Below are 47,410 nucleotides of genomic sequence, written 5' to 3'. Positions count from 1 at the left end.
GTGGGTGCGGGTAACGGGAGTCGGGAGTCGGGTTGGGAGTTGGGAGTTGGGAGTCCCGATTCGGGAGTCGGAAGAGCGTTTTCGGCTTTCGGTCTTGCGCGGTTGCTGCGCGGGTCGCGTGACTGGTAGAGCGAGGGCAGTGGCAAGATTGCTGGTTGACCGTCCCCTCACCCCAACCCCTCTCCCGACGGGAGAGGGGCTTCTATTCCTTCTCCCGCCGGGAGAAGGTGGCGCGTCAGCGCCGGATGAGGGTAGGGCGCCCGACGCTGCATCACGCCTGGTGCCGCCGCCCAGCCTGCTATCAGATGAAGAAGATCGAAGCGCCGGCGCAGCGGGGCTCGCAGCCTCCGTCGACGGACAGGCCTCGACATGCCGGTCGCACATCAAATCAGTCTGATGGGTATAGCGGACGCCCTGAACGCAGAAGGCGACCGCATCGCTGCGGTCGCCTTCGTTGTTTGCCTGAAGCGCGCGGATCACACAGCCGGTTCGGGGGCCATGCGCGGCATCGAGGTGGCGGCGCCTTCCACTTCGGTGGAGCGCGCGGCGTAGCGGGTGGCAAAACGCACGTGGGTGATGAAGCTGGCAGTCGGCGCTTGTGCCAGCGAGGCCACCAGCGCGCCGTTGAAGGCGTCACCGGCGCCGGTGGTGTCCACGGTCTGCGCGCTTTCCGCGCCCACCCGGTAATGCGCGGCCGTGTCGCCGCGTAGCTGTTCTTCGGCGTGCGAGATGAAGGCGCCCACCGATCCCAGCGTTACCACCACGGTACCGCCCGGCAACAGCTTGCGGCACAGCGAATGCAGCGTGTTGCCGTCCAGCGCCGCCACATCGTCGGCATTGATGCGTTCGCCGACGTGGCGGCCGAGCAGGGCGGCAAACTCGGTTTCGTTGGGCGTCAGCACATCCGACAGCTTGAGCAGGCCGATCGAGGTCGGTGCATTGGCCGGTGCGGCGTTGAGCACGGTCAGCACGCCGCACTCGCGTGCCAGTGCCAGCGCCGACTCGATGGTTTCCGCCGGCGATTCCAGCTGCGCCAGCAACACGCTGGACGAGGTCACCAGTGCGCGTTGGTTGTCCACGAATGCAGCGCTCAGCACCGAATTGGCGCCGGCACCGATCACGATGGTGTTGCGGCCGTGCGCGTCGACGTAGATCCCGCCGGTGCCGGTCGGCTCGTTGCTGGGCTCGGCGATCAGTGCGAAGCCGTCGTGCGCCGCCAGCGAGCGCGCCAGCGCACCGCCGGCATCGTCGCCCAGCGCGCACAGGAAGTGCGTCCTGGCGCCGGCACGTGCAGCCGCGACCGCCTGGTTGAAGCCCTTGCCCCCCGGGCCGGTGCTGTAGCGACCGGCGATGGTGGCGCCCGGCGCAGGCAGCACGTCGCAGCGCCACACGTGATCGACATTGAAGGACCCGACAACGACGACCGAACTCATAAATACCCTTGACTTGAATGACTGAATGAAACGTGGCGTGCGGCGATTAGACCGTCACACCGATGAACCCGCGCCCCTCAACCGAAATGCGAGAGCACACCGGCAATGGTAGCGGTCATGAACGTGGCGATCGAACCGCCCAGTACCGCGCGCAGCCCGAACTTGGCCAGATCGTGACGGCGTTCCGGTGCCAGCCCGCCGATGCCACCGATCTGGATCGCAATCGAGCTGAAGTTGGCAAAGCCGCACAACGCATACGTGGCAATCAGCCGACCCTCCGCGCTCAGGCCCACGCCAGGCACTTCGCCCTTCACGATACGCGACAGTTCGCTGTAGGCGACGAACTCGTTGATCACCACTTTCTGCCCGATCAGCGAGCCGACCGTGGTCGCGTCCACCCACGGGGTACCGATCACCCAGGCGATCGGCGCCAGCACGTAGCCGAAGATCGTCGACAGGTTGGTCGGCCGGCCCAGCAGCGCGGCAGCGCCGGTGATCTCGCCCAGCCAGGTCAGCGGTGCGTTGATCAGGGCGATCAGCGCAATGAAGGCCAGCAGCATCGCGCCGATGTTCAGCGCCAGCCGCAAGCCGTCGCCGGCGCCAGCCGCGGCCGGATCGATGACATTGCTGGTGGTCTTTTCCACTTCCATCTTGACCGTGCCACGCGTCAGCGGGGTGCCGGTTTCCGGCACCAGCAGCTTGGCCACCACCAGGGTGGCGGGCGCGGCCATGATGCTGGCGGCCAGCAGATGCTTGGCGTAGAACGCCTGCTGCGCGGGATCGCTGCCACCGAGCATGCCGACGTAGGCGGCCAGCACGCCGCCGGCGATATGCGCCATGCCGCCGATCATCATCGTCAGCAGCTCGGACTGGGTCATCTTGGGGATGTACGGGCGCACCGTCAGCGGCGCCTCGGTCTGGCCGATGAACACGCTGGCGCACACGCTGGTGGTTTCCGCGCCGGACACGCGCATCACCTTGGTGATCGCCCATGCCATCGCGCGGACCACCACCTGCATCACGCCCAGGTGGTAGAGCACGCCCATCAGCGCCGAGAAGAAGATGATGGTGGGCAGCACCTGGAACGCGAAAATGAAGCCGTAGCTGTCGATGTTCATCAGGTTGCCGAAAATGAAGGTGGACCCTTCATTGACGAAGCTCAGCACCTTGACGAAGCCCTTGCCCAGCGAATCGAACACATCGCGTCCGCCCGGCACCAGCAGCACCAGCGCGGCGAACGAAATCTGCAGCGCCAGACCGGTGGCGACCAGCCTCCAGTCGATCGCGCGGCGGTTGCTCGAAAACAGCCAGGTGATGCCGATGAGCACCGCCAGACCGAACAGGCCGAAACCGATCCTTCCCAAACCTTCGACCATTCCAATCCCCGGGGCTGCTGACGGCAAAACGAGAAGCCTAGAGCAGGGGGTGACCGCGGGCAAGGCGAGCAGCATTCAGGCCCCGCCCGTTGACCCGCAGGCGAGCCAGGGCGGGCGCGGGCAGTTCCCTGCGTGCGGGCGGGCGAGCCGCGCTTGCGCAAGGTCATGGATCGGGGGGCATTGATTCGCTGCCCGTGCGTCGCCCGCAAAGACCGCGCCCCGAAGCGCGATCACCCGACCGGCCGCCGCTTTACCCCTCAGCCATCGATGAAAACCGGTGGTGCGTGCGCGCATACCGGTGTGGGACCTTGACCGGCATGGATGCCGCGCCAGCGCCTACATGGACGTACTTGCGGCGTGTCCCATGCCGGTACGCGTGCAAGCGCCCGCAGCAGACCGAAGCATTCGCGTGGAACTCTAGATGTGGTGCACAAGATTGATCGGTATGCGGAGTCGGTCGGCGGCGCGGCGCCGCATCCAGTGTCGGGACACGCCGTGAATCCATCCCTGGAGGCTCGGTGGCGGCATCCATGCCGCCACACGGTCCCGCCCCCGGACGCGACACCGCGCTCCCAACATTGCCGCCGCTGATAGGCAAGCAAGGCTTCAGGCACGTGTCGATGCCTATGGACTCCGTGGCCGATGTAATCGGTAAGCCATCCATCTGCTGTCACGCCGCCAGGAATGGACGCTCGGAAGAACGTGCAGCTCATCTGGCTGTTCGCATTTCTTTCCGCAACCGACAGCAACCGGTGGTGCTTGCGCGCGTGCCGGTGTGGGACCTTGAGCGGCATGGATGCCGCGCCAGAGCCTACATGGACGTACTTGCGGCGTGTCCCACGCCGGTACGCGTGCAAGCGCCCGCCGTAGACCGACGCTTCTACGTAGCACCGGCAGACCTCATGCGCAGGTTGGTCGGTGTGCGGAGTCGGTCGGCGGCGCGGCGTCGCATCCGGTGTCGGGACACGCCGTAAATCCGTCCCTGGAGACTCGGTGGCGGCATTCATGCCGGCACACGGTCCCGCCCCCGGAAGCGACACCCCGCTCCCAAGCTTGCCGCCGCTGATCGGCAAGCAATGCGTCAAGCAGGTGTTGATGCCCGTGGACTTCGTGGCCGATGTAATCAGTAGGCCATCCATCTACTGTCATGTCGCCAGCGATGGTGACGCTCCCAAAGACTTGCAGACCACCGGGCCCCGCACTTCTTTCGACCGACAATAACTGGTGGTGCCTGCGCGGATGTCGGCGTGGGACCTTGAGCGGCATGGATGCCGCGCAAGCCTGTCGCGCCGGCAGCACCACGTCCTACACTGCGCACGCCGATCCGGGGCAGGGCGCCGCGGAGGTTGTTGGAGTCTGCCAATGCATTACCGTCGTCTGGGGTCCACCGGGCTGCAGCTGTCGGCCCTGTCGTTCGGGGCCTGGGTCACCTTCGGCAAGCAGATCGGGCGCAGCGAAGCGCGCAACCTGATTGCCGCCGCCTGGGACAACGGCGTCACGTTCTTCGACAACGCCGAGGTCTACGCACGCGGCCGCGCCGAAGAGGTGATGGGCGATGTGATCGCCGACCTGCGCCTGCCGCGCGATGGTTACTGCGTGTCGAGCAAGGTGTTTTTCGGCGCGGTGGACAGCCCGCGCCCGACCCAGCGCGGGCTGTCGCGCAAGCATGTCACCGACGCCTGCCATGCCGCACTCAAGCGCCTGCGGGTGGACTATCTGGACCTGTACTTCTGCCATCGGCCCGATCCGGACACGCCGATCCGGGAGACCGTGCGCAGCATGGATGCCCTGATCCGCCAGGGTAAGGTGCTGTACTGGGGCACCTCCGAGTGGAGCGCCGAGCAGGTGCGCGAGGCCATCACCATCGCCGAGCAGGAACACCTGCACGCTCCGTCGATGGAGCAACCGCAGTACAACCTGCTGCACCGCGACCGGCTGGAACGCGAATACGCGCCGCTGTGCGAGGGCGGGCTGGGCACCACGATCTGGTCGCCGCTGGCCTCGGGCCTGCTGACCGGCAAGTACAACGCCGGTGTAGACGCCGATAGCCGCCTCGGCCAACCGGACAATCACTGGCTGCAGGACGAAGTGCTGGGCGCGCCGGAAGCGCGCCGCCTGGAACGCGCCCGCGCGTTCTGTGCACTGGCCGCCGAGCTGGGCCAGTCGCCCGCACGCCTGGCCATCGCCTGGTGCCTGCGCAACCCGCACGTCTCCACGGTGATCCTGGGGGCCAGCCGGGTGGCCCAGCTGGAAGAAAATCTCGGCGCGCTGGACACCTTGACCCAGGTCGATGCCGCCGGCTGGGCGCAGGTAGAGGCGGTAACGCGCTAAGAGCACGCCACGCACTGGGGGTGGTGCGGCTGCAAGGTTGTCGGCTTTGTCTTGTTAGTCGACCGAGCCGGTGAGGCTGCGTCTTCCCTGTCGTGCACGCGGCCAGGTCGCTGTGGCGTCAGGCGCTGGCTGCTTCTCGCTCGGCCAGAAATGCATGCCAGAGCGATGTGATCAAGCCCCGATCATCGCGCAGAAGACAGCGCTGGATGGCTTGGCTGGAATACTTCGATAGATTTTGTGAATCGAAAATGTTCAGCCCATGCAAAGATCGTGTGGCGAAGATGAGAATAGCTCTTGATCATTAAATGAGAATGGTTATTATTTGTCTGGCCAACCGACTGGAGATCCAGATCATGACCGCTCATCCCGTGCTGCTCCGCTCCGAACCGGTCAACCTGCGCGACCGCGCTGCTCCGCGTGCCGTCCCAGCAGAAGACCTCATCAGCAGCGAGGCGCTGCTTAAGGGCCGTCGCGAAGTGCTGATCCAGCATGGCGACCGCGTCTATCGCCTGCGCCATACCAGCAACGACAAGCTCATCCTGACCAAGTAAGCGCCTTGCTCCGATCCGCGCCTTGCGCAGGGTCGGATCGTCTGTCGCGGGCGTTGCCGCCGCCGTCCGCGCACCCCACGCTCTACCCCGGCGGCCGGCCGCGGCCTTGTCTGCAGCACACGCTGCCGGGAATGTCCTTTCAAAGGTTCCCGATGAGTCGCCTGCATCCGCTGGTGGTCGCGCTATCGCTTGCGCTGCCTGCCCTTTCGTCGTGTGCCCACGCTGCCGACCTCGCCGCCAGTGGTGACGCCGCGCGTGATGTCCACGACTTCGACCGGTTGCAGGTCACCGCCACCCGTACCCAGCGCGCCCTGGTCGATGTACCGAGCACGGTGGATGTGATCGACCGCGAGCAACTGGACAATCAACTGGTGCGCGAGCTCAAGGATCTGTTCCGCTACACGCCGGGCGTGTCGGTCACCAGCACCAGCGGCCGCTTCAGCGGCGCCAACGGCATCCGCATCCGCGGGCTGGATGGCAACCGCGTGGCGATCCTGGTCGACAACGTGCCGGTGTCGGACACCTTCAGTTTCGGCAGTTACCTCAACGCCAACCGCAACTTTGTCGATCTGGAAACGCTCAAGCGCGTCGAAGTGGTGCGCGGGCCGGCCAGTTCCCTGTACGGCTCCGACGCCCTGGGCGGCGTGGTGGCCTTCGTCACCAAGGACCCCTCCGATTACCTGGACGCCGACAGGCACAGCTATGTCGGCCTGAAGTTCGGCTACGAAGGCGACTGGAACGGCTTGTTCGCCGGTGCCACCGGTGCGTTCGGCGGCGAACGCTGGAGCGGCATGGTGGCGGTCAGCCACCGCCAGGGCCAGGAGGCGCAGAACCAGGGCGACATCCGCAGCCGCGATGTCAGCCGTACCGCGGCCAACCCGCAGCGCATCGATGGCCGCAGCGTGCTGGCCAAGCTGGTGTACGCGCCCAGCGCGCAGCAGCGCTTCAAGCTCACCGTGGAAGGCAACGAAGACTACGGCAGCATCGAGGCATTGACCGGCATCGACCCGCGTGTGACCACCCCATCGTTGCGCATCCTGTCGCAGGACGGGCGCGACCATCAGACGCGTGCGCGTGTTTCGCTGCGGCACGAACTGGATGCGCTGGGCTGGTCGCTGGCCGACGACCTGCAGTGGCAGCTGTATCGCCAGGACAGCGAGAGCCTGCAGCGCACCGACGAGCTGCGCGGCAACAACACCCGCCGGCATAACGAACACAACTTCGATCAGCGCGTCTACGGCCTGCTGGTCAACGCACACAAGGCCATCGACACCGGCACGCTCAGTCACGCCATCACCTATGGCCTGGACGGCACCTGGACCGACACCCGCGGCAAGCGCGATGGCTACTCGGTCAATCTGGCCAATGGCGCCATCACCAATCGCGTCGGTCAGGACGTGTTTCCGGTGCGCGACTTCCCCAAGAGCCAGACCACCAAGCTCGGGTTGTATGCGCAGGACGAGATCGGCCTGTTCGATGGCAAGCTGTCGCTGACGCCCGGCGTGCGCGTGGATTATTTCCGGCTGTCGCCGCAGGTGGACGACATCTTCCGCGAAGACAATCCCGGCGTTGCCGCCGAGACCATCGACCAAACCCAGGTCTCTCCCAAGTTCGGTGCACTGTGGCGGTTTTCGGACGCCTGGTCGGCCTATGCCAATTACGCGCACGGCTTCCGCGCACCGCCGTACAACGACGTCAATATCGGCTTCACCAACCTGCAGGCGCGCTACACCGCCATCGCCAATCCGGACCTGAAATCGGAAACCAGCCGCGGTGGCGAGCTGGGGCTGCGCTTCAATGATGCTATCGGCTATCTGGGCGTCAGCGTTTACTACACCGACTACCGCAACTTCATCGAATCCTATGCGCCGGCCGGCTTCAACGCCGACGGGCTGATGCTGTTCCAGTCGCGCAACGTGGACGATGTGGTGATCAAGGGCGCCGAAGCGCGCGGCGGGATCGATCTGGGCGCCCTGGCCGGTTGGCAGGGCTGGTCGCTCAACAGCGCCGTGGCGTATTCGGAAGGCGACAACCTCACCGACGGCACCCCGCTCAACTCGGTCGACCCGCTGCGCGGCACGCTCGGCCTGGCCTTCGACAGCGATGGCTGGGGCGCGGAGCTGATAGGCACCTTCGTCGCCCGCAAGCGTCGCCCACAGCTGGACAGCTATTACACCCCGGCCGGCTACGCCACGCTGGACCTGATGGGGCATTGGGAGTTCGCACCCGGTGCCAAGGTCACCGCCGGCATCTTCAATCTCGCCGACCGCCGCTACGTGGACTGGAACGCGCTGCCCAACGGCACGCTGGCCAGCAGCACGGTGCTCGACCGCTTCACCGGCGCCGGGCGTACCGCCTCGGTCAGCCTGGCAGTGAGCTGGTAGCGGCCATGCCCATCGCCCGCCCGCTGCCGTCGTTGTCGCATGCACGTGCCACCCGCGTCGCGTTGCCGCGGCCGCAGCAGCTGGCCGCGCTGGGCACGGTGCTGTGTCTGTATCGGCCTGCCTTGGGCAACGAACTGGACGGCTGGCAGCACGCGGTGGATGCGGCGGCGTGCCGGCAGGTCGACAGCGATGGCGTGCGCGAAAGCATCTGGTTCTTCGATGCCGAAGGGCAGTGCTGCTGGCGGATCTGCCTGTTGCCTGACAGCGACTTCCTGGTCTGGGATCGCCTGGTCTCGCGCCTGCCGCCGCTGCCGGTGGAAACCCACGAACTGGGCGTCGGCGAGCGGCTGTGGCGTCGCCTGGCCGGACGCATGCGGGGGCAGGCGTGGCGATTGAGCGCCTTGCGGCTGCAGACCGCCGCCACCGGCGAGCAACCGTTTGTCGCCAGCCTGGCGAGCGTGTCGGCGCTGGGCGCCGAGGTTGCCGCACGCCTGGCACGCGAGGAGGGCATCGACGGACGCGTGGCGGTGGACGATTGCTGCTGCGCACGCGCTGCCGCCTTGCGCACGGCCTCCGCCACATCCAGCAACACCAACCCATCCGACATGACGACGGCGCTGGTGCGCCTGCGCCGCTGACGGTCTCCAACCACGACCGAGAGTTCCGAATGAGCCGACTGTTTCCCCGTTGCATCGCAGTGACGCTGAGCCTGTTGCCGTTGATCGCCGCCGCCGACGTCCAGCGCGACCGCCAGAGCATCCTGGCGATGCAGGGCGAATACGCAGTGGACTTTGCCTTCGACGAGACAGTGCTGCTCAAGCCCGGCTACGAGCGTGCGTCGGCCATGCGCAGCGGCGCCAGCGAAGTGGTGATCGTGGTGGAGGACTCACCGCGCAAGCTGGTGCTGCAGCATTTGCTGGTGGATGAAAAAAGCAAACACGTGACCAAGCACTGGCGGCAGGACTGGATCTACGAAGCGCCGCAGCGGTTCGAATTCACCGCCGATCAGACCTGGACGGTGCATGCGCTGCCGCCGGCCGTCACCACCGGCGCCTGGACCCAGTGCGTCTACGAGGTCAGCGACGCGCCGCGCTATTGCGGCACCGGTCGCTGGGACTATGCCGACGGCCATCCCACCTGGACCAGCGATCCGAGCTGGCGCCCGTTGCCGCGCCGCGAGTACACCAAGCGCAGCGACTACAACGCGCTCGCGGTGATCAATCGCCACACCCTCACGCCCAACGGCTGGACCCACGAACAGTTCAACACCAAGGTGCTGCGCAGGCCCGATGGCAGCCAGGAGGCGATCGCGCGCGAGTTCGGCTTCAACGATTACCGCAAGACCACCGAGGTCGACTTCGCCCCGGCCTATGCGTACTGGAAGGGCACCCAGGGCTACTGGGCCAAGGTGCGCGCGCGCTGGGCCAGGTTCCTTGACACGCCGCCAGGCGTGCATCTGAAGACCAAGCCGGACGGCATGGCGATGATCATGCCGATGTTCCAGCAGGCCGAGGCGGTGCAGGACGGCAAGCGGGTCAAGGACGCGCAGCTGGACGCGGTGTTCGCGCAGTGGGTCGAACCCGCGAACTAGCCACCCCGGTGCGGTAGGAGCGCACCAGGGCGCGACGGGCATTCCCGACACGCCCGACATGTCCGACATGCCCATCGCGCCCGACACGCCCATCGAGCCGCGCCCTGGGACGCTGCTGCAAGGTCGCGCCCTGGTGCGCTCCTACGGGTAAGACGGCGGTTAGCCCTTCAAAGGGCGGTTATTCCTTGAACATCAAAAATGCCGCGACCAGGATCAAGCCGAACGCGGCCCAGTGATTCCACTTCAACGACTGGCCCAGGTAGAACGTCGAGAAGCCCGCGAACACCAGCAGCGTGATCACCTCCTGCATGCCCTTGAGCTGTGGCGCCGAATACACCGCGCTGCCCAGCCGGTTGCCCGGCACCTGCAGGCAGTATTCGAAGAACGCAATGCCCCAGCTGACCAGGATGGCGATCATCAGCGGCGTGCTCTTGTACTTCAGGTGCCCGTACCAGGCGAAGGTCATGAACACATTGCTGGCGATCAGCAACAGCACCGGATACAGATAGGCAGTGAAAGGAGCGGTAGGCATGACGGCAGGCGGCAGGAAAGGGGCCGGCAGCATAAGCCAGGCCCGTTAAGCGCACGCGACCGTGCCGATGAGCCCGGCACGCGGGCTCAGGCCGTTGGTGGCCGGCGCGACACGTTCATCTGCAGCGTGGCCAGGCAAAGCGACTGGCCAGGCATCGCGGCGCCCCGGGCTCCCGCGGTCATCCCGCTAGCGCTGCATGCCCCAGCGGCGCACGGTCAGCCGCTCGATGGCCTGAAACACCACGCCCTCCACCAGCAGGCCCAGCACGATCACCATCGCCAGGCCGGCGAACACCCGGTCGGTATACAGCTCGTTGCGGTTCTGGAAGATGTACCACCCCAGGCCACCCTGGCCGGAGGTGGCGCCGAACACCAGTTCGGCCGCGATCAGGGTGCGCCAGGCGAAGGCCCAGCCGATCTTCAGCCCGGACAGGATCGCCGGCAGCGCGGCGGGAATCAGCAGTTGCGCCACGTAGCGCGGCCCGCGCAGCCCGTAATTGCGCCCGGCCATGCGCAGGGTTTCCGGCACCGCCTGGAAGCCGGCGTAGGTGGTCAGCGCCAGCGGCCACAGCACCGAATGCACCAGCACGAACACCAGGCTGCCGGTGCCCAGGCCGAACCACAGCAGGGCCAGCGGCAGCAGCGCGATGGCCGGCAGCGGATTGAACATGGCTGTCAGCGTGCCGAGCACGTCGCGGCCCCAGCGCGTGGAGGCGGCCAGCGCGGTCAGCACGAAGGCCAGCACCACGCCCAGCGCGTAGCCCTGCGCCAGCACGCGCAGCGACGCGCCCACGCGGCGCAACAACTCGCCCGACAGCAGCCCGTCGTAGAACGCGCGTGCGGTCTGCAGCGCGCTGGGCAGCATCAGATCGTCGCCAACCACGCGTGCGGCGATCTCCCACACCGCGATCAGCACCACCAGCACCAGCGCCTTGCGCAGCCACGGTGGTGCCTGCCAGCGCGTCGGCGCGGCGGCTGCAACCAATGCGGGATCCAGCGGCTGCAGGGCCACTTCGTACTCGGCCCGCACCGGTGGCAATGGCGGCAGCGCGGTGGCGTTGCCGCCGCTCATGGCAGCACCTCGCGCTGGCGCTCGGCGGGGCGACGCAATGGCGCCACCTTGGCATCGTCCAGGGTGTCGTCGGGCAGGTCGAACAGTAGCCGATGGATCCGCTGCGCGGTCTGCTGGAACGCCACGCTGCCGGCGCTGTGCGGGCCGAACGCATGCGCGTTGAGCTCGGCGCGTACCTGGCCCGGATGTGGCGACAACAACAGCACGCGGTTACCGACCACCAACGCCTCCTCGATCGAATGGGTGACGAACAACAGGGTGAAGCGCGATTGCTCCCACAGCTCCAGCACCTGCTCCTGCATGCGCGAACGCGTCAACGCATCGAGCGCGGCGAACGGCTCGTCCATCAACAACACGCGCGGCCGCATCGCCAACGCGCGCGCAATCGCCACGCGTTGCTTCATGCCGCCGGACAAGGTGTGCGGATACGCCTGCGCAAACGCGCTCAGCCCGACCTGCGCCAGGCTGTCGTCGGCACGTTCACGCGCTTCGGCACGCGACAGCTTGCGGGCGGCACGCAGGCCGAACACCACGTTCTCGCGCACGGTCTTCCAGGGCGCCAACTGGTCGAATTCCTGGAACACCACCACCCGGTCCGGTCCGGGTCCGGTGACCGCGTTGCCATCCAGGCGGATCTGCCCCTCGCGCGGGGTGACGAAGCCGGCCACCGCCTTGAGCAAGGTGGATTTGCCGCAACCCGACGGCCCCAGCAGCACGAAGCGATCGGCTTCATGCACGTCGAAACGCACGCGGTGGGTGGCACGCACCACGCGCTGCGCGGAGGCGTATTCCAGGCTGACGTGGTCGACCTGCAGCAATGGTGTGGGCGTGGCCATCGCTCAGCTCCCGCCTGCGATCAGCGGATCGTCGAAGAAGTAGTCGCCCAGTTTGCCCGGCGTCTGCTTGATCGCGCCGCTGTGCTGCATGAACTTGCCAAGTCCCAGCGTGTTCTGCGGCACCACGGTGAACTGTACCTTCGGGTCCTTGAGGATCTGCAGCACCAGCGCGCGATCGATGCTCGAGCCATTGCGACGCAGGAAGATATCCGCCGCCTGCTCCGGATGGGCGGTGACAAAGCGCGCAGCCTGATCCAGCGCCGCGACGAAGGCGCGGTAGGTCTTGGGATTGTCGCGGCGGAATTTCTCGGTGGCGTACAGCACGGTGGCCGACGAGGGGCCGCCTTCGATCTCGTAGGAGCTGGTCACGATGTGCGCGGCCGGATTGCGCGCCAGCTCCTGCTCCTGGAATGGCGGGCTGGCGAAGTGGGCGGTGATCTCGGTGCGGCCGCGGATGATCGCTGCGGCCGCGTCCGGATGCGGCAAGGCGACCTGCAGCGGGTCCAGCTGGTGGGTGCCCTTGTCGCCCCAGCGCTGTTGCGAGGCATGCTGCAGGAAGCGCGACTGCACCGACACGCCGGTGGCTGGCACCGCAATGCGGTCCTGCGGGGTGAAATCGCCGATGGACTTGATGCGCGGATTGTTGCTGATCAGGTAGTACGGAAAGTTGCCCAGCGATGCCACGCCGCGCACGTTCTGGCGGCCATGGGTGCGGTCCCAGATGGTGAACAACGGCCCGACGCCGGCACCGGCGATATCGATCGAACCGGTCAGCAGGGCATCGTTGACGGCCGCGCCACCGGACAGCTGCAGGAACTGCACGTCGATGTCCACGCCGGCCGCCTTGCCCTGCTGTTCGATCAGCTTCTGATCCTGCGCCACGTCCAGCAGCAGGTAGACGATGCCGAACTGCTTGGCGATGCGCAGCTTTCCTTCGGCCTGGGCCTGTGCGCTGTGCAGCAACGGCAGTGCGGCCAGGAGCAGCAGCGCAATACGCCGGGAAACGCGTCGGCGCTGCGGACGCGCGTGAGAGGTGACGGTCAAACGCATGCGGCGCTCCAATCGGGAGGGGGAGGGGATGGCGCGTTTCACAGCGCATTACGCGCTGTAAACCGTGCGGGAGGCGGCACCTTGCTAGAACGGCGCATCGCCTTCGATGGTGGTGCGGTTGAGGCGGCGCCGCAGGTGATCGGGCGTGCCGGCGGCCAGATGCATGACCGAGCGGTTGTCCCAGAACACCATGTCGTGCGGCTGCCAGTGATGCCGGTACACCAAGGCATCGCGGGTGCTGTGGTCGAACAGGGCCTGCAGCAGCGCGGCACTCTCGTCGTCGGGCAGGCCGACGATGCGGGTGGTGAAATGCTCGCTGACAAACAGCGCTTTCCGGCCGGTTTCCGGGTGCGTGCGCACGACCGGATGCTGCACTGGTTTCACTTCGGCGATCTGTTCCGGCGTCAGCGCCGGGCGCCACGGATTGCGCGCACGCAGCTCCTCGTACTTGGCCAGGTAGCTGTGCTCGGCACGCAGATCCTGCACCGTCTGCTTGAGCGCGTCGGGCAGGGTCTGCCAGGCCAGGTGCTGGTTGGCGAACAAGGTGTCGCCGCCTTCGCTGGGCAGTTCCTGCGCGTGCAGCAGCGATCCCAGGCTGGGGGTGTCCTTGTAGGACAGATCCGAGTGCCAGTAGTGGCCGGCGTCGCCCAGGCCGATCGGCTTGCCGTTTTCCTTGATGTTGGAGACCACCAGTACCTCCGGATGCCCGGGCAACTGGAAATTGCGCAACACATGGATCTGCAGCGGGCCGAAGCGACGGCTGAAGGCGACCTGCTGCGCCGGCGTGATGCGTTGCTCGCGAAACACCAGCACGTGGTAGTCCAGGTGCGCCTGATGGATGCGCGCGAAGGTCTCCGCATCCAGCGGCTGCGACAGATCCAGGCCGATCACTTCGGCGCCCAGCGGGGCATCGAACGGCACGATCCGGACACTGGAGGAGTACGCGGTGGAAACCGCATCGCGCGGCGGCTGCGCACGTGCAGCAGAAGGGACGCTGGCCATGACGGTGGCACCTCGACGGCAACGAAGGGCCGCCTGGGCCGGCGGCCGGACACACCACTGTAGGCAGTCCGCTCGCCGCTGCGAACGTACGATTGGCAAGGTGCTTATGCGCTGCCGGTATATGCACCGGTGCGACGGAACGCAAAAGGGCGACGCCTGCGCGCCGCCCTGCTCACGTGTCCAGCCAACCCGGCCTCAGTCGGTCCGCAGTGCCAGCGCTGGCGGCGTGGACAGGATGCGGCGCGTGCCCGACCAACCGGCCAGCAGGCTCAACGCCAGGCCAAACGCGCCGCCGATCAGCAGGCGCGGCCAATCCGGCGTCAATGCAATCTCGAACGCCTTCTGTCCGACCACTGCCCCGATCACCGCCGCGGCGGTCACCGCCAGTGTCGCTGCCAGCAGGCCAAGCGCGCCGAACTCCACCAGCACCGCACCACGCAACTGGCCGCGCCGCGCGCCCAGCGTGCGCAGCACCGCACTGTCATAGCGACGCTCGCCGGCGGTGGCCTGCAGGGCTGCCAGCAGCACCAGCACACCGGCCAGCAGGCTGAAGCCCATCACCAGTTGCACCGCCTGCGCCACCTGGTCGATCACCTCGCGCACCCGGCCGAGGATGGCATCGATATCCAGCACCGAAATGTTGGGGTAGTCGCGGCTCAACGACGCCAGCCTGGGCGCATTGCCGGGCGGCAGATGGAAGCTGGAAATCAGGTTGTACGGCGCATCGCCGACCGCGCCCTGGTTGAGCAGCAGGAAGAAATTGACCCGGAATGAATCCCAGTCGGCCTTGCGGATGCTGGTGACGGTGAAACTGCGCTGCTGCTCGCCCAGCAGCAAGGTGATGCGATCGCCGAGTTTGAGCTGATACCGCTGCGCCCAGCCTTCTTCCACCGAGGCCTCCGGCGCAGTGCTGTCGGCCGCCCAGAATCTGCCTTCCAGCAAGGTGTTTGCCGGCGGGAATGCGTGCCGCCAGGAGAAGTTGACCGGGCGGTTGTCGCCGTCGCCATCGTCGGCCGGATCGCGGTCGCCGCGCAGCGGTGGCTTGTCGTTGATCGCCACCAGCCGCCCGGTCGAAAACGGCTCCACGGCCGCATCGTCCACGCCCAGGCCGCGCAGCGTCTGCAGCACCGGCCCGGTCTGCTCGGGCTGGATGTTCATCAGGAAATAGTTGGGCGTCTCCGCCGGCAGGCGGTCGCGCCATTGCCCGAGCAGGCCGGGGCCGACCACCGCCAGCAGCAGCAGCGCGCACAACGACAGCGACAGCCCGACCAGCTGCACCACGCTCAGTCCGCGACGCCGCGTCAGCGAGGCCAGGCCCAGCTTCCACGCGCCGCGCAGGCGGTGCTGGATCGGCCGCAGCAAGGCCAGCAGGCCAAGCCCCAGTGCCATCGCCACCAGCGCCAGGGCGGCCAGCCCGCCCAGCACCCAGCCGGCCAGCACCAGGTTGCCGGTCGCATACACGGTCAGCGCCAGCGTGGCCGCCAATGCCGCGGCGTAGACCAGCAGGGAACTCGGCGGCACCGCGGCAAAGCTGCGGTTGAGCACACGCATCGGCGGCACGTTGCGCAGCCGCAGCAGCGGCGGCAGGCCGAAGCCCAGCAACAGCACCAGGCCGATGCCTGCACCGGCCAGGGCCGGGGTGGCCTGCGGCAACGGCAGCCGGTCCGGGATCAGGCTGCCCAGCGCCTGCACCAGGCCTTCCTGCGCCAGCATGCCCAGCCCGATCCCGACCAGGCAGGCCGGAATCGCGGTCAGCAGCAATTGCAGCGACAGCATCGCCAGGATGTCGCGCTGGCGTGCGCCCAGGCAGCGCAGCACCGCCACCGTGTCGATCCGGCGCATCGCAAAGCGGTTCGCTGCCAACGCGGTCGCCACACCGGACAACAGCACCGCCAGCAAGGCCGACAAGGCCAAAAAGCGCCCCGCACGATCGAACGCCGCGCGCATGCCGCGCTGGGTGTCCTCGATGCCGACCAGGCGGAATTCGCTGGCGCGCGGTTTCAGCCAGGCGCGCAGTTCGGCGATGGCATCGGGCGCACCGGAGAACATCAGCCGGTACGAAGCGCGGCTGCCGGGGCCAAGCAATCCGGCACCGTCGATATCGGCGCGATTGACCAGCAGCGGTGGCGACAGCTGCATCAGCTCGCCGGACGCATCCGGTTCGGCCCGCAGCACGCCGGTGATGGTGAGGTGGCCGGCGCCGAATTCCAGCTGTTCGCCCACGCGCAGGCCCAGGGCCTCCAGCAGGCGGGGGTCGGCATAGGCCTGGCCCGGCGGCGGTGCGCCCGCAGGCGTGCCCTGCATGCCGGCGCTGTCCCTGGACACCAGCAACTGCCCGCGCAGCGGGTAGCCCGCGCCAACCCCGCGGATATTGGCCATCTGGCTGGCCTCGCCGTGAAACAGCACGCTGGGGAAGCTGACCATGCGCGTGCTCTGCAGGCCGCGGCGTTGCGCCTCGGCGGCGAAGTCGGCCGGGATTTCCTGGCGGCCGGTCACGCCCAGATCGCCACCGAGCACCTCGGCCGCGCTGGAGGTCAGCGCCAGGGTCACCCGATCGACCAGCGTGCCAACCGCCGTCATCACCGCCACGCCCAGCACCAGCGCGGCGAACACGGTCAGCAGGTCGCCGGCCAGGAACTCGCGGCGCACCGCGCGTGCGGCTTGACGCAGCACGTTCATGCGGCCGGACCGGTCTGGGCGTGCAGGCGGCCGCTGTCGATGCGGTAGATATGCTTGCAACGCTGCGCCAGCGTCATGTCGTGGGTCACCAGCACCAGGGTGGTGTCGCTGGTGGCGTTGAGCGCGAACAACAGGTCGCTGATCTGCGCGCCGGTGGTCTGGTCCAGGCTGCCGGTGGGCTCGTCGGCAAACAGGATGCGCGGTCTGGCCACGAATGCGCGTGCCAGCGCCACGCGTTGCTGCTCGCCACCGGACAGCTGGCGCGGGTAGTGGCGCGCACGCGCGCTCAGGCCGACTGCCTCCAGTACCTCGCGTACCCGCGCCGGGTCCTCGCGCCCGGCCAGTTCCAGCGGCAGCGCGATGTTTTCTTCGGCGGTCAGCGCCGGCAGCAGATGGAAGCTCTGGAACACGAAGCCCACCTCGCGCGCGCGCAGGGCGGCACGGGCCTCTTCGTCCAGCTGGCCCAACTCCTGGCCGGACAGCGCAATGCTGCCCCGGCTGGGCAGGTCCAGCCCGGCCAGCAGGCCGAGCAGGGTGGTCTTGCCCGAGCCGGATGCGCCGACGATGGCGATACTGTCGCCTTCACTGACCGTCAAGCTGACCTTGTCGAGGATGTGGAGTGTTCCCTCCGGTCCACTGACGGACTTGCCGACGTCGCGGACGTCGATGGCAATGCGGGTACTGGAGTGGGGGGCCAGACTGTCGATGAGGAATCTCCGAATGCGTGAAAGAACACTGCGATATGGCGTGCTGGTCCTGTGGCTGCTGACACTGTCCCTGCTCGCGCCGGGAATTGCCTCTGCCAAAAGTCCGGTGGCGACCGCCCCGATCCTGGTCGTCGGCGACAGCCTGAGCGCTGCGCACAACATCCCGGTGCAGTCTGGCTGGGTCACCTTGCTGGACCAACGCCTCAAGCGTGACATGGCGACGCCACCGGCGGTCGTCAATGCCAGCATCAGCGGTGAGACCACCTCCGGTGCATTGACGCGGCTGCCCGGCCTGCTGCAGAAGCACCACCCCGGCGTGGTGGTGATCGAACTCGGCGGCAACGATGCGCTGCGCGGCCTTACCCCGGCCCAGCTGAAGGGCAACCTGGAAAAGATGATCCAGCTCAGCCAGCAGGCCGGCGCGAAGGTGCTGCTGCTCGGCATCGATGTGCCGCCCAACTATGGCCCCGCCTATCGCGAACGCCTGAAGGCGACCTATGCCGACCTGTCCAGCCAGTACAAGACCGCATTGGTGCCGTTCTTCCTGGAAAAGGTCGCGCTGCAGCCAGGCCTGATGCAGGCGGACGGCCTGCATCCCACTGCCACGGCCCAGCCCAGGGTGCTGGAAACGGTGTGGCCCGCGCTGCGCCCCCTGCTCGGCCGTTGACGGCCGTCGGGCAACGCCCGCCGTCACAAAACGTTAGATGGTCTTCACGCCCTTTCCACTGCCGATCCGGCATGTTTCACAAAGCTGAAGACCGAGGAAAGTCCATGCGTCAGACCAAGGAAACGTCCGGCCTCGTGCTGGTCGTTGAAGACAACCGCAATATCTCTGAAATGATCGGCGAGTACCTGGAAGGCCGTGGCTTCGAGGTCGACTATGCGCAGGACGGACTCGACGGCTACCGTCTGGCCGCCGAGAACAGCTACGACGTGGTCGTGCTGGATCTCATGCTGCCACGTCTGGACGGCATCGAAGTGTGCCGCCGCCTGCGTAACGACGCACGCAAGTCCACCCCGGTGCTGATGCTGACCGCCCGCGATACGCTGGACGACAAGCTCACCGGCCTGGGTTTCGGCGCCGACGACTACCTGACCAAGCCGTTCGCGATCCAGGAACTGGAAGCGCGCCTGCGTGCCCTGATCCGTCGTGAGCGCCGCCAGGTCGGGTCGGAAGTGCTCAAGGTCGCCGACCTGGTGCTCGATCCGGTCAGCATGCGCGCCACCCGCGCCGGTACCGAGCTGCAGCTCTCGCCGATCGGTCTGCGGCTGCTCACCATCCTGATGCGCGAGTCGCCGCGGGTGGTGACCCGCCAGGAAATCGAGCGCGAGATCTGGGGCAACGGGTTGCCGGATTCGGACACCCTGCGCAGCCATCTGTACAACCTGCGCAAGATCATCGACAAGCCGTTCGATCGCCCGCTGCTGCACACCGTGCAGAGCGCCGGCTATCGCATTGCCGACATCGCCCAGCCGATGGCCTGATGTCGCCGGCCGGCCGCCATGCTGGCGGCCGGCCACCTCCTGTAGGCGCCCACGCGCCGCTCGTTTCCGCGCGCTGCCGTCTGGCTGCACGACGGGCTTACGGAAGCGTTGCCTATAATCCGGCGCTCTCCCCTGGATGCAGCAATGCCGCACGGGCTTCCACGAAAAATACGTCTGGCCTTCCTCCTGCAGGTCGCTCTGGCGAGCCTGGCGATCGTGCTGGGTGGCTATCTGCTGTCGTTCGTCATCAAGTACAGCCTGGTGCGGACCGTGCTGGCCGACGAGGCGGTGCATTTCTGGCGCGTGCACAAGGACGCACCGAACAACCCGCCGCCGAATACACGCAATATCCAGGGCTATTTCTTGCCTGCCGGCCAGGGCCGCGACACGGCGCCGGCGGAGTTGCAGCGGTTGTCGCCAGGCTTCAGCGAAGTGGCTGCCGCCGATGCCCTGGTGTACGTCGATCAACGTCCGGAAGGGCGTCTGTACCTGGTGTTCCCACGCTCGCGTGCGGCCCATCTGACGCTCTGGTTCGGAATCGTGCCGGCGATGCTGGTGCTGCTGGCGATCTATGGCGTGTTCTGGGTGACCTACCGGATCTCCAAACGCCTGGTGTCGCCGATCAGCTGGCTGGCACGGCGCGTCTCGCAGTGGGACCCGCGCAACCCGGATGTCGACGAACTGGCACCGGAGCGGTTGCCCGCCGACCTGCAGGGTGAAACGCGGCAGCTGGCCGCTGCCCTGCATACGCTCGGGCAGAAGGTCAGCGACCATGTCGCGCGCGAGCGCAACTTCACCCGCGATGCCAGCCACGAACTGCGCACACCGTTGACGGTGATCCGGGTGGCCAGCGACATGGCGCTGGCCGACGACGAATTGTCGCAACGCACCCAGCGCAGCCTGCGCCGGATCCAGCGCGCCGGCCGTGACATGGAAGCGGTGATCGACGCCTTCCTGATCCTGGCGCGCGAAGCCGAGATCGACCCGCAAAGCGAGACCTTCGATGCCGCCGAACTGGCCAGCGAGGAAGTCGATAGCGCCCGCCAGCTGCTGGGCGACAAGCCGGTGTCCCTGACGATGGTCGGTGACCGCAGCCTGCAGATGTTCGCCCCGCCGCGGGTGATGCGCGTGGTGCTCAGCAACCTGCTGCGCAATGCCTGCGCCTATACCGATACCGGCAGCATCGAGGTGGAAGTCACCCAGGACCGCATCATCGTGCGCGATACCGGGATCGGCATGAGCGAAGAGGCGCGTGCGCGCGCGTTCGAGCCGTTCTTCCGCGCCGATCCCACCCGCCCGCAGGGCACCGGCCTGGGCCTGTCGATCGTGCGCCGGCTGTGCGATCGCTTCGGCTGGCGGATCGAACTGCATAGCGAGTCCGGTGTGGGCACCTCGGTTGCGGTGGTGGTGGCCTGAGGGAGTAGTGGCCGTAGCGGCATGTGGCTGCCTGCAATCTGCCACTGACCAGGGAGATGCGCCGCATGCGCCCAGGGCGCCGTTTGCGGTTGCCGATGCTGCTGTTTTCCACCACGTGGCAACGAGGCTGCGTGCCGTGCCGATCTGCCGCAGACGCCAGGTGCCTCTGCGGGATCGGTGACGCAATGGGTCGATCTGGCGAGTGCGACGCCAGATCGACCCGCCAAGCGTTACTTCTGCTCCAACACCGGTGCCACGGCCTTGCGCCAGATGGCATAGCCATCGGCGGTCATGTGCAGCATGTCGTCGCGAAACAGCGCGGCACGTGGCTTGCCGGTGGCATCGAGCATTGGCGTGTAGACGTCCACGTAGTCCACCTGCGGCAGCGGCGCGAGTGCGTCCTTGATCAGGCGATTGGCGGTCACGATCGCCGGCAGCAGATGGGCGCGCGAGGGGCTGGGTTTGATCGACAGGTAGCTGATGCGCGCGCTGGGCAGATCGCGGCGGATGCGCGTCACGAATGCCAGCACGTCGTCGCGGACCTGCTGCGGCGTGCGGCCGCTGTTGAGATCGTTGTCGCCGGCATACAGCACCACCTGGCGCGGCGCATACGGGATCACGATGCGGTCGGCGTACCAGGTGCTGTCGCGCACTTCCGACCCGCCGAAGCCGCGATTGATCACCGGCATGCCGGGGAAATCCTGTGCCAGCGTGTCCCAGAAACGGATCGACGAGCTGCCGACGAAGACGATGCCGTGCCTGGGGGGCGGCTGCTGCGCGTCGCTGTCGGCGAAGTGCTGCATATCCGCTTCCCAGGCGGCATTGGACACCTGCGCCGGTATCTGCGGCGTGGTGTGCGGGGTTGCGGCGTGTAGCTGGCCGGACAACAGCACAAGGGCGCACAGCAGCGTGCGCAAGGGATGTTTGGTCATGCGAAGGAACCTGCAACAGTAAAACGGGCCATCATGGTGCGACAGGCTGGAAGCGCAGGGCAAACCCATGGGCTTCCAGCGCCTGCGATCGCCGTGGGTGCAGATCGCCTCGCCGTGCCTGCACCGACGCTGTTGCGAAGATTGCGCCATGCGGCAGCACCTGACGGCCCGGCAGGCCCAACGTCAGCTGTTCGACCGCGTGGCAGCGCCCTGGCGGCGCGCTGCACGACGGTGCAAGATTCGCACTTTCCTCAGCAGTGACCCCGCCATGCGTTTTAGCCGTCCCCAGACATGCCCTTGCGGCCGGAAGCACTGACCGCATGGCCGATCAACTGGGACACGTGCCGCGCGGTCCGCGCCGCATGCTCAAGGCGGCGATCTGGTCATGGCAGGGATTGCGCGCGGCATGGCTGCATGAATCCTCGTTTCGGCTGGAGGTGTGTCTGGCGGCAGTGATGTCGCCGCTGGGGCTGTGGCTGGGCCAGTCCGGCCTGGAACGCATCGCGCTGGTGGCGCCATTGCTGATCGTGCTGGCGGCCGAATTGCTGAATTCGGCGATCGAGGCGGTGATCGAGCGCTACGGCCCCGAGCACCATGTGCTGGCCGGCCGCGCCAAGGACATGGGTTCGGCGGCGGTGTTCCTGCTGTTGATCAATGTGCTGCTCTGCTGGGGACTGATACTGCTGCCGCGGTGGTTCTGACGGCCCGTGCGTCTGCGCAGGCCACAGCCGCCGATCAGCTTCTGCAGGCGATTGGATCGGCGAAGGTGGAGACGTTCGTGCGAGCGACGCACCAGAGCGCGCTGGCGGTCGTGCCGGCCGCCACGGAGCCCGCGGTGACTGCCGCGGTTGCAGGCTTGCTCGCATCTGGCCGGGATCAGCTGCCTGGCGGGCGCATGTGCATGCCGGGTTGACTCGCCGCGTGGCATGCTGCGGCTCTCTTTCAACGGAATCGCCTGCATGCCCGTCCTGATTCGCGCCCTGGTGTTGCTGATGCTGACCGTCTCGCTGTCCGGTTGCGGCTACAACGCGATCCAGCAGAAGGAAGAAGGCGTCAAGGCAGGCTGGTCGGAGGTGCTGAACCAGTATCAGCGTCGTGCCGACCTGATTCCCAATCTGGTGCGCACCGTGCAGGGCTATGCCCAGCAGGAGCGTCAGGTGCTGACCGAAGTGACCAACGCGCGCTCGCGGGTCGGACAGATCCAGGTCAATGCCGATGACGAAGCCTCGCTGAAACGATTCCAGCAGGCGCAGGGCGAGCTCGGCAGCGCGCTGTCGCGCCTGATGGTGGTCAGCGAAAACTATCCGCAGCTGAAATCCGACCAGTCGTTCCGCGATCTGCAGGTGCAACTGGAAGGCACCGAGAACCGCATCACCGTGGCGCGCGGTCGCTACATCCAGACGGTGCAGGACTACAACACCTACATCCGTTCGTTTCCGCAGGTGATCACCGCCAAGATCTTCGGCTACCAGCCCAAACCCAACTTCAGCGTGGAAAACGAGGCGCAGATCTCACGCGCACCGCAGGTGGATTTCGGCAATCAGCAGGCGCCGCAGCAACAGCCTGCGCAGCAACCGCAGCCTGCGCAGTAACAGCGCTTACCAGGCAGGAGTCAGGCAATGCGGCAAACGCACAGCTGGGTGTTCTGGATGTTGGCGCTGTTGTTGCTGCCGGCCTCGCTGCTGGCGCAGGACCTTGCAGCCATTCCGCCACTGCGCTCGCCGGTGGTCGATACCACCGGCACATTGGACGCCACGCAGACCCGGCAACTCGAGCAGCAGGCGCTGGCCCTGCAGCAGCGCAAGGGCGCGCAGTTGCAGATCCTGATCGTACCCACCACCCAGCCGGAGGCGATCGAGCAGTACACCCAGCGGGTGTTCGACCAGTGGAAGATCGGTCGCAAGGGCGTGGACGACGGCGTGCTGCTGCTGGTGGCCAAGGACGATCGCCGGGTGCGCATCCAGCCCGGTTACGGCCTGGAGGGCGCGATCCCCGACATTGCCGCCAACCGCATCATTCAGGAGTACCTGGCACCGCGCTTCCGTGAGGGCGACTACGCTGGCGGCATCGGCGCTGCGACTGCGACGCTGGCCGGCCTGATCGAGGGCGAGCCCTTGCCGGCGCCGGTCAGCGGGCACGCCGCTGCCGGCACGGGCAATGGTTCGGGCGGAGGCGGTGGCTGGATCATGGCCTTGTTCATCGGGTTTGTGGTCGCGATGGTGGCGCGCGGCATCCTCGGCGCCCTGCCGCGGCCGCTGCGTGCGTTGCTGACCGGCGTCGCGGCCGGCGGCGCTGCCTTGCTGTTTACCTCGCTGCTGTTTGCCAGCGCCGGCGCTGGCAAACAGCAGCGAGGTAAACAGCAAGGCAGCGCCGCCGGCCGCGACGCCGGTCAGCAACGCACGCAGCGGCCGCGGCAGGGCGCCGAGGATGCCGCGCGCCACCATCGCGACCACAAACCCGATGAACAAGGCCATGATCCAGCCACCGCCTCCGCCCGAACCATTGCCCGTGCCGGCAGCGGCGTGCCCGCTGACCGGCGCCGGCAAGGGCTCGCCCTCGATCAGGCCGGCCAGCGTCGCAGTCGCAGCGCCGATGCCGCCAGCGTAGTCGCCCTCACGGAAGCGCGGTGCCAGGTACTCCTGAATGATGCGGTTGGCGGCAATGTCGGGGATCGCGCCCTCCAGGCCGTAACCGGGCTGGATGCGCACCCGGCGATCGTCCTTGGCCACCAGCAGCAGCACGCCGTCGTCCACGCCCTTGCGACCGATCTTCCACTGGTCGAACACCCGCTGGGTGTACTGCTCGATCGCCTCCGGCTGGGTGGTGGGTACGATCAGGATCTGCAACTGCGCGCCCTTGCGCTGCTGCAGGGCCAGCGCCTGCTGCTCGAGTTGCCGGGTCTGCGTGGCGTCCAATGTGCCGGTGGTATCGACCACCGGCGAGCGCAGTGGCGGAATGGCTGCAAGGTCCTGCGCCAGCAGCGAGGCCGGCAGCAACAACAGCGCCAACATCCAGAACACCCAGCTGTGCGTTTGCCGCATTGCCTGACTCCTGCCTGGTAAGCGCTGTTACTGCGCAGGCTGCGGTTGCTGCGCAGGCTGTTGCTGCGGCGCCTGCTGATTGCCGAAATCCACCTGCGGTGCGCGTGAGATCTGCGCCTCGTTTTCCACGCTGAAGTTGGGTTTGGGCTGGTAGCCGAAGATCTTGGCGGTGATCACCTGCGGAAACGAACGGATGTAGGTGTTGTAGTCCTGCACCGTCTGGATGTAGCGACCGCGCGCCACGGTGATGCGGTTCTCGGTGCCTTCCAGTTGCACCTGCAGATCGCGGAACGACTGGTCGGATTTCAGCTGCGGATAGTTTTCGCTGACCACCATCAGGCGCGACAGCGCGCTGCCGAGCTCGCCCTGCGCCTGCTGGAATCGTTTCAGCGAGGCTTCGTCATCGGCATTGACCTGGATCTGTCCGACCCGCGAGCGCGCGTTGGTCACTTCGGTCAGCACCTGACGCTCCTGCTGGGCATAGCCCTGCACGGTGCGCACCAGATTGGGAATCAGGTCGGCACGACGCTGATACTGGTTCAGCACCTCCGACCAGCCTGCCTTGACGCCTTCTTCCTTCTGCTGGATCGCGTTGTAGCCGCAACCGGACAGCGAGACGGTCAGCATCAGCAACACCAGGGCGCGAATCAGGACGGGCATGCAGGCGATTCCGTTGAAAGAGAGCCGCAGCATGCCACGCGGCGAGTCAACCCGGCATGCACATGCGCCCGCCAGGCAGCTGATCCCGGCCAGATGCGAGCAAGCCTGCAACCGCGGCAGTCACCGCGGGCTCCGTGGCGGCCGGCACGACCGCCAGCGCGCTCTGGTGCGTCGCTCGCACGAACGTCTCCACCTTCGCCGATCCAATCGCCTGCAGAAGCTGATCGGCGGCTGTGGCCTGCGCAGACGCACGGGCCGTCAGAACCACCGCGGCAGCAGTATCAGTCCCCAGCAGAGCAGCACATTGATCAACAGCAGGAACACCGCCGCCGAACCCATGTCCTTGGCGCGGCCGGCCAGCACATGGTGCTCGGGGCCGTAGCGCTCGATCACCGCCTCGATCGCCGAATTCAGCAATTCGGCCGCCAGCACGATCAGCAATGGCGCCACCAGCGCGATGCGTTCCAGGCCGGACTGGCCCAGCCACAGCCCCAGCGGCGACATCACTGCCGCCAGACACACCTCCAGCCGAAACGAGGATTCATGCAGCCATGCCGCGCGCAATCCCTGCCATGACCAGATCGCCGCCTTGAGCATGCGGCGCGGACCGCGCGGCACGTGTCCCAGTTGATCGGCCATGCGGTCAGTGCTTCCGGCCGCAAGGGCATGTCTGGGGACGGCTAAAACGCATGGCGGGGTCACTGCTGAGGAAAGTGCGAATCTTGCACCGTCGTGCAGCGCGCCGCCAGGGCGCTGCCACGCGGTCGAACAGCTGACGTTGGGCCTGCCGGGCCGTCAGGTGCTGCCGCATGGCGCAATCTTCGCAACAGCGTCGGTGCAGGCACGGCGAGGCGATCTGCACCCACGGCGATCGCAGGCGCTGGAAGCCCATGGGTTTGCCCTGCGCTTCCAGCCTGTCGCACCATGATGGCCCGTTTTACTGTTGCAGGTTCCTTCGCATGACCAAACATCCCTTGCGCACGCTGCTGTGCGCCCTTGTGCTGTTGTCCGGCCAGCTACACGCCGCAACCCCGCACACCACGCCGCAGATACCGGCGCAGGTGTCCAATGCCGCCTGGGAAGCGGATATGCAGCACTTCGCCGACAGCGACGCGCAGCAGCCGCCCCCCAGGCACGGCATCGTCTTCGTCGGCAGCTCGTCGATCCGTTTCTGGGACACGCTGGCACAGGATTTCCCCGGCATGCCGGTGATCAATCGCGGCTTCGGCGGGTCGGAAGTGCGCGACAGCACCTGGTACGCCGACCGCATCGTGATCCCGTATGCGCCGCGCCAGGTGGTGCTGTATGCCGGCGACAACGATCTCAACAGCGGCCGCACGCCGCAGCAGGTCCGCGACGACGTGCTGGCATTCGTGACGCGCATCCGCCGCGATCTGCCCAGCGCGCGCATCAGCTACCTGTCGATCAAACCCAGCCCCTCGCGCGCCCATCTGCTGCCGGCGATCGTGACCGCCAATCGCCTGATCAAGGACGCACTCGCGCCGCTGCCGCAGGTGGACTACGTGGACGTCTACACGCCAATGCTCGATGCCACCGGCAAGCCACGTGCCGCGCTGTTTCGCGACGACATGCTGCACATGACCGCCGATGGCTATGCCATCTGGCGCAAGGCCGTGGCACCGGTGTTGGAGCAGAAGTAACGCTTGGCGGGTCGATCTGGCGTCGCACTCGCCAGATCGACCCATTGCGTCACCGATCCCGCAGAGGCACCTGGCGTCTGCGGCAGATCGGCACGGCACGCAGCCTCGTTGCCACGTGGTGGAAAACAGCAGCATCGGCAACCGCAAACGGCGCCCTGGGCGCATGCGGCGCATCTCCCTGGTCAGTGGCAGATTGCAGGCAGCCACATGCCGCTACGGCCACTACTCCCTCAGGCCACCACCACCGCAACCGAGGTGCCCACACCGGACTCGCTATGCAGTTCGATCCGCCAGCCGAAGCGATCGCACAGCCGGCGCACGATCGACAGGCCCAGGCCGGTGCCCTGCGGGCGGGTGGGATCGGCGCGGAAGAACGGCTCGAACGCGCGCGCACGCGCCTCTTCGCTCATGCCGATCCCGGTATCGCGCACGATGATGCGGTCCTGGGTGACTTCCACCTCGATGCTGCCGGTATCGGTATAGGCGCAGGCATTGCGCAGCAGGTTGCTGAGCACCACGCGCATCACCCGCGGCGGGGCGAACATCTGCAGGCTGCGGTCACCGACCATCGTCAGGGACACCGGCTTGTCGCCCAGCAGCTGGCGGGCGCTATCGACTTCCTCGCTGGCCAGTTCGGCGGCATCGAAGGTCTCGCTTTGCGGGTCGATCTCGGCTTCGCGCGCCAGGATCAGGAAGGCGTCGATCACCGCTTCCATGTCACGGCCGGCGCGCTGGATCCGGCGCAGGCTGCGCTGGGTGCGTTGCGACAATTCGTCGTCGGCCAGCGCCATGTCGCTGGCCACCCGGATCACCGTCAACGGTGTGCGCAGTTCGTGGCTGGCATCGCGGGTGAAGTTGCGCTCGCGCGCGACATGGTCGCTGACCTTCTGCCCGAGCGTATGCAGGGCAGCGGCCAGCTGCCGCGTTTCACCCTGCAGGTCGGCGGGCAACCGCTCCGGTGCCAGTTCGTCGACATCCGGGTTGCGCGGGTCCCACTGCGAGACGCGCCGTGCCAGCCAGCTGATCGGCGACACCAGGCGTTTGGAGATCCGGTAGGTCACCCAGAACACGCCATAGATCGCCAGCAGCACCAGCATCGCCGGCACGATTCCGAACCAGAGCGTCAGATGGGCCGCACGCGAGCGTGGGAACACCAGGTACAGACGCCCTTCCGGACGTTGATCGACGTACACCAGGGCATCGGCGGCAGCCACTTCGCTGAAGCCTGGCGACAACCGCTGCAACTCCGCCGGCGCCGTGTCGCGGCCCTGGCCGGCAGGCAAGAAATAGCCCTGGATATTGCGTGTATTCGGCGGCGGGTTGTTCGGTGCGTCCTTGTGCACGCGCCAGAAATGCACCGCCTCGTCGGCCAGCACGGTCCGCACCAGGCTGTACTTGATGACGAACGACAGCAGATAGCCACCCAGCACGATCGCCAGGCTCGCCAGAGCGACCTGCAGGAGGAAGGCCAGACGTATTTTTCGTGGAAGCCCGTGCGGCATTGCTGCATCCAGGGGAGAGCGCCGGATTATAGGCAACGCTTCCGTAAGCCCGTCGTGCAGCCAGACGGCAGCGCGCGGAAACGAGCGGCGCGTGGGCGCCTACAGGAGGTGGCCGGCCGCCAGCATGGCGGCCGGCCGGCGACATCAGGCCATCGGCTGGGCGATGTCGGCAATGCGATAGCCGGCGCTCTGCACGGTGTGCAGCAGCGGGCGATCGAACGGCTTGTCGATGATCTTGCGCAGGTTGTACAGATGGCTGCGCAGGGTGTCCGAATCCGGCAACCCGTTGCCCCAGATCTCGCGCTCGATTTCCTGGCGGGTCACCACCCGCGGCGACTCGCGCATCAGGATGGTGAGCAGCCGCAGACCGATCGGCGAGAGCTGCAGCTCGGTACCGGCGCGGGTGGCGCGCATGCTGACCGGATCGAGCACCAGGTCGGCGACCTTGAGCACTTCCGACCCGACCTGGCGGCGCTCACGACGGATCAGGGCACGCAGGCGCGCTTCCAGTTCCTGGATCGCGAACGGCTTGGTCAGGTAGTCGTCGGCGCCGAAACCCAGGCCGGTGAGCTTGTCGTCCAGCGTATCGCGGGCGGTCAGCATCAGCACCGGGGTGGACTTGCGTGCGTCGTTACGCAGGCGGCGGCACACTTCGATGCCGTCCAGACGTGGCAGCATGAGATCCAGCACGACCACGTCGTAGCTGTTCTCGGCGGCCAGACGGTAGCCGTCGAGTCCGTCCTGCGCATAGTCGACCTCGAAGCCACGGCCTTCCAGGTACTCGCCGATCATTTCAGAGATATTGCGGTTGTCTTCAACGACCAGCACGAGGCCGGACGTTTCCTTGGTCTGACGCATGGACTTTCCTCGGTCTTCAGCTTTGTGAAACATGCCGGATCGGCAGTGGAAAGGGCGTGAAGACCATCTAACGTTTTGTGACGGCGGGCGTTGCCCGACGGCCGTCAACGGCCGAGCAGGGGGCGCAGCGCGGGCCACACCGTTTCCAGCACCCTGGGCTGGGCCGTGGCAGTGGGATGCAGGCCGTCCGCCTGCATCAGGCCTGGCTGCAGCGCGACCTTTTCCAGGAAGAACGGCACCAATGCGGTCTTGTACTGGCTGGACAGGTCGGCATAGGTCGCCTTCAGGCGTTCGCGATAGGCGGGGCCATAGTTGGGCGGCACATCGATGCCGAGCAGCAGCACCTTCGCGCCGGCCTGCTGGCTGAGCTGGATCATCTTTTCCAGGTTGCCCTTCAGCTGGGCCGGGGTAAGGCCGCGCAGCGCATCGTTGCCGCCGAGTTCGATCACCACCACGCCGGGGTGGTGCTTCTGCAGCAGGCCGGGCAGCCGCGTCAATGCACCGGAGGTGGTCTCACCGCTGATGCTGGCATTGACGACCGCCGGTGGCGTCGCCATGTCACGCTTGAGGCGTTGGTCCAGCAAGGTGACCCAGCCAGACTGCACCGGGATGTTGTGCGCAGCGCTCAGGCTGTCGCCGACGACCAGGATCGGGGCGGTCGCCACCGGACTTTTGGCAGAGGCAATTCCCGGCGCGAGCAGGGACAGTGTCAGCAGCCACAGGACCAGCACGCCATATCGCAGTGTTCTTTCACGCATTCGGAGATTCCTCATCGACAGTCTGGCCCCCCACTCCAGTACCCGCATTGCCATCGACGTCCGCGACGTCGGCAAGTCCGTCAGTGGACCGGAGGGAACACTCCACATCCTCGACAAGGTCAGCTTGACGGTCAGTGAAGGCGACAGTATCGCCATCGTCGGCGCATCCGGCTCGGGCAAGACCACCCTGCTCGGCCTGCTGGCCGGGCTGGACCTGCCCAGCCGGGGCAGCATTGCGCTGTCCGGCCAGGAGTTGGGCCAGCTGGACGAAGAGGCCCGTGCCGCCCTGCGCGCGCGCGAGGTGGGCTTCGTGTTCCAGAGCTTCCATCTGCTGCCGGCGCTGACCGCCGAAGAAAACATCGCGCTGCCGCTGGAACTGGCCGGGCGCGAGGACCCGGCGCGGGTACGCGAGGTACTGGAGGCAGTCGGCCTGAGCGCGCGTGCGCGCCACTACCCGCGCCAGCTGTCCGGTGGCGAGCAGCAACGCGTGGCGCTGGCACGCGCATTCGTGGCCAGACCGCGCATCCTGTTTGCCGACGAGCCCACCGGCAGCCTGGACCAGACCACCGGCGCGCAGATCAGCGACCTGTTGTTCGCGCTCAACGCCACCAGCGACACCACCCTGGTGCTGGTGACCCACGACATGACGCTGGCGCAGCGTTGCAAGCATATCTACCGCATCGACAGCGGCCGCCTGCACGCCCAGACCGGTCCGGCCGCATGAACGTGCTGCGTCAAGCCGCACGCGCGGTGCGCCGCGAGTTCCTGGCCGGCGACCTGCTGACCGTGTTCGCCGCGCTGGTGCTGGGCGTGGCGGTGATGACGGCGGTTGGCACGCTGGTCGATCGGGTGACCCTGGCGCTGACCTCCAGCGCGGCCGAGGTGCTCGGTGGCGATCTGGGCGTGACCGGCCGCCAGGAAATCCCGGCCGACTTCGCCGCCGAGGCGCAACGCCGCGGCCTGCAGAGCACGCGCATGGTCAGCTTCCCCAGCGTGCTGTTTCACGGCGAGGCCAGCCAGATGGCCAATATCCGCGGGGTTGGCGCGGGCTACCCGCTGCGCGGGCAGTTGCTGGTGTCCAGGGACAGCGCCGGCATGCAGGGCACGCCTGCGGGCGCACCGCCGCCGGGCCAGGCCTATGCCGACCCCCGCCTGCTGGAGGCCCTGGGCCTGCGCGTGGGCGAACAGCTGGAATTCGGCGCCGGCCACCTCACCATCACCGGCGTGCTGCGGGCCGAACCGGATGCGTCCGGCGAGCTGATGCAGCTGTCGCCACCGCTGCTGGTCAATCGCGCCGATATCGACGGTGCCGGATTGCTTGGCCCCGGCAGCCGCGCTTCGTACCGGCTGATGTTCTCCGGTGCGCCCGATGCCATCGCCGAACTGCGCGCCTGGCTGAAACCGCGCGCCAGCGAATTCCGCCTGGTCGGCATCGAGGACACCCAGCGCGGCATGCGCGCGGCGTTCGATCGTGCGGGGCGCTTTTTGGCCTTGTCGGCCTTGCTGGCGGTGCTGTTGTCCGGTGTGGCGACCGCGTTGGCAGCGAACCGCTTTGCGATGCGCCGGATCGACACGGTGGCGGTGCTGCGCTGCCTGGGCGCACGCCAGCGCGACATCCTGGCGATGCTGTCGCTGCAATTGCTGCTGACCGCGATTCCGGCCTGCCTGGTCGGGATCGGGCTGGGCATGCTGGCGCAGGAAGGCCTGGTGCAGGCGCTGGGCAGCCTGATCCCGGACCGGCTGCCGTTGCCGCAGGCCACCCCGGCCCTGGCCGGTGCAGGCATCGGCCTGGTGCTGTTGCTGGGCTTCGGCCTGCCGCCGCTGCTGCGGCTGCGCAACGTGCCGCCGATGCGTGTGCTCAACCGCAGCTTTGCCGCGGTGCCGCCGAGTTCCCTGCTGGTCTACGCCGCGGCATTGGCGGCCACGCTGGCGCTGACCGTGTATGCGACCGGCAACCTGGTGCTGGCCGGCTGGGTGCTGGGCGGGCTGGCCGCCCTGGCGCTGGTGGCGATGGCACTGGGGCTTGGCCTGCTGGCCTTGCTGCGGCCGATCCAGCACCGCCTGCGCGGCGCGTGGAAGCTGGGCCTGGCCTCGCTGACGCGGCGTCGCGGACTGAGCGTGGTGCAGCTGGTCGGGCTGTCGCTGTCGTTGTGCGCGCTGCTGCTGCTGGCGGTGGTCGGCCCCGGCCTGCTCGGGCAATGGCGCGACCGCCTGCCGGCGGAGACGCCCAACTATTTCCTGATGAACATCCAGCCCGAGCAGACCGGGCCGGTGCTGCAGACGCTGCGCGGCCTGGGCGTGGACGATGCGGCCGTGGAGCCGTTTTCGACCGGGCGGCTGGTGGCGATCAACGACAAGCCACCGCTGCGCGGCGACCGCGATCCGGCCGACGATGGCGACGGCGACAACCGCCCGGTCAACTTCTCCTGGCGGCACGCATTCCCGCCGGCAAACACCTTGCTGGAAGGCAGATTCTGGGCGGCCGACAGCACTGCGCCGGAGGCCTCGGTGGAAGAAGGCTGGGCGCAGCGGTATCAGCTCAAACTCGGCGATCGCATCACCTTGCTGCTGGGCGAGCAGCAGCGCAGTTTCACCGTCACCAGCATCCGCAAGGCCGACTGGGATTCATTCCGGGTCAATTTCTTCCTGCTGCTCAACCAGGGCGCGGTCGGCGATGCGCCGTACAACCTGATTTCCAGCTTCCATCTGCCGCCCGGCAATGCGCCCAGGCTGGCGTCGTTGAGCCGCGACTACCCCAACATTTCGGTGCTGGATATCGATGCCATCCTCGGCCGGGTGCGCGAGGTGATCGACCAGGTGGCGCAGGCGGTGCAACTGGTGATGGGCTTCAGCCTGCTGGCCGGTGTGCTGGTGCTGCTGGCAGCCCTGCAGGCCACCGCCGGCGAGCGTCGCTATGACAGTGCGGTGCTGCGCACGCTGGGCGCGCGGCGCGGCCAGTTGCGTGGTGCGGTGCTGGTGGAGTTCGGCGCGCTTGGCCTGCTGGCAGCGACACTGGCGGTGACCGCCGCGGCGGTGATCGGGGCAGTGGTCGGACAGAAGGCGTTCGAGATTGCATTGACGCCGGATTGGCCGCGCCTGCTGATCGGCGGCGCGTTTGGCCTGGCGTTGAGCCTGCTGGCCGGTTGGTCGGGCACGCGCCGCATCCTGTCCACGCCGCCAGCGCTGGCACTGCGGACCGACTGAGGCCGGGTTGGCTGGACACGTGAGCAGGGCGGCGCGCAGGCGTCGCCCTTTTGCGTTCCGTCGCACCGGTGCATATACCGGCAGCGCATAAGCACCTTGCCAATCGTACGTTCGCAGCGGCGAGCGGACTGCCTACAGTGGTGTGTCCGGCCGCCGGCCCAGGCGGCCCTTCGTTGCCGTCGAGGTGCCACCGTCATGGCCAGCGTCCCTTCTGCTGCACGTGCGCAGCCGCCGCGCGATGCGGTTTCCACCGCGTACTCCTCCAGTGTCCGGATCGTGCCGTTCGATGCCCCGCTGGGCGCCGAAGTGATCGGCCTGGATCTGTCGCAGCCGCTGGATGCGGAGACCTTCGCGCGCATCCATCAGGCGCACCTGGACTACCACGTGCTGGTGTTTCGCGAGCAACGCATCACGCCGGCGCAGCAGGTCGCCTTCAGCCGTCGCTTCGGCCCGCTGCAGATCCATGTGTTGCGCAATTTCCAGTTGCCCGGGCATCCGGAGGTACTGGTGGTCTCCAACATCAAGGAAAACGGCAAGCCGATCGGCCTGGGCGACGCCGGCCACTACTGGCACTCGGATCTGTCCTACAAGGACACCCCCAGCCTGGGATCGCTGCTGCACGCGCAGGAACTGCCCAGCGAAGGCGGCGACACCTTGTTCGCCAACCAGCACCTGGCCTGGCAGACCCTGCCCGACGCGCTCAAGCAGACGGTGCAGGATCTGCGTGCCGAGCACAGCTACCTGGCCAAGTACGAGGAGCTGCGTGCGCGCAATCCGTGGCGCCCGGCGCTGACGCCGGAACAGATCGCCGAAGTGAAACCAGTGCAGCATCCGGTCGTGCGCACGCACCCGGAAACCGGCCGGAAAGCGCTGTTTGTCAGCGAGCATTTCACCACCCGCATCGTCGGCCTGCCCGACGACGAGAGTGCCGCGCTGCTGCAGGCCCTGTTCGACCACAGCACCCGCGATGCCTTGGTGTACCGGCATCACTGGCAGCCGCACGACATGGTGTTCTGGGACAACCGCTCGGTCATGCATCTGGCCGCCGGCACGCCCGATCACCTGCGGCGCCGCCTCAACCGCACCACCATCGAAGGCGATGCGCCGTTCTAGCAAGGTGCCGCCTCCCGCACGGTTTACAGCGCGTAATGCGCTGTGAAACGCGCCATCCCCTCCCCCTCCCGATTGGAGCGCCGCATGCGTTTGACCGTCACCTCTCACGCGCGTCCGCAGCGCCGACGCGTTTCCCGGCGTATTGCGCTGCTGCTCCTGGCCGCACTGCCGTTGCTGCACAGCGCACAGGCCCAGGCCGAAGGAAAGCTGCGCATCGCCAAGCAGTTCGGCATCGTCTACCTGCTGCTGGACGTGGCGCAGGATCAGAAGCTGATCGAACAGCAGGGCAAGGCGGCCGGCGTGGACATCGACGTGCAGTTCCTGCAGCTGTCCGGTGGCGCGGCCGTCAACGATGCCCTGCTGACCGGTTCGATCGATATCGCCGGTGCCGGCGTCGGGCCGTTGTTCACCATCTGGGACCGCACCCATGGCCGCCAGAACGTGCGCGGCGTGGCATCGCTGGGCAACTTTCCGTACTACCTGATCAGCAACAATCCGCGCATCAAGTCCATCGGCGATTTCACCCCGCAGGACCGCATTGCGGTGCCAGCCACCGGCGTGTCGGTGCAGTCGCGCTTCCTGCAGCATGCCTCGCAACAGCGCTGGGGCGACAAGGGCACCCACCAGCTGGACCCGCTGCAGGTCGCCTTGCCGCATCCGGACGCGGCCGCAGCGATCATCCGCGGCCGCACCGAGATCACCGCCCACTTCGCCAGCCCGCCATTCCAGGAGCAGGAGCTGGCGCGCAATCCGGCCGCGCACATCGTGACCAGCTCCTACGAGATCGAAGGCGGCCCCTCGTCGGCCACCGTGCTGTACGCCACCGAGAAATTCCGCCGCGACAATCCCAAGACCTACCGCGCCTTCGTCGCGGCGCTGGATCAGGCTGCGCGCTTTGTCACCGCCCATCCGGAGCAGGCGGCGGATATCTTCCTGCGTCGCAATGGCTCGAGCATCGATCGCGCGCTGGTGCTGCAGATCCTCAAGGACCCGAAGGTACAGTTCACCGTGGTGCCGCAGAACACGCTGGGACTTGGCAAGTTCATGCAGCACAGCGGCGCGATCAAGCAGACGCCGGGCAAACTGGGCGACTACTTCTTCGACGATCCGCTGATCGCAGGCGGGAGCTGAGCGATGGCCACGCCCACACCATTGCTGCAGGTCGACCACGTCAGCCTGGAATACGCCTCCGCGCAGCGCGTGGTGCGTGCCACCCACCGCGTGCGTTTCGACGTGCATGAAGCCGATCGCTTCGTGCTGCTGGGGCCGTCGGGTTGCGGCAAATCCACCTTGCTCAAGGCGGTGGCCGGCTTCGTCACCCCGCGCGAGGGGCAGATCCGCCTGGATGGCAACGCGGTCACCGGACCCGGACCGGACCGGGTGGTGGTGTTCCAGGAATTCGACCAGTTGGCGCCCTGGAAGACCGTGCGCGAGAACGTGGTGTTCGGCCTGCGTGCCGCCCGCAAGCTGTCGCGTGCCGAAGCGCGTGAACGTGCCGACGACAGCCTGGCGCAGGTCGGGCTGAGCGCGTTTGCGCAGGCGTATCCGCACACCTTGTCCGGCGGCATGAAGCAACGCGTGGCGATTGCGCGCGCGTTGGCGATGCGGCCGCGCGTGTTGTTGATGGACGAGCCGTTCGCCGCGCTCGATGCGTTGACGCGTTCGCGCATGCAGGAGCAGGTGCTGGAGCTGTGGGAGCAATCGCGCTTCACCCTGTTGTTCGTCACCCATTCGATCGAGGAGGCGTTGGTGGTCGGTAACCGCGTGCTGTTGTTGTCGCCACATCCGGGCCAGGTACGCGCCGAGCTCAACGCGCATGCGTTCGGCCCGCACAGCGCCGGCAGCGTGGCGTTCCAGCAGACCGCGCAGCGGATCCATCGGCTACTGTTCGACCTGCCCGACGACACCCTGGACGATGCCAAGGTGGCGCCATTGCGTCGCCCCGCCGAGCGCCAGCGCGAGGTGCTGCCATGAGCGGCGGCAACGCCACCGCGCTGCCGCCATTGCCACCGGTGCGGGCCGAGTACGAAGTGGCCCTGCAGCCGCTGGATCCCGCATTGGTTGCAGCCGCCGCGCCGACGCGCTGGCAGGCACCACCGTGGCTGCGCAAGGCGCTGGTGCTGGTGGTGCTGATCGCGGTGTGGGAGATCGCCGCACGCGTGGTTGGCGACGATCTGATGCTGCCCAGCGCGCTGCAGACCGCACGCGCGTTCTACGACGGGCTGCTGTCGGGCGAGTTGTTGCGCCGCGTGGGCGCGTCGCTGCGCGTGCTGGCGCAGGGCTACGCGCTGGGCGTGGTGCTGGCCTTCGTGCTGACCGCGCTGGCCGCCTCCACGCGCTGGGGCCGCGACGTGCTCGGCACGCTGACAGCCATGTTCAATCCGCTGCCGGCCATCGCGCTGCTGCCGCTGGCCCTGCTGTGGTTCGGCCTGGGCACCGGCAGCCTGGTGTTCGTGCTGGTGCATTCGGTGCTGTGGCCGCTGGCGCTGACCACCTACGCCGGCTTCCAGGCGGTGCCGGAAACCCTGCGCATGGCCGGGCGCAATTACGGGCTGCGCGGGCCGCGCTACGTGGCGCAACTGCTGATTCCCGCCGCGCTGCCGGCGATCCTGTCCGGGCTGAAGATCGGCTGGGCCTTCGCCTGGCGCACCCTGATCGCGGCCGAACTGGTGTTCGGCGCCACCTCCGGCCAGGGTGGCCTGGGGTGGTACATCTTCCAGAACCGCAACGAGCTGTATACCGACCGGGTGTTCGCCGGCCTGGCGATGGTGATCGTGCTGGGCCTGCTGGTGGAGGGCGTGGTGTTTCAGGCCATCGAGCGGCTGACCGTGCGCCGCTGGGGCATGCAGCGCTAGCGGGATGACCGCGGGAGCCCGGGGCGCCGCGATGCCTGGCCAGTCGCTTTGCCTGGCCACGCTGCAGATGAACGTGTCGCGCCGGCCACCAACGGCCTGAGCCCGCGTGCCGGGCTCATCGGCACGGTCGCGTGCGCTTAACGGGCCTGGCTTATGCTGCCGGCCCCTTTCCTGCCGCCTGCCGTCATGCCTACCGCTCCTTTCACTGCCTATCTGTATCCGGTGCTGTTGCTGATCGCCAGCAATGTGTTCATGACCTTCGCCTGGTACGGGCACCTGAAGTACAAGAGCACGCCGCTGATGATCGCCATCCTGGTCAGCTGGGGCATTGCGTTCTTCGAATACTGCCTGCAGGTGCCGGGCAACCGGCTGGGCAGCGCGGTGTATTCGGCGCCACAGCTCAAGGGCATGCAGGAGGTGATCACGCTGCTGGTGTTCGCGGGCTTCTCGACGTTCTACCTGGGCCAGTCGTTGAAGTGGAATCACTGGGCCGCGTTCGGCTTGATCCTGGTCGCGGCATTTTTGATGTTCAAGGAATAACCGCCCTTTGAAGGGCTAACCGCCGTCTTACCCGTAGGAGCGCACCAGGGCGCGACCTTGCAGCAGCGTCCCAGGGCGCGGCTCGATGGGCGTGTCGGGCGCGATGGGCATGTCGGACATGTCGGGCGTGTCGGGAATGCCCGTCGCGCCCTGGTGCGCTCCTACCGCACCGGGGTGGCTAGTTCGCGGGTTCGACCCACTGCGCGAACACCGCGTCCAGCTGCGCGTCCTTGACCCGCTTGCCGTCCTGCACCGCCTCGGCCTGCTGGAACATCGGCATGATCATCGCCATGCCGTCCGGCTTGGTCTTCAGATGCACGCCTGGCGGCGTGTCAAGGAACCTGGCCCAGCGCGCGCGCACCTTGGCCCAGTAGCCCTGGGTGCCCTTCCAGTACGCATAGGCCGGGGCGAAGTCGACCTCGGTGGTCTTGCGGTAATCGTTGAAGCCGAACTCGCGCGCGATCGCCTCCTGGCTGCCATCGGGCCTGCGCAGCACCTTGGTGTTGAACTGTTCGTGGGTCCAGCCGTTGGGCGTGAGGGTGTGGCGATTGATCACCGCGAGCGCGTTGTAGTCGCTGCGCTTGGTGTACTCGCGGCGCGGCAACGGGCGCCAGCTCGGATCGCTGGTCCAGGTGGGATGGCCGTCGGCATAGTCCCAGCGACCGGTGCCGCAATAGCGCGGCGCGTCGCTGACCTCGTAGACGCACTGGGTCCAGGCGCCGGTGGTGACGGCCGGCGGCAGCGCATGCACCGTCCAGGTCTGATCGGCGGTGAATTCGAACCGCTGCGGCGCTTCGTAGATCCAGTCCTGCCGCCAGTGCTTGGTCACGTGTTTGCTTTTTTCATCCACCAGCAAATGCTGCAGCACCAGCTTGCGCGGTGAGTCCTCCACCACGATCACCACTTCGCTGGCGCCGCTGCGCATGGCCGACGCACGCTCGTAGCCGGGCTTGAGCAGCACTGTCTCGTCGAAGGCAAAGTCCACTGCGTATTCGCCCTGCATCGCCAGGATGCTCTGGCGGTCGCGCTGGACGTCGGCGGCGGCGATCAACGGCAACAGGCTCAGCGTCACTGCGATGCAACGGGGAAACAGTCGGCTCATTCGGAACTCTCGGTCGTGGTTGGAGACCGTCAGCGGCGCAGGCGCACCAGCGCCGTCGTCATGTCGGATGGGTTGGTGTTGCTGGATGTGGCGGAGGCCGTGCGCAAGGCGGCAGCGCGTGCGCAGCAGCAATCGTCCACCGCCACGCGTCCGTCGATGCCCTCCTCGCGTGCCAGGCGTGCGGCAACCTCGGCGCCCAGCGCCGACACGCTCGCCAGGCTGGCGACAAACGGTTGCTCGCCGGTGGCGGCGGTCTGCAGCCGCAAGGCGCTCAATCGCCACGCCTGCCCCCGCATGCGTCCGGCCAGGCGACGCCACAGCCGCTCGCCGACGCCCAGTTCGTGGGTTTCCACCGGCAGCGGCGGCAGGCGCGAGACCAGGCGATCCCAGACCAGGAAGTCGCTGTCAGGCAACAGGCAGATCCGCCAGCAGCACTGCCCTTCGGCATCGAAGAACCAGATGCTTTCGCGCACGCCATCGCTGTCGACCTGCCGGCACGCCGCCGCATCCACCGCGTGCTGCCAGCCGTCCAGTTCGTTGCCCAAGGCAGGCCGATACAGACACAGCACCGTGCCCAGCGCGGCCAGCTGCTGCGGCCGCGGCAACGCGACGCGGGTGGCACGTGCATGCGACAACGACGGCAGCGGGCGGGCGATGGGCATGGCCGCTACCAGCTCACTGCCAGGCTGACCGAGGCGGTACGCCCGGCGCCGGTGAAGCGGTCGAGCACCGTGCTGCTGGCCAGCGTGCCGTTGGGCAGCGCGTTCCAGTCCACGTAGCGGCGGTCGGCGAGATTGAAGATGCCGGCGGTGACCTTGGCACCGGGTGCGAACTCCCAATGCCCCATCAGGTCCAGCGTGGCGTAGCCGGCCGGGGTGTAATAGCTGTCCAGCTGTGGGCGACGCTTGCGGGCGACGAAGGTGCCTATCAGCTCCGCGCCCCAGCCATCGCTGTCGAAGGCCAGGCCGAGCGTGCCGCGCAGCGGGTCGACCGAGTTGAGCGGGGTGCCGTCGGTGAGGTTGTCGCCTTCCGAATACGCCACGGCGCTGTTGAGCGACCAGCCCTGCCAACCGGCCAGGGCGCCCAGATCGATCCCGCCGCGCGCTTCGGCGCCCTTGATCACCACATCGTCCACGTTGCGCGACTGGAACAGCATCAGCCCGTCGGCGTTGAAGCCGGCCGGCGCATAGGATTCGATGAAGTTGCGGTAGTCGGTGTAGTAAACGCTGACGCCCAGATAGCCGATAGCATCATTGAAGCGCAGCCCCAGCTCGCCACCGCGGCTGGTTTCCGATTTCAGGTCCGGATTGGCGATGGCGGTGTAGCGCGCCTGCAGGTTGGTGAAGCCGATATTGACGTCGTTGTACGGCGGTGCGCGGAAGCCGTGCGCGTAATTGGCATAGGCCGACCAGGCGTCCGAAAACCGCCACAGTGCACCGAACTTGGGAGAGACCTGGGTTTGGTCGATGGTCTCGGCGGCAACGCCGGGATTGTCTTCGCGGAAGATGTCGTCCACCTGCGGCGACAGCCGGAAATAATCCACGCGCACGCCGGGCGTCAGCGACAGCTTGCCATCGAACAGGCCGATCTCGTCCTGCGCATACAACCCGAGCTTGGTGGTCTGGCTCTTGGGGAAGTCGCGCACCGGAAACACGTCCTGACCGACGCGATTGGTGATGGCGCCATTGGCCAGATTGACCGAGTAGCCATCGCGCTTGCCGCGGGTGTCGGTCCAGGTGCCGTCCAGGCCATAGGTGATGGCGTGACTGAGCGTGCCGGTGTCGATGGCCTTGTGTGCGTTGACCAGCAGGCCGTAGACGCGCTGATCGAAGTTGTGTTCGTTATGCCGGCGGGTGTTGTTGCCGCGCAGCTCGTCGGTGCGCTGCAGGCTCTCGCTGTCCTGGCGATACAGCTGCCACTGCAGGTCGTCGGCCAGCGACCAGCCCAGCGCATCCAGTTCGTGCCGCAGCGAAACACGCGCACGCGTCTGATGGTCGCGCCCGTCCTGCGACAGGATGCGCAACGATGGGGTGGTCACACGCGGGTCGATGCCGGTCAATGCCTCGATGCTGCCGTAGTCTTCGTTGCCTTCCACGGTGAGCTTGAAGCGCTGCTGCGCGCTGGGCGCGTACACCAGCTTGGCCAGCACGCTGCGGCCATCGATGCGCTGCGGGTTGGCCGCGGTACGGCTGACATCGCGGCTGCGGATGTCGCCCTGGTTCTGCGCCTCCTGGCCCTGGCGGTGGCTGACCGCCACCATGCCGCTCCAGCGTTCGCCGCCGAACGCACCGGTGGCACCGGCGAACAAGCCGTTCCAGTCGCCTTCGTAGCCGAACTTCAGGCCGACATAGCTGTGCCTGTCGGCGTCCAGGTAATCGGAGGGGTCCTTGGTGACGAAGGCCACCACGCCGCCCAGGGCGTCGGAGCCGTACAGGGAACTGGCCGGCCCGCGCACCACTTCGACGCGCTTGAGCGTTTCCAGATCGACAAAGTTGCGGTTGGCGTTGAGGTAACTGCCGAAACTGAAGGTGTCCGACACCGGCACGTTGTCGACCAGGATCGCCACGCGGTTGCCATCCAGCCCGCGGATGCGGATGCCGTTGGCGCCGCTGAAGCGGCCGCTGGTGCTGGTGACCGACACGCCCGGCGTGTAGCGGAACAGATCCTTGAGCTCGCGCACCAGTTGATTGTCCAGTTGCTCGCGGTCGATCACATCCACCGTGCTCGGTACATCGACCAGGGCGCGCTGGGTACGGGTGGCGGTGACCTGCAACCGGTCGAAGTCGTGGACATCACGCGCGGCGTCACCACTGGCGGCGAGGTCGGCAGCGTGGGCACACGACGAAAGGGCAGGCAGCGCAAGCGATAGCGCGACCACCAGCGGATGCAGGCGACTCATCGGGAACCTTTGAAAGGACATTCCCGGCAGCGTGTGCTGCAGACAAGGCCGCGGCCGGCCGCCGGGGTAGAGCGTGGGGTGCGCGGACGGCGGCGGCAACGCCCGCGACAGACGATCCGACCCTGCGCAAGGCGCGGATCGGAGCAAGGCGCTTACTTGGTCAGGATGAGCTTGTCGTTGCTGGTATGGCGCAGGCGATAGACGCGGTCGCCATGCTGGATCAGCACTTCGCGACGGCCCTTAAGCAGCGCCTCGCTGCTGATGAGGTCTTCTGCTGGGACGGCACGCGGAGCAGCGCGGTCGCGCAGGTTGACCGGTTCGGAGCGGAGCAGCACGGGATGAGCGGTCATGATCTGGATCTCCAGTCGGTTGGCCAGACAAATAATAACCATTCTCATTTAATGATCAAGAGCTATTCTCATCTTCGCCACACGATCTTTGCATGGGCTGAACATTTTCGATTCACAAAATCTATCGAAGTATTCCAGCCAAGCCATCCAGCGCTGTCTTCTGCGCGATGATCGGGGCTTGATCACATCGCTCTGGCATGCATTTCTGGCCGAGCGAGAAGCAGCCAGCGCCTGACGCCACAGCGACCTGGCCGCGTGCACGACAGGGAAGACGCAGCCTCACCGGCTCGGTCGACTAACAAGACAAAGCCGACAACCTTGCAGCCGCACCACCCCCAGTGCGTGGCGTGCTCTTAGCGCGTTACCGCCTCTACCTGCGCCCAGCCGGCGGCATCGACCTGGGTCAAGGTGTCCAGCGCGCCGAGATTTTCTTCCAGCTGGGCCACCCGGCTGGCCCCCAGGATCACCGTGGAGACGTGCGGGTTGCGCAGGCACCAGGCGATGGCCAGGCGTGCGGGCGACTGGCCCAGCTCGGCGGCCAGTGCACAGAACGCGCGGGCGCGTTCCAGGCGGCGCGCTTCCGGCGCGCCCAGCACTTCGTCCTGCAGCCAGTGATTGTCCGGTTGGCCGAGGCGGCTATCGGCGTCTACACCGGCGTTGTACTTGCCGGTCAGCAGGCCCGAGGCCAGCGGCGACCAGATCGTGGTGCCCAGCCCGCCCTCGCACAGCGGCGCGTATTCGCGTTCCAGCCGGTCGCGGTGCAGCAGGTTGTACTGCGGTTGCTCCATCGACGGAGCGTGCAGGTGTTCCTGCTCGGCGATGGTGATGGCCTCGCGCACCTGCTCGGCGCTCCACTCGGAGGTGCCCCAGTACAGCACCTTACCCTGGCGGATCAGGGCATCCATGCTGCGCACGGTCTCCCGGATCGGCGTGTCCGGATCGGGCCGATGGCAGAAGTACAGGTCCAGATAGTCCACCCGCAGGCGCTTGAGTGCGGCATGGCAGGCGTCGGTGACATGCTTGCGCGACAGCCCGCGCTGGGTCGGGCGCGGGCTGTCCACCGCGCCGAAAAACACCTTGCTCGACACGCAGTAACCATCGCGCGGCAGGCGCAGGTCGGCGATCACATCGCCCATCACCTCTTCGGCGCGGCCGCGTGCGTAGACCTCGGCGTTGTCGAAGAACGTGACGCCGTTGTCCCAGGCGGCGGCAATCAGGTTGCGCGCTTCGCTGCGCCCGATCTGCTTGCCGAAGGTGACCCAGGCCCCGAACGACAGGGCCGACAGCTGCAGCCCGGTGGACCCCAGACGACGGTAATGCATTGGCAGACTCCAACAACCTCCGCGGCGCCCTGCCCCGGATCGGCGTGCGCAGTGTAGGACGTGGTGCTGCCGGCGCGACAGGCTTGCGCGGCATCCATGCCGCTCAAGGTCCCACGCCGACATCCGCGCAGGCACCACCAGTTATTGTCGGTCGAAAGAAGTGCGGGGCCCGGTGGTCTGCAAGTCTTTGGGAGCGTCACCATCGCTGGCGACATGACAGTAGATGGATGGCCTACTGATTACATCGGCCACGAAGTCCACGGGCATCAACACCTGCTTGACGCATTGCTTGCCGATCAGCGGCGGCAAGCTTGGGAGCGGGGTGTCGCTTCCGGGGGCGGGACCGTGTGCCGGCATGAATGCCGCCACCGAGTCTCCAGGGACGGATTTACGGCGTGTCCCGACACCGGATGCGACGCCGCGCCGCCGACCGACTCCGCACACCGACCAACCTGCGCATGAGGTCTGCCGGTGCTACGTAGAAGCGTCGGTCTACGGCGGGCGCTTGCACGCGTACCGGCGTGGGACACGCCGCAAGTACGTCCATGTAGGCTCTGGCGCGGCATCCATGCCGCTCAAGGTCCCACACCGGCACGCGCGCAAGCACCACCGGTTGCTGTCGGTTGCGGAAAGAAATGCGAACAGCCAGATGAGCTGCACGTTCTTCCGAGCGTCCATTCCTGGCGGCGTGACAGCAGATGGATGGCTTACCGATTACATCGGCCACGGAGTCCATAGGCATCGACACGTGCCTGAAGCCTTGCTTGCCTATCAGCGGCGGCAATGTTGGGAGCGCGGTGTCGCGTCCGGGGGCGGGACCGTGTGGCGGCATGGATGCCGCCACCGAGCCTCCAGGGATGGATTCACGGCGTGTCCCGACACTGGATGCGGCGCCGCGCCGCCGACCGACTCCGCATACCGATCAATCTTGTGCACCACATCTAGAGTTCCACGCGAATGCTTCGGTCTGCTGCGGGCGCTTGCACGCGTACCGGCATGGGACACGCCGCAAGTACGTCCATGTAGGCGCTGGCGCGGCATCCATGCCGGTCAAGGTCCCACACCGGTATGCGCGCACGCACCACCGGTTTTCATCGATGGCTGAGGGGTAAAGCGGCGGCCGGTCGGGTGATCGCGCTTCGGGGCGCGGTCTTTGCGGGCGACGCACGGGCAGCGAATCAATGCCCCCCGATCCATGACCTTGCGCAAGCGCGGCTCGCCCGCCCGCACGCAGGGAACTGCCCGCGCCCGCCCTGGCTCGCCTGCGGGTCAACGGGCGGGGCCTGAATGCTGCTCGCCTTGCCCGCGGTCACCCCCTGCTCTAGGCTTCTCGTTTTGCCGTCAGCAGCCCCGGGGATTGGAATGGTCGAAGGTTTGGGAAGGATCGGTTTCGGCCTGTTCGGTCTGGCGGTGCTCATCGGCATCACCTGGCTGTTTTCGAGCAACCGCCGCGCGATCGACTGGAGGCTGGTCGCCACCGGTCTGGCGCTGCAGATTTCGTTCGCCGCGCTGGTGCTGCTGGTGCCGGGCGGACGCGATGTGTTCGATTCGCTGGGCAAGGGCTTCGTCAAGGTGCTGAGCTTCGTCAATGAAGGGTCCACCTTCATTTTCGGCAACCTGATGAACATCGACAGCTACGGCTTCATTTTCGCGTTCCAGGTGCTGCCCACCATCATCTTCTTCTCGGCGCTGATGGGCGTGCTCTACCACCTGGGCGTGATGCAGGTGGTGGTCCGCGCGATGGCATGGGCGATCACCAAGGTGATGCGCGTGTCCGGCGCGGAAACCACCAGCGTGTGCGCCAGCGTGTTCATCGGCCAGACCGAGGCGCCGCTGACGGTGCGCCCGTACATCCCCAAGATGACCCAGTCCGAGCTGCTGACGATGATGATCGGCGGCATGGCGCATATCGCCGGCGGCGTGCTGGCCGCCTACGTCGGCATGCTCGGTGGCAGCGATCCCGCGCAGCAGGCGTTCTACGCCAAGCATCTGCTGGCCGCCAGCATCATGGCCGCGCCCGCCACCCTGGTGGTGGCCAAGCTGCTGGTGCCGGAAACCGGCACCCCGCTGACGCGTGGCACGGTCAAGATGGAAGTGGAAAAGACCACCAGCAATGTCATCGATGCGGCCGCGGCTGGCGCCGGCGACGGCTTGCGGCTGGCGCTGAACATCGGCGCGATGCTGCTGGCCTTCATTGCGCTGATCGCCCTGATCAACGCACCGCTGACCTGGCTGGGCGAGATCACCGGCGCTGCCGCGCTGCTGGGCCGGCCGACCAACCTGTCGACGATCTTCGGCTACGTGCTGGCGCCGATCGCCTGGGTGATCGGTACCCCGTGGGTGGACGCGACCACGGTCGGCTCGCTGATCGGGCAGAAAGTGGTGATCAACGAGTTCGTCGCCTACAGCGAACTGTCGCGTATCGTGAAGGGCGAAGTGCCTGGCGTGGGCCTGAGCGCGGAGGGTCGGCTGATTGCCACGTATGCGTTGTGCGGCTTTGCCAACTTCAGCTCGATTGCGATCCAGATCGGTGGCATCGGCGGGCTGGCACCGGAACGCCGTCACGATCTGGCCAAGTTCGGGCTGCGCGCGGTACTGGGCGGTTCGATCGCCACGTTCATGACCGCTACCATTGCCGGTGTGCTCTCGCATTTCGGTTGAGGGGCGCGGGTTCATCGGTGTGACGGTCTAATCGCCGCACGCCACGTTTCATTCAGTCATTCAAGTCAAGGGTATTTATGAGTTCGGTCGTCGTTGTCGGGTCCTTCAATGTCGATCACGTGTGGCGCTGCGACGTGCTGCCTGCGCCGGGCGCCACCATCGCCGGTCGCTACAGCACCGGCCCGGGGGGCAAGGGCTTCAACCAGGCGGTCGCGGCTGCACGTGCCGGCGCCAGGACGCACTTCCTGTGCGCGCTGGGCGACGATGCCGGCGGTGCGCTGGCGCGCTCGCTGGCGGCGCACGACGGCTTCGCACTGATCGCCGAGCCCAGCAACGAGCCGACCGGCACCGGCGGGATCTACGTCGACGCGCACGGCCGCAACACCATCGTGATCGGTGCCGGCGCCAATTCGGTGCTGAGCGCTGCATTCGTGGACAACCAACGCGCACTGGTGACCTCGTCCAGCGTGTTGCTGGCGCAGCTGGAATCGCCGGCGGAAACCATCGAGTCGGCGCTGGCACTGGCACGCGAGTGCGGCGTGCTGACCGTGCTCAACGCCGCACCGGCCAATGCACCGACCTCGATCGGCCTGCTCAAGCTGTCGGATGTGCTGACGCCCAACGAAACCGAGTTTGCCGCCCTGCTCGGCCGCCACGTCGGCGAACGCATCAATGCCGACGATGTGGCGGCGCTGGACGGCAACACGCTGCATTCGCTGTGCCGCAAGCTGTTGCCGGGCGGTACCGTGGTGGTAACGCTGGGATCGGTGGGCGCCTTCATCTCGCACGCCGAAGAACAGCTACGCGGCGACACGGCCGCGCATTACCGGGTGGGCGCGGAAAGCGCGCAGACCGTGGACACCACCGGCGCCGGTGACGCCTTCAACGGCGCGCTGGTGGCCTCGCTGGCACAAGCGCCGACTGCCAGCTTCATCACCCACGTGCGTTTTGCCACCCGCTACGCCGCGCGCTCCACCGAAGTGGAAGGCGCCGCCACCTCGATGCCGCGCATGGCCCCCGAACCGGCTGTGTGATCCGCGCGCTTCAGGCAAACAACGAAGGCGACCGCAGCGATGCGGTCGCCTTCTGCGTTCAGGGCGTCCGCTATACCCATCAGACTGATTTGATGTGCGACCGGCATGTCGAGGCCTGTCCGTCGACGGAGGCTGCGAGCCCCGCTGCGCCGGCGCTTCGATCTTCTTCATCTGATAGCAGGCTGGGCGGCGGCACCAGGCGTGATGCAGCGTCGGGCGCCCTACCCTCATCCGGCGCTGACGCGCCACCTTCTCCCGGCGGGAGAAGGAATAGAAGCCCCTCTCCCGTCGGGAGAGGGGTTGGGGTGAGGGGACGGTCAACCAGCAATCTTGCCACTGCCCTCGCTCTACCAGTCACGCGACCCGCGCAGCAACCGCGCAAGACCGAAAGCCGAAAACGCTCTTCCGACTCCCGAATCGGGACTCCCAACTCCCAACTCCCAACCCGACTCCCGACTCCCGACTCCCGACTCC

At 67.1% G+C, this 47,410-nt stretch carries 40 protein-coding genes and 2 pseudogenes; 21 read left to right on the top strand and 21 right to left on the bottom strand.

The features are described from left to right. Nucleotides 1–476 precede the first annotated feature (476 nt). The gene (locus tag EO141_RS05780; RefSeq protein ID WP_126944361.1) at nucleotides 477–1,433 is read right to left on the bottom strand and encodes a ribokinase; all 957 of its coding nucleotides are present in this window, start codon (nucleotides 1,431–1,433) and stop codon (nucleotides 477–479) included. A gap of 77 nt (nucleotides 1,434–1,510) precedes the next feature. Continuing rightward, on the bottom strand, nucleotides 1,511–2,809 hold the full coding sequence (locus EO141_RS05775; RefSeq protein ID WP_127168715.1) for a nucleoside transporter C-terminal domain-containing protein: 1,299 nt from the start codon (nucleotides 2,807–2,809) through the stop codon (nucleotides 1,511–1,513). A 1,362-nt stretch (nucleotides 2,810–4,171) separates the two neighbouring features. Here EO141_RS05775 and EO141_RS05765 point away from each other — a divergent pair. The 5 genes from EO141_RS05765 to EO141_RS05745 all read left to right on the top strand — a co-directional run bounded on the left by EO141_RS05765 (nucleotide 4,172) and on the right by EO141_RS05745 (nucleotide 9,666). Further along, nucleotides 4,172–5,140, top strand: a complete 969-nt coding sequence (locus EO141_RS05765; protein WP_115676145.1) for an aldo/keto reductase — start codon at nucleotides 4,172–4,174, stop codon at nucleotides 5,138–5,140. 311 nt (nucleotides 5,141–5,451) lie between these two features. Beyond that, on the top strand, nucleotides 5,452–5,691 hold the full coding sequence (locus EO141_RS05760; protein ID WP_024938306.1) for a hemin uptake protein HemP: 240 nt from the start codon (nucleotides 5,452–5,454) through the stop codon (nucleotides 5,689–5,691). Nucleotides 5,692–5,843: 152 nt separating this feature from the next. Beyond that, nucleotides 5,844–8,075, top strand: a complete 2,232-nt coding sequence (locus tag EO141_RS05755) for a TonB-dependent hemoglobin/transferrin/lactoferrin family receptor (RefSeq protein WP_127168710.1) — start codon at nucleotides 5,844–5,846, stop codon at nucleotides 8,073–8,075. 5 nt (nucleotides 8,076–8,080) lie between these two features. Continuing rightward, on the top strand, nucleotides 8,081–8,713 hold the full coding sequence (locus EO141_RS05750; RefSeq protein WP_127168711.1) for a Hemin transport protein: 633 nt from the start codon (nucleotides 8,081–8,083) through the stop codon (nucleotides 8,711–8,713). A 29-nt stretch (nucleotides 8,714–8,742) separates the two neighbouring features. Then, the gene (locus tag EO141_RS05745; protein WP_127168712.1) at nucleotides 8,743–9,666 is read left to right on the top strand and encodes a DUF6607 family protein; all 924 of its coding nucleotides are present in this window, start codon (nucleotides 8,743–8,745) and stop codon (nucleotides 9,664–9,666) included. Nucleotides 9,667–9,844: 178 nt separating this feature from the next. On the opposite strand, the gene EO141_RS05740 is transcribed toward EO141_RS05745, so the two are convergent. From EO141_RS05740 to EO141_RS05710, 7 genes are all read right to left on the bottom strand, one after another. Then, nucleotides 9,845–10,198: a DMT family protein gene (locus EO141_RS05740; protein ID WP_024938302.1), complete on the bottom strand. Its 354-nt coding sequence runs from the start codon at nucleotides 10,196–10,198 to the stop codon at nucleotides 9,845–9,847. Nucleotides 10,199–10,384: 186 nt separating this feature from the next. Next, nucleotides 10,385–11,269: an ABC transporter permease gene (locus tag EO141_RS05735; RefSeq protein WP_119129651.1), complete on the bottom strand. Its 885-nt coding sequence runs from the start codon at nucleotides 11,267–11,269 to the stop codon at nucleotides 10,385–10,387. Continuing rightward, nucleotides 11,266–12,105 (bottom strand): ABC transporter ATP-binding protein, encoded by an 840-nt coding sequence (locus EO141_RS05730; protein WP_115676154.1) that lies wholly within the window; start codon nucleotides 12,103–12,105, stop codon nucleotides 11,266–11,268. The genes EO141_RS05735 and EO141_RS05730 overlap by 4 nt, the downstream gene beginning before the upstream one ends. Nucleotides 12,106–12,108: 3 nt before the next feature. Continuing rightward, on the bottom strand, nucleotides 12,109–13,155 hold the full coding sequence (locus tag EO141_RS05725; RefSeq protein WP_127168713.1) for an ABC transporter substrate-binding protein: 1,047 nt from the start codon (nucleotides 13,153–13,155) through the stop codon (nucleotides 12,109–12,111). A gap of 84 nt (nucleotides 13,156–13,239) precedes the next feature. Further along, entirely contained in the window at nucleotides 13,240–14,157 is a 918-nt protein-coding gene (locus tag EO141_RS05720) for a TauD/TfdA family dioxygenase (protein WP_127168714.1), read from the bottom strand. Nucleotides 14,158–14,352: 195 nt separating this feature from the next. Further along, the gene (locus tag EO141_RS05715; RefSeq protein ID WP_126946240.1) at nucleotides 14,353–16,836 is read right to left on the bottom strand and encodes an FtsX-like permease family protein; all 2,484 of its coding nucleotides are present in this window, start codon (nucleotides 16,834–16,836) and stop codon (nucleotides 14,353–14,355) included. Then, the gene (locus EO141_RS05710; RefSeq protein ID WP_256359910.1) at nucleotides 16,833–17,450 is read right to left on the bottom strand and encodes an ATP-binding cassette domain-containing protein; all 618 of its coding nucleotides are present in this window, start codon (nucleotides 17,448–17,450) and stop codon (nucleotides 16,833–16,835) included. Before EO141_RS05710 ends, EO141_RS05715 begins: the two co-directional genes overlap by 4 nt. A gap of 91 nt (nucleotides 17,451–17,541) precedes the next feature. Between EO141_RS05710 and EO141_RS05705 the strand changes: the two genes are divergently transcribed. The 3 genes from EO141_RS05705 to EO141_RS05695 all read left to right on the top strand — a co-directional run bounded on the left by EO141_RS05705 (nucleotide 17,542) and on the right by EO141_RS05695 (nucleotide 20,444). After that, on the top strand, nucleotides 17,542–18,210 hold the full coding sequence (locus EO141_RS05705) for an arylesterase (RefSeq protein ID WP_180708127.1): 669 nt from the start codon (nucleotides 17,542–17,544) through the stop codon (nucleotides 18,208–18,210). A 104-nt stretch (nucleotides 18,211–18,314) separates the two neighbouring features. Next, complete coding sequence (locus EO141_RS05700) at nucleotides 18,315–19,028, top strand: response regulator transcription factor (RefSeq protein WP_002811889.1); 714 nt, start codon at nucleotides 18,315–18,317, stop codon at nucleotides 19,026–19,028. A gap of 144 nt (nucleotides 19,029–19,172) precedes the next feature. Beyond that, nucleotides 19,173–20,444: a HAMP domain-containing sensor histidine kinase gene (locus tag EO141_RS05695; protein WP_104649656.1), complete on the top strand. Its 1,272-nt coding sequence runs from the start codon at nucleotides 19,173–19,175 to the stop codon at nucleotides 20,442–20,444. A gap of 230 nt (nucleotides 20,445–20,674) precedes the next feature. Here EO141_RS05695 and EO141_RS05690 read toward each other — a convergent pair whose 3' ends face one another. Continuing rightward, nucleotides 20,675–21,376 carry an SGNH/GDSL hydrolase family protein gene (locus tag EO141_RS05690; protein WP_119129655.1) on the bottom strand — a complete coding sequence of 234 codons (702 nt, stop codon included), beginning with the start codon at nucleotides 21,374–21,376 and terminating at the stop codon, nucleotides 20,675–20,677. Nucleotides 21,377–21,696: 320 nt separating this feature from the next. On the opposite strand from EO141_RS05690, the gene EO141_RS05685 reads away from it, so the two are divergent. The 3 genes and pseudogenes from EO141_RS05685 to EO141_RS05675 form a co-directional block, all read left to right on the top strand. Then, a complete protein-coding gene (locus EO141_RS05685; protein ID WP_104533011.1) occupies nucleotides 21,697–22,077 on the top strand; it encodes a diacylglycerol kinase in 381 nt (126 codons plus the stop codon). A gap of 258 nt (nucleotides 22,078–22,335) precedes the next feature. After that, nucleotides 22,336–22,968 carry a LemA family protein gene (locus tag EO141_RS05680; RefSeq protein ID WP_104649654.1) on the top strand — a complete coding sequence of 211 codons (633 nt, stop codon included), beginning with the start codon at nucleotides 22,336–22,338 and terminating at the stop codon, nucleotides 22,966–22,968. Nucleotides 22,969–22,995: 27 nt separating this feature from the next. Beyond that, nucleotides 22,996–23,712: pseudogene (locus tag EO141_RS05675) on the top strand (TPM domain-containing protein); the annotation flags it as partial. Here EO141_RS05675 and EO141_RS05670 read toward each other — a convergent pair. The 3 genes and pseudogenes from EO141_RS05670 to EO141_RS05660 form a co-directional block, all read right to left on the bottom strand. Further along, a pseudogene (locus EO141_RS05670) lies at nucleotides 23,701–24,417 on the bottom strand (TPM domain-containing protein); the annotation flags it as partial. The pseudogenes EO141_RS05675 and EO141_RS05670 sit on opposite strands and share 12 nt — an antisense overlap. 27 nt (nucleotides 24,418–24,444) lie before the next feature. Beyond that, nucleotides 24,445–25,077: a LemA family protein gene (locus EO141_RS05665; RefSeq protein ID WP_104649654.1), complete on the bottom strand. Its 633-nt coding sequence runs from the start codon at nucleotides 25,075–25,077 to the stop codon at nucleotides 24,445–24,447. A 258-nt stretch (nucleotides 25,078–25,335) separates the two neighbouring features. After that, a complete protein-coding gene (locus tag EO141_RS05660) occupies nucleotides 25,336–25,716 on the bottom strand; it encodes a diacylglycerol kinase (RefSeq protein ID WP_104533011.1) in 381 nt (126 codons plus the stop codon). A 320-nt stretch (nucleotides 25,717–26,036) separates the two neighbouring features. Here EO141_RS05660 and EO141_RS05655 point away from each other — a divergent pair, with 320 nt between their 5' ends. Continuing rightward, complete coding sequence (locus tag EO141_RS05655; protein WP_119129655.1) at nucleotides 26,037–26,738, top strand: SGNH/GDSL hydrolase family protein; 702 nt, start codon at nucleotides 26,037–26,039, stop codon at nucleotides 26,736–26,738. A 230-nt stretch (nucleotides 26,739–26,968) separates the two neighbouring features. Here the strand turns inward: EO141_RS05655 and EO141_RS05650 are convergent, their stop codons facing one another. The 3 genes from EO141_RS05650 to EO141_RS05640 all read right to left on the bottom strand — a co-directional run bounded on the left by EO141_RS05650 (nucleotide 26,969) and on the right by EO141_RS05640 (nucleotide 29,871). Continuing rightward, the gene (locus EO141_RS05650) at nucleotides 26,969–28,240 is read right to left on the bottom strand and encodes a HAMP domain-containing sensor histidine kinase (RefSeq protein ID WP_104649656.1); all 1,272 of its coding nucleotides are present in this window, start codon (nucleotides 28,238–28,240) and stop codon (nucleotides 26,969–26,971) included. A 144-nt stretch (nucleotides 28,241–28,384) separates the two neighbouring features. Continuing rightward, complete coding sequence (locus tag EO141_RS05645) at nucleotides 28,385–29,098, bottom strand: response regulator transcription factor (RefSeq protein WP_002811889.1); 714 nt, start codon at nucleotides 29,096–29,098, stop codon at nucleotides 28,385–28,387. A 104-nt stretch (nucleotides 29,099–29,202) separates the two neighbouring features. Further along, nucleotides 29,203–29,871 (bottom strand): arylesterase, encoded by a 669-nt coding sequence (locus EO141_RS05640; protein WP_180708127.1) that lies wholly within the window; start codon nucleotides 29,869–29,871, stop codon nucleotides 29,203–29,205. A 91-nt stretch (nucleotides 29,872–29,962) separates the two neighbouring features. On the opposite strand from EO141_RS05640, the gene EO141_RS05635 reads away from it, so the two are divergent. The 7 genes from EO141_RS05635 (at nucleotide 29,963) to EO141_RS05605 (ending at nucleotide 37,568) form a co-directional block, all read left to right on the top strand. Next, entirely contained in the window at nucleotides 29,963–30,580 is a 618-nt protein-coding gene (locus tag EO141_RS05635; RefSeq protein ID WP_256359910.1) for an ATP-binding cassette domain-containing protein, read from the top strand. Then, on the top strand, nucleotides 30,577–33,060 hold the full coding sequence (locus tag EO141_RS05630; RefSeq protein ID WP_126946240.1) for an FtsX-like permease family protein: 2,484 nt from the start codon (nucleotides 30,577–30,579) through the stop codon (nucleotides 33,058–33,060). The genes EO141_RS05635 and EO141_RS05630 overlap by 4 nt, the downstream gene beginning before the upstream one ends. A 195-nt stretch (nucleotides 33,061–33,255) precedes the next feature. Further along, on the top strand, nucleotides 33,256–34,173 hold the full coding sequence (locus EO141_RS05625; protein ID WP_127168714.1) for a TauD/TfdA family dioxygenase: 918 nt from the start codon (nucleotides 33,256–33,258) through the stop codon (nucleotides 34,171–34,173). Nucleotides 34,174–34,257: 84 nt separating this feature from the next. Beyond that, a complete protein-coding gene (locus tag EO141_RS05620) occupies nucleotides 34,258–35,304 on the top strand; it encodes an ABC transporter substrate-binding protein (protein ID WP_127168713.1) in 1,047 nt (348 codons plus the stop codon). Between the two features lie 3 nt (nucleotides 35,305–35,307). After that, the gene (locus tag EO141_RS05615) at nucleotides 35,308–36,147 is read left to right on the top strand and encodes an ABC transporter ATP-binding protein (RefSeq protein ID WP_115676154.1); all 840 of its coding nucleotides are present in this window, start codon (nucleotides 35,308–35,310) and stop codon (nucleotides 36,145–36,147) included. Then, the gene (locus EO141_RS05610; protein ID WP_119129651.1) at nucleotides 36,144–37,028 is read left to right on the top strand and encodes an ABC transporter permease; all 885 of its coding nucleotides are present in this window, start codon (nucleotides 36,144–36,146) and stop codon (nucleotides 37,026–37,028) included. Before EO141_RS05615 ends, EO141_RS05610 begins: the two co-directional genes overlap by 4 nt. 186 nt (nucleotides 37,029–37,214) lie before the next feature. Then, on the top strand, nucleotides 37,215–37,568 hold the full coding sequence (locus EO141_RS05605; protein WP_024938302.1) for a DMT family protein: 354 nt from the start codon (nucleotides 37,215–37,217) through the stop codon (nucleotides 37,566–37,568). A 178-nt stretch (nucleotides 37,569–37,746) separates the two neighbouring features. Here EO141_RS05605 and EO141_RS05600 read toward each other — a convergent pair whose 3' ends face one another. The 5 genes from EO141_RS05600 to EO141_RS05580 all read right to left on the bottom strand — a co-directional run bounded on the left by EO141_RS05600 (nucleotide 37,747) and on the right by EO141_RS05580 (nucleotide 43,241). Further along, entirely contained in the window at nucleotides 37,747–38,670 is a 924-nt protein-coding gene (locus tag EO141_RS05600) for a DUF6607 family protein (protein ID WP_127168712.1), read from the bottom strand. 29 nt (nucleotides 38,671–38,699) lie between these two features. Further along, nucleotides 38,700–39,332, bottom strand: coding sequence for a Hemin transport protein (locus EO141_RS05595; protein WP_127168711.1), 633 nt, complete (start codon nucleotides 39,330–39,332; stop codon nucleotides 38,700–38,702). Between the two features lie 5 nt (nucleotides 39,333–39,337). After that, entirely contained in the window at nucleotides 39,338–41,569 is a 2,232-nt protein-coding gene (locus EO141_RS05590; RefSeq protein WP_127168710.1) for a TonB-dependent hemoglobin/transferrin/lactoferrin family receptor, read from the bottom strand. Nucleotides 41,570–41,721: 152 nt separating this feature from the next. Next, nucleotides 41,722–41,961 carry a hemin uptake protein HemP gene (locus EO141_RS05585; protein WP_024938306.1) on the bottom strand — a complete coding sequence of 80 codons (240 nt, stop codon included), beginning with the start codon at nucleotides 41,959–41,961 and terminating at the stop codon, nucleotides 41,722–41,724. A gap of 311 nt (nucleotides 41,962–42,272) precedes the next feature. Continuing rightward, a complete protein-coding gene (locus tag EO141_RS05580; RefSeq protein ID WP_115676145.1) occupies nucleotides 42,273–43,241 on the bottom strand; it encodes an aldo/keto reductase in 969 nt (322 codons plus the stop codon). A 1,362-nt stretch (nucleotides 43,242–44,603) separates the two neighbouring features. Here EO141_RS05580 and EO141_RS05570 point away from each other — a divergent pair. Together EO141_RS05570 and EO141_RS05565 are read left to right on the top strand one after the other, a co-directional pair. Beyond that, nucleotides 44,604–45,902 (top strand): nucleoside transporter C-terminal domain-containing protein, encoded by a 1,299-nt coding sequence (locus EO141_RS05570; RefSeq protein ID WP_016903833.1) that lies wholly within the window; start codon nucleotides 44,604–44,606, stop codon nucleotides 45,900–45,902. A 77-nt stretch (nucleotides 45,903–45,979) separates the two neighbouring features. Then, nucleotides 45,980–46,936 (top strand): ribokinase, encoded by a 957-nt coding sequence (locus EO141_RS05565; protein ID WP_126944361.1) that lies wholly within the window; start codon nucleotides 45,980–45,982, stop codon nucleotides 46,934–46,936. Nucleotides 46,937–47,410 lie beyond the last annotated feature (474 nt).

This window comes from Xanthomonas sp. BRIP62415 (assembly GCF_003993515.1).
GTDB classification, from domain to species: domain Bacteria; phylum Pseudomonadota; class Gammaproteobacteria; order Xanthomonadales; family Xanthomonadaceae; genus Xanthomonas; species Xanthomonas euroxanthea.
This window is presented reverse-complemented; position numbering and strand designations above follow the sequence as displayed.

Bases quoted from the DNA above. Each gene is read 5' to 3' on its own strand.
- EO141_RS05565 (WP_126944361.1), top strand. From the start codon at position 45,980: ATGAGTTCGGTCGTCGTTGTCGGGTCCTTCAATGTCGATCACGTGTGG.
- EO141_RS05665 (WP_104649654.1), bottom strand. From the start codon at position 25,077: ATGCCCGTCCTGATTCGCGCCCTGGTGTTGCTGATGCTGACCGTCTCG.
- EO141_RS05755 (WP_127168710.1), top strand. From the start codon at position 5,844: ATGAGTCGCCTGCATCCGCTGGTGGTCGCGCTATCGCTTGCGCTGCCT.
- EO141_RS05600 (WP_127168712.1), bottom strand. From the start codon at position 38,670: ATGAGCCGACTGTTTCCCCGTTGCATCGCAGTGACGCTGAGCCTGTTG.
- EO141_RS05720 (WP_127168714.1), bottom strand. From the start codon at position 14,157: ATGGCCAGCGTCCCTTCTGCTGCACGTGCGCAGCCGCCGCGCGATGCG.
- EO141_RS05645 (WP_002811889.1), bottom strand. From the start codon at position 29,098: ATGCGTCAGACCAAGGAAACGTCCGGCCTCGTGCTGGTCGTTGAAGAC.
- EO141_RS05640 (WP_180708127.1), bottom strand. From the start codon at position 29,871: ATGAGGAATCTCCGAATGCGTGAAAGAACACTGCGATATGGCGTGCTG.
- EO141_RS05630 (WP_126946240.1), top strand. From the start codon at position 30,577: ATGAACGTGCTGCGTCAAGCCGCACGCGCGGTGCGCCGCGAGTTCCTG.
- EO141_RS05625 (WP_127168714.1), top strand. From the start codon at position 33,256: ATGGCCAGCGTCCCTTCTGCTGCACGTGCGCAGCCGCCGCGCGATGCG.
- EO141_RS05705 (WP_180708127.1), top strand. From the start codon at position 17,542: ATGAGGAATCTCCGAATGCGTGAAAGAACACTGCGATATGGCGTGCTG.
- EO141_RS05735 (WP_119129651.1), bottom strand. From the start codon at position 11,269: ATGAGCGGCGGCAACGCCACCGCGCTGCCGCCATTGCCACCGGTGCGG.
- EO141_RS05610 (WP_119129651.1), top strand. From the start codon at position 36,144: ATGAGCGGCGGCAACGCCACCGCGCTGCCGCCATTGCCACCGGTGCGG.
- EO141_RS05690 (WP_119129655.1), bottom strand. From the start codon at position 21,376: ATGACCAAACATCCCTTGCGCACGCTGCTGTGCGCCCTTGTGCTGTTG.
- EO141_RS05680 (WP_104649654.1), top strand. From the start codon at position 22,336: ATGCCCGTCCTGATTCGCGCCCTGGTGTTGCTGATGCTGACCGTCTCG.
- EO141_RS05590 (WP_127168710.1), bottom strand. From the start codon at position 41,569: ATGAGTCGCCTGCATCCGCTGGTGGTCGCGCTATCGCTTGCGCTGCCT.
- EO141_RS05765 (WP_115676145.1), top strand. From the start codon at position 4,172: ATGCATTACCGTCGTCTGGGGTCCACCGGGCTGCAGCTGTCGGCCCTG.
- EO141_RS05740 (WP_024938302.1), bottom strand. From the start codon at position 10,198: ATGCCTACCGCTCCTTTCACTGCCTATCTGTATCCGGTGCTGTTGCTG.
- EO141_RS05700 (WP_002811889.1), top strand. From the start codon at position 18,315: ATGCGTCAGACCAAGGAAACGTCCGGCCTCGTGCTGGTCGTTGAAGAC.
- EO141_RS05605 (WP_024938302.1), top strand. From the start codon at position 37,215: ATGCCTACCGCTCCTTTCACTGCCTATCTGTATCCGGTGCTGTTGCTG.
- EO141_RS05745 (WP_127168712.1), top strand. From the start codon at position 8,743: ATGAGCCGACTGTTTCCCCGTTGCATCGCAGTGACGCTGAGCCTGTTG.
- EO141_RS05730 (WP_115676154.1), bottom strand. From the start codon at position 12,105: ATGGCCACGCCCACACCATTGCTGCAGGTCGACCACGTCAGCCTGGAA.
- EO141_RS05570 (WP_016903833.1), top strand. From the start codon at position 44,604: ATGGTCGAAGGTTTGGGAAGGATCGGTTTCGGCCTGTTCGGTCTGGCG.
- EO141_RS05695 (WP_104649656.1), top strand. From the start codon at position 19,173: ATGCCGCACGGGCTTCCACGAAAAATACGTCTGGCCTTCCTCCTGCAG.
- EO141_RS05660 (WP_104533011.1), bottom strand. From the start codon at position 25,716: ATGGCCGATCAACTGGGACACGTGCCGCGCGGTCCGCGCCGCATGCTC.
- EO141_RS05685 (WP_104533011.1), top strand. From the start codon at position 21,697: ATGGCCGATCAACTGGGACACGTGCCGCGCGGTCCGCGCCGCATGCTC.
- EO141_RS05725 (WP_127168713.1), bottom strand. From the start codon at position 13,155: ATGCGTTTGACCGTCACCTCTCACGCGCGTCCGCAGCGCCGACGCGTT.
- EO141_RS05650 (WP_104649656.1), bottom strand. From the start codon at position 28,240: ATGCCGCACGGGCTTCCACGAAAAATACGTCTGGCCTTCCTCCTGCAG.
- EO141_RS05760 (WP_024938306.1), top strand. From the start codon at position 5,452: ATGGTTATTATTTGTCTGGCCAACCGACTGGAGATCCAGATCATGACC.
- EO141_RS05595 (WP_127168711.1), bottom strand. From the start codon at position 39,332: ATGCCCATCGCCCGCCCGCTGCCGTCGTTGTCGCATGCACGTGCCACC.
- EO141_RS05620 (WP_127168713.1), top strand. From the start codon at position 34,258: ATGCGTTTGACCGTCACCTCTCACGCGCGTCCGCAGCGCCGACGCGTT.
- EO141_RS05580 (WP_115676145.1), bottom strand. From the start codon at position 43,241: ATGCATTACCGTCGTCTGGGGTCCACCGGGCTGCAGCTGTCGGCCCTG.
- EO141_RS05780 (WP_126944361.1), bottom strand. From the start codon at position 1,433: ATGAGTTCGGTCGTCGTTGTCGGGTCCTTCAATGTCGATCACGTGTGG.
- EO141_RS05750 (WP_127168711.1), top strand. From the start codon at position 8,081: ATGCCCATCGCCCGCCCGCTGCCGTCGTTGTCGCATGCACGTGCCACC.
- EO141_RS05585 (WP_024938306.1), bottom strand. From the start codon at position 41,961: ATGGTTATTATTTGTCTGGCCAACCGACTGGAGATCCAGATCATGACC.
- EO141_RS05615 (WP_115676154.1), top strand. From the start codon at position 35,308: ATGGCCACGCCCACACCATTGCTGCAGGTCGACCACGTCAGCCTGGAA.
- EO141_RS05775 (WP_127168715.1), bottom strand. From the start codon at position 2,809: ATGGTCGAAGGTTTGGGAAGGATCGGTTTCGGCCTGTTCGGTCTGGCG.
- EO141_RS05715 (WP_126946240.1), bottom strand. From the start codon at position 16,836: ATGAACGTGCTGCGTCAAGCCGCACGCGCGGTGCGCCGCGAGTTCCTG.
- EO141_RS05655 (WP_119129655.1), top strand. From the start codon at position 26,037: ATGACCAAACATCCCTTGCGCACGCTGCTGTGCGCCCTTGTGCTGTTG.